At 69.3% G+C, this 54,669-nt stretch carries 58 protein-coding genes, 1 tRNA gene and 1 pseudogene (2 of these 60 cut by a window edge); 25 read left to right on the forward strand and 35 right to left on the reverse strand.

Annotated features, from left to right (window positions below):
• From L942_RS36415 to L942_RS36425, 3 genes are all read right to left on the reverse strand, one after another.
• Positions 1 to 1,678, reverse strand: partial view of a phosphatidylglycerol lysyltransferase domain-containing protein gene (locus tag L942_RS36415; protein WP_037368984.1) — the 5' portion only. The gene continues 32 nt to the left of window position 1, outside the view; 1,678 of the gene's 1,710 nt are visible here — the first part of the coding sequence; its start codon is at positions 1,676 to 1,678; its stop codon lies off the left edge, out of view.
• Positions 1,679 to 1,724: 46 nt separating this feature from the next.
• The gene (locus L942_RS36420; RefSeq protein WP_037368986.1) at positions 1,725 to 3,704 is read right to left on the reverse strand and encodes an acetoacetate--CoA ligase; all 1,980 of its coding nucleotides are present in this window, start codon (positions 3,702 to 3,704) and stop codon (positions 1,725 to 1,727) included.
• 84 nt (positions 3,705 to 3,788) lie between these two features.
• Positions 3,789 to 4,421, reverse strand: coding sequence for a dienelactone hydrolase family protein (locus tag L942_RS36425; protein ID WP_037368989.1), 633 nt, complete (start codon positions 4,419 to 4,421; stop codon positions 3,789 to 3,791).
• A 104-nt stretch (positions 4,422 to 4,525) separates the two neighbouring features.
• Between L942_RS36425 and hisC the strand changes: the two genes are divergently transcribed.
• Positions 4,526 to 5,584 (forward strand): histidinol-phosphate transaminase, encoded by a 1,059-nt coding sequence (gene hisC, locus L942_RS36430; RefSeq protein WP_037368991.1) that lies wholly within the window; start codon positions 4,526 to 4,528, stop codon positions 5,582 to 5,584.
• Here hisC and L942_RS36435 read toward each other — a convergent pair.
• Complete coding sequence (locus tag L942_RS36435; protein WP_037368993.1) at positions 5,577 to 6,338, reverse strand: sulfite exporter TauE/SafE family protein; 762 nt, start codon at positions 6,336 to 6,338, stop codon at positions 5,577 to 5,579. The two genes, hisC and L942_RS36435, sit on opposite strands and share 8 nt — an antisense overlap.
• Before the next feature lie 645 nt (positions 6,339 to 6,983).
• Positions 6,984 to 7,328, reverse strand: coding sequence for a VOC family protein (locus L942_RS36440; protein WP_037369103.1), 345 nt, complete (start codon positions 7,326 to 7,328; stop codon positions 6,984 to 6,986).
• Between the two features lie 76 nt (positions 7,329 to 7,404).
• On the opposite strand from L942_RS36440, the gene L942_RS36445 reads away from it, so the two are divergent.
• Positions 7,405 to 8,103, forward strand: a complete 699-nt coding sequence (locus tag L942_RS36445; protein WP_037368995.1) for a FadR/GntR family transcriptional regulator — start codon at positions 7,405 to 7,407, stop codon at positions 8,101 to 8,103.
• A gap of 1 nt (position 8,104) precedes the next feature.
• On the opposite strand, the gene L942_RS36450 is transcribed toward L942_RS36445, so the two are convergent.
• Positions 8,105 to 8,509, reverse strand: a complete 405-nt coding sequence (locus tag L942_RS36450) for a VOC family protein (protein ID WP_037368997.1) — start codon at positions 8,507 to 8,509, stop codon at positions 8,105 to 8,107.
• 82 nt (positions 8,510 to 8,591) lie between these two features.
• On the opposite strand from L942_RS36450, the gene L942_RS36455 reads away from it, so the two are divergent.
• Complete coding sequence (locus L942_RS36455) at positions 8,592 to 9,404, forward strand: class I SAM-dependent methyltransferase (RefSeq protein ID WP_037368999.1); 813 nt, start codon at positions 8,592 to 8,594, stop codon at positions 9,402 to 9,404.
• A 4-nt stretch (positions 9,405 to 9,408) separates the two neighbouring features.
• Here the strand turns inward: L942_RS36455 and L942_RS36460 are convergent, their stop codons facing one another.
• On the reverse strand, positions 9,409 to 9,843 hold the full coding sequence (locus tag L942_RS36460; RefSeq protein ID WP_106965168.1) for an AAA family ATPase: 435 nt from the start codon (positions 9,841 to 9,843) through the stop codon (positions 9,409 to 9,411).
• A 5-nt stretch (positions 9,844 to 9,848) separates the two neighbouring features.
• Entirely contained in the window at positions 9,849 to 10,337 is a 489-nt protein-coding gene (locus tag L942_RS36465; RefSeq protein WP_037369001.1) for an FBP domain-containing protein, read from the reverse strand.
• 89 nt (positions 10,338 to 10,426) lie between these two features.
• Here L942_RS36465 and L942_RS36470 point away from each other — a divergent pair, with 89 nt between their 5' ends.
• On the forward strand, positions 10,427 to 11,899 hold the full coding sequence (locus L942_RS36470; RefSeq protein WP_200863043.1) for an adenylate/guanylate cyclase domain-containing protein: 1,473 nt from the start codon (positions 10,427 to 10,429) through the stop codon (positions 11,897 to 11,899).
• Between the two features lie 4 nt (positions 11,900 to 11,903).
• On the opposite strand, the gene L942_RS36475 is transcribed toward L942_RS36470, so the two are convergent.
• On the reverse strand, positions 11,904 to 12,902 hold the full coding sequence (locus L942_RS36475; RefSeq protein ID WP_037369004.1) for a beta-ketoacyl-ACP synthase III: 999 nt from the start codon (positions 12,900 to 12,902) through the stop codon (positions 11,904 to 11,906).
• Positions 12,903 to 13,105: 203 nt separating this feature from the next.
• Between L942_RS36475 and L942_RS36480 the strand changes: the two genes are divergently transcribed.
• Both L942_RS36480 and L942_RS36485 read left to right on the forward strand, forming a co-directional pair.
• Positions 13,106 to 13,576 (forward strand): Lrp/AsnC family transcriptional regulator, encoded by a 471-nt coding sequence (locus tag L942_RS36480; RefSeq protein WP_037369006.1) that lies wholly within the window; start codon positions 13,106 to 13,108, stop codon positions 13,574 to 13,576.
• Positions 13,577 to 13,741: 165 nt separating this feature from the next.
• The gene (locus L942_RS36485) at positions 13,742 to 14,149 is read left to right on the forward strand and encodes an SsgA family sporulation/cell division regulator (RefSeq protein ID WP_037369007.1); all 408 of its coding nucleotides are present in this window, start codon (positions 13,742 to 13,744) and stop codon (positions 14,147 to 14,149) included.
• Between the two features lie 129 nt (positions 14,150 to 14,278).
• On the opposite strand, the gene L942_RS36490 is transcribed toward L942_RS36485, so the two are convergent.
• Positions 14,279 to 15,376, reverse strand: coding sequence for a S1 family peptidase (locus L942_RS36490; protein ID WP_037369009.1), 1,098 nt, complete (start codon positions 15,374 to 15,376; stop codon positions 14,279 to 14,281).
• Positions 15,377 to 15,762: 386 nt separating this feature from the next.
• Here L942_RS36490 and L942_RS36495 point away from each other — a divergent pair, with 386 nt between their 5' ends.
• Genes L942_RS36495 through L942_RS36505 form a run of 3 tightly spaced genes read left to right on the forward strand, consistent with a single transcriptional unit; the run spans position 15,763 to position 19,605 of the window.
• Positions 15,763 to 18,540 (forward strand): ATP-binding protein, encoded by a 2,778-nt coding sequence (locus L942_RS36495; RefSeq protein WP_326929384.1) that lies wholly within the window; start codon positions 15,763 to 15,765, stop codon positions 18,538 to 18,540.
• Between the two features lie 26 nt (positions 18,541 to 18,566).
• Positions 18,567 to 19,241, forward strand: coding sequence for a DUF1345 domain-containing protein (locus L942_RS36500; protein ID WP_106965175.1), 675 nt, complete (start codon positions 18,567 to 18,569; stop codon positions 19,239 to 19,241).
• A gap of 43 nt (positions 19,242 to 19,284) precedes the next feature.
• Positions 19,285 to 19,605 (forward strand): antibiotic biosynthesis monooxygenase family protein, encoded by a 321-nt coding sequence (locus L942_RS36505; protein ID WP_037369012.1) that lies wholly within the window; start codon positions 19,285 to 19,287, stop codon positions 19,603 to 19,605.
• A gap of 39 nt (positions 19,606 to 19,644) precedes the next feature.
• On the opposite strand, the gene L942_RS36510 is transcribed toward L942_RS36505, so the two are convergent.
• The 4 genes from L942_RS36510 to L942_RS36525 all read right to left on the reverse strand — a co-directional run bounded on the left by L942_RS36510 (position 19,645) and on the right by L942_RS36525 (position 23,286).
• Complete coding sequence (locus tag L942_RS36510) at positions 19,645 to 20,358, reverse strand: G1 family glutamic endopeptidase (RefSeq protein WP_037369013.1); 714 nt, start codon at positions 20,356 to 20,358, stop codon at positions 19,645 to 19,647.
• A 199-nt stretch (positions 20,359 to 20,557) separates the two neighbouring features.
• Positions 20,558 to 21,613, reverse strand: coding sequence for an ABC transporter substrate-binding protein (locus L942_RS36515; RefSeq protein ID WP_037369014.1), 1,056 nt, complete (start codon positions 21,611 to 21,613; stop codon positions 20,558 to 20,560).
• 1 nt (position 21,614) lies between these two features.
• Positions 21,615 to 22,493, reverse strand: coding sequence for an ABC transporter permease (locus L942_RS36520; RefSeq protein WP_037369016.1), 879 nt, complete (start codon positions 22,491 to 22,493; stop codon positions 21,615 to 21,617).
• Positions 22,483 to 23,286 carry an ABC transporter ATP-binding protein gene (locus tag L942_RS36525; RefSeq protein ID WP_037369017.1) on the reverse strand — a complete coding sequence of 268 codons (804 nt, stop codon included), beginning with the start codon at positions 23,284 to 23,286 and terminating at the stop codon, positions 22,483 to 22,485. The genes L942_RS36520 and L942_RS36525 overlap by 11 nt, the downstream gene beginning before the upstream one ends.
• A gap of 157 nt (positions 23,287 to 23,443) precedes the next feature.
• Here L942_RS36525 and L942_RS36530 point away from each other — a divergent pair, with 157 nt between their 5' ends.
• On the forward strand, positions 23,444 to 25,063 hold the full coding sequence (locus L942_RS36530; protein ID WP_235079605.1) for a sensor histidine kinase: 1,620 nt from the start codon (positions 23,444 to 23,446) through the stop codon (positions 25,061 to 25,063).
• Positions 25,060 to 25,716, forward strand: a complete 657-nt coding sequence (locus tag L942_RS36535) for a response regulator (protein ID WP_037369019.1) — start codon at positions 25,060 to 25,062, stop codon at positions 25,714 to 25,716. The genes L942_RS36530 and L942_RS36535 overlap by 4 nt, the downstream gene beginning before the upstream one ends.
• A 675-nt stretch (positions 25,717 to 26,391) precedes the next feature.
• On the opposite strand, the gene L942_RS36540 is transcribed toward L942_RS36535, so the two are convergent.
• A complete protein-coding gene (locus L942_RS36540) occupies positions 26,392 to 27,045 on the reverse strand; it encodes a hypothetical protein (protein WP_037369020.1) in 654 nt (217 codons plus the stop codon).
• Positions 27,046 to 27,166: 121 nt separating this feature from the next.
• Positions 27,167 to 28,003 carry an SDR family NAD(P)-dependent oxidoreductase gene (locus L942_RS36545; RefSeq protein WP_037369022.1) on the reverse strand — a complete coding sequence of 279 codons (837 nt, stop codon included), beginning with the start codon at positions 28,001 to 28,003 and terminating at the stop codon, positions 27,167 to 27,169.
• Positions 28,004 to 28,069: 66 nt separating this feature from the next.
• Between L942_RS36545 and L942_RS36550 the strand changes: the two genes are divergently transcribed.
• Together L942_RS36550 and L942_RS36555 are read left to right on the forward strand one after the other, a co-directional pair.
• Entirely contained in the window at positions 28,070 to 28,819 is a 750-nt protein-coding gene (locus L942_RS36550; protein WP_037369023.1) for a trypsin-like serine peptidase, read from the forward strand.
• A gap of 13 nt (positions 28,820 to 28,832) precedes the next feature.
• Positions 28,833 to 29,054, forward strand: a complete 222-nt coding sequence (locus L942_RS36555; RefSeq protein WP_037369110.1) for an RNA-binding S4 domain-containing protein — start codon at positions 28,833 to 28,835, stop codon at positions 29,052 to 29,054.
• A 250-nt stretch (positions 29,055 to 29,304) separates the two neighbouring features.
• Here the strand turns inward: L942_RS36555 and L942_RS36560 are convergent, their stop codons facing one another.
• The gene (locus L942_RS36560; protein ID WP_037369025.1) at positions 29,305 to 30,246 is read right to left on the reverse strand and encodes an Ldh family oxidoreductase; all 942 of its coding nucleotides are present in this window, start codon (positions 30,244 to 30,246) and stop codon (positions 29,305 to 29,307) included.
• Positions 30,247 to 30,338: 92 nt separating this feature from the next.
• Between L942_RS36560 and L942_RS36565 the strand changes: the two genes are divergently transcribed.
• Positions 30,339 to 30,620, forward strand: coding sequence for a DUF2277 domain-containing protein (locus L942_RS36565; protein ID WP_037369027.1), 282 nt, complete (start codon positions 30,339 to 30,341; stop codon positions 30,618 to 30,620).
• Between the two features lie 8 nt (positions 30,621 to 30,628).
• On the opposite strand, the gene L942_RS36570 is transcribed toward L942_RS36565, so the two are convergent.
• Positions 30,629 to 30,826, reverse strand: a complete 198-nt coding sequence (locus L942_RS36570) for a KTSC domain-containing protein (RefSeq protein ID WP_200863038.1) — start codon at positions 30,824 to 30,826, stop codon at positions 30,629 to 30,631.
• 80 nt (positions 30,827 to 30,906) lie between these two features.
• On the opposite strand from L942_RS36570, the pseudogene L942_RS46235 reads away from it, so the two are divergent.
• A pseudogene (locus tag L942_RS46235) lies at positions 30,907 to 31,155 on the forward strand (hypothetical protein); the annotation flags it as partial.
• 121 nt (positions 31,156 to 31,276) lie between these two features.
• Here L942_RS46235 and L942_RS36575 read toward each other — a convergent pair.
• Together L942_RS36575 and L942_RS36580 are read right to left on the reverse strand one after the other, a co-directional pair.
• Positions 31,277 to 31,361: transfer RNA gene (locus L942_RS36575), tRNA-Ser, on the reverse strand.
• A 2-nt stretch (positions 31,362 to 31,363) separates the two neighbouring features.
• Positions 31,364 to 31,855, reverse strand: coding sequence for a MarR family winged helix-turn-helix transcriptional regulator (locus tag L942_RS36580; protein ID WP_106965171.1), 492 nt, complete (start codon positions 31,853 to 31,855; stop codon positions 31,364 to 31,366).
• A gap of 519 nt (positions 31,856 to 32,374) precedes the next feature.
• Between L942_RS36580 and ypfJ the strand changes: the two genes are divergently transcribed.
• Both ypfJ and L942_RS36590 read left to right on the forward strand, forming a co-directional pair.
• Positions 32,375 to 33,307 carry a KPN_02809 family neutral zinc metallopeptidase gene (gene ypfJ / locus L942_RS36585; protein ID WP_037369030.1) on the forward strand — a complete coding sequence of 311 codons (933 nt, stop codon included), beginning with the start codon at positions 32,375 to 32,377 and terminating at the stop codon, positions 33,305 to 33,307.
• A 20-nt stretch (positions 33,308 to 33,327) separates the two neighbouring features.
• Positions 33,328 to 34,305, forward strand: a complete 978-nt coding sequence (locus L942_RS36590) for an NAD(P)H-quinone oxidoreductase (RefSeq protein WP_037369031.1) — start codon at positions 33,328 to 33,330, stop codon at positions 34,303 to 34,305.
• Positions 34,306 to 34,355: 50 nt separating this feature from the next.
• On the opposite strand, the gene L942_RS36595 is transcribed toward L942_RS36590, so the two are convergent.
• Positions 34,356 to 35,555, reverse strand: a complete 1,200-nt coding sequence (locus L942_RS36595; protein WP_037369032.1) for a cysteine desulfurase-like protein — start codon at positions 35,553 to 35,555, stop codon at positions 34,356 to 34,358.
• A 100-nt stretch (positions 35,556 to 35,655) separates the two neighbouring features.
• On the opposite strand from L942_RS36595, the gene L942_RS36600 reads away from it, so the two are divergent.
• On the forward strand, positions 35,656 to 36,234 hold the full coding sequence (locus L942_RS36600) for a bacterial proteasome activator family protein (protein ID WP_037369033.1): 579 nt from the start codon (positions 35,656 to 35,658) through the stop codon (positions 36,232 to 36,234).
• Between the two features lie 137 nt (positions 36,235 to 36,371).
• On the opposite strand, the gene L942_RS36605 is transcribed toward L942_RS36600, so the two are convergent.
• From L942_RS36605 to L942_RS36615, 3 genes are read right to left on the reverse strand one after another with little or no spacing between them, the layout of a single operon-like run.
• A complete protein-coding gene (locus tag L942_RS36605; protein WP_037369035.1) occupies positions 36,372 to 37,523 on the reverse strand; it encodes an epoxide hydrolase family protein in 1,152 nt (383 codons plus the stop codon).
• A gap of 43 nt (positions 37,524 to 37,566) precedes the next feature.
• A complete protein-coding gene (locus L942_RS36610) occupies positions 37,567 to 38,532 on the reverse strand; it encodes a spore coat protein (protein WP_037369036.1) in 966 nt (321 codons plus the stop codon).
• The gene (locus L942_RS36615; protein WP_106965172.1) at positions 38,529 to 39,266 is read right to left on the reverse strand and encodes a cytidylyltransferase domain-containing protein; all 738 of its coding nucleotides are present in this window, start codon (positions 39,264 to 39,266) and stop codon (positions 38,529 to 38,531) included. Before L942_RS36615 ends, L942_RS36610 begins: the two co-directional genes overlap by 4 nt.
• A 63-nt stretch (positions 39,267 to 39,329) precedes the next feature.
• On the opposite strand from L942_RS36615, the gene pseB reads away from it, so the two are divergent.
• Together pseB and L942_RS36625 are read left to right on the forward strand one after the other, a co-directional pair.
• Entirely contained in the window at positions 39,330 to 40,313 is a 984-nt protein-coding gene (gene pseB, locus L942_RS36620) for a UDP-N-acetylglucosamine 4,6-dehydratase (inverting) (RefSeq protein WP_037369038.1), read from the forward strand.
• A complete protein-coding gene (locus L942_RS36625; protein ID WP_037369040.1) occupies positions 40,306 to 41,442 on the forward strand; it encodes a DegT/DnrJ/EryC1/StrS family aminotransferase in 1,137 nt (378 codons plus the stop codon). Before pseB ends, L942_RS36625 begins: the two co-directional genes overlap by 8 nt.
• Here L942_RS36625 and L942_RS43440 read toward each other — a convergent pair.
• Genes L942_RS43440 through L942_RS36645 form a run of 5 tightly spaced genes read right to left on the reverse strand, consistent with a single transcriptional unit; the run spans position 41,346 to position 44,483 of the window.
• Positions 41,346 to 41,834, reverse strand: coding sequence for a DUF4345 domain-containing protein (locus L942_RS43440; protein WP_081655377.1), 489 nt, complete (start codon positions 41,832 to 41,834; stop codon positions 41,346 to 41,348). The two genes, L942_RS36625 and L942_RS43440, sit on opposite strands and share 97 nt — an antisense overlap.
• 10 nt (positions 41,835 to 41,844) lie before the next feature.
• Positions 41,845 to 42,894: a pseudaminic acid synthase gene (pseI, locus tag L942_RS36630; protein ID WP_037369042.1), complete on the reverse strand. Its 1,050-nt coding sequence runs from the start codon at positions 42,892 to 42,894 to the stop codon at positions 41,845 to 41,847.
• 23 nt (positions 42,895 to 42,917) lie between these two features.
• A complete protein-coding gene (locus tag L942_RS36635; protein ID WP_037369044.1) occupies positions 42,918 to 43,379 on the reverse strand; it encodes a GNAT family N-acetyltransferase in 462 nt (153 codons plus the stop codon).
• Positions 43,376 to 43,819 carry a hypothetical protein gene (locus L942_RS36640; protein ID WP_037369045.1) on the reverse strand — a complete coding sequence of 148 codons (444 nt, stop codon included), beginning with the start codon at positions 43,817 to 43,819 and terminating at the stop codon, positions 43,376 to 43,378. The genes L942_RS36635 and L942_RS36640 overlap by 4 nt, the downstream gene beginning before the upstream one ends.
• Before the next feature lie 34 nt (positions 43,820 to 43,853).
• Positions 43,854 to 44,483: a hypothetical protein gene (locus L942_RS36645; RefSeq protein WP_037369047.1), complete on the reverse strand. Its 630-nt coding sequence runs from the start codon at positions 44,481 to 44,483 to the stop codon at positions 43,854 to 43,856.
• A 155-nt stretch (positions 44,484 to 44,638) separates the two neighbouring features.
• Between L942_RS36645 and wzm the strand changes: the two genes are divergently transcribed.
• Genes wzm through glfT1 form a run of 3 tightly spaced genes read left to right on the forward strand, consistent with a single transcriptional unit; the run spans position 44,639 to position 47,319 of the window.
• On the forward strand, positions 44,639 to 45,592 hold the full coding sequence (gene wzm, locus L942_RS36650) for a galactan export ABC transporter permease subunit Wzm/RfbD (protein WP_037369113.1): 954 nt from the start codon (positions 44,639 to 44,641) through the stop codon (positions 45,590 to 45,592).
• 3 nt (positions 45,593 to 45,595) lie between these two features.
• Complete coding sequence (wzt, locus tag L942_RS36655; RefSeq protein WP_037369048.1) at positions 45,596 to 46,411, forward strand: galactan export ABC transporter ATP-binding subunit Wzt/RfbE; 816 nt, start codon at positions 45,596 to 45,598, stop codon at positions 46,409 to 46,411.
• Positions 46,411 to 47,319, forward strand: a complete 909-nt coding sequence (gene glfT1 / locus L942_RS36660; RefSeq protein WP_037369050.1) for a galactofuranosyltransferase GlfT1 — start codon at positions 46,411 to 46,413, stop codon at positions 47,317 to 47,319. The genes wzt and glfT1 overlap by 1 nt, the downstream gene beginning before the upstream one ends.
• 54 nt (positions 47,320 to 47,373) lie before the next feature.
• On the opposite strand, the gene L942_RS36665 is transcribed toward glfT1, so the two are convergent.
• Genes L942_RS36665 through L942_RS36675 form a run of 3 tightly spaced genes read right to left on the reverse strand, consistent with a single transcriptional unit; the run spans position 47,374 to position 49,771 of the window.
• Complete coding sequence (locus L942_RS36665; protein WP_037369052.1) at positions 47,374 to 48,555, reverse strand: hypothetical protein; 1,182 nt, start codon at positions 48,553 to 48,555, stop codon at positions 47,374 to 47,376.
• Positions 48,552 to 48,971: a hypothetical protein gene (locus L942_RS36670; RefSeq protein WP_037369054.1), complete on the reverse strand. Its 420-nt coding sequence runs from the start codon at positions 48,969 to 48,971 to the stop codon at positions 48,552 to 48,554. Before L942_RS36670 ends, L942_RS36665 begins: the two co-directional genes overlap by 4 nt.
• Before the next feature lie 32 nt (positions 48,972 to 49,003).
• The gene (locus L942_RS36675; RefSeq protein WP_037369055.1) at positions 49,004 to 49,771 is read right to left on the reverse strand and encodes an ESX secretion-associated protein EspG; all 768 of its coding nucleotides are present in this window, start codon (positions 49,769 to 49,771) and stop codon (positions 49,004 to 49,006) included.
• 189 nt (positions 49,772 to 49,960) lie between these two features.
• Between L942_RS36675 and L942_RS36680 the strand changes: the two genes are divergently transcribed.
• Positions 49,961 to 50,203, forward strand: coding sequence for a hypothetical protein (locus tag L942_RS36680; protein WP_037369114.1), 243 nt, complete (start codon positions 49,961 to 49,963; stop codon positions 50,201 to 50,203).
• Here L942_RS36680 and L942_RS36685 read toward each other — a convergent pair.
• The 3 genes from L942_RS36685 to L942_RS36695 form a co-directional block, all read right to left on the reverse strand.
• Complete coding sequence (locus L942_RS36685; protein WP_037369057.1) at positions 50,200 to 51,198, reverse strand: acyl-CoA dehydrogenase family protein; 999 nt, start codon at positions 51,196 to 51,198, stop codon at positions 50,200 to 50,202. The two genes, L942_RS36680 and L942_RS36685, sit on opposite strands and share 4 nt — an antisense overlap.
• A gap of 78 nt (positions 51,199 to 51,276) precedes the next feature.
• Positions 51,277 to 53,184 (reverse strand): glycosyltransferase, encoded by a 1,908-nt coding sequence (locus L942_RS36690; protein WP_037369058.1) that lies wholly within the window; start codon positions 53,182 to 53,184, stop codon positions 51,277 to 51,279.
• A 5-nt stretch (positions 53,185 to 53,189) separates the two neighbouring features.
• A complete protein-coding gene (locus tag L942_RS36695; RefSeq protein ID WP_037369060.1) occupies positions 53,190 to 53,657 on the reverse strand; it encodes a GtrA family protein in 468 nt (155 codons plus the stop codon).
• Between the two features lie 144 nt (positions 53,658 to 53,801).
• Between L942_RS36695 and L942_RS36700 the strand changes: the two genes are divergently transcribed.
• Positions 53,802 to 54,669 carry the 5' portion of an FAD-binding oxidoreductase gene (locus L942_RS36700; protein WP_037369061.1) on the forward strand. Its footprint extends 506 nt past the window's final position, so only the first 868 of its 1,374 coding nucleotides appear in the window; the start codon lies at positions 53,802 to 53,804; its stop codon lies off the right edge, out of view.

Raw genomic sequence — 54,669 nt, forward strand, 5'->3', positions numbered from 1 at the left:
AACGGCCGCCGAGGCCCTCGGCTTCGAAGGTCGCGATGCCGACGCGCGGGAGCGATCCGACGCCCGGGTAGACGAGGTAACGCGGGACCCATCGGGGCTGGAACTTGGCGTTGAACCGGTAGAGGCTTTCGATCTGGATCCAGCGCGAGAAGAAGTGCAGGACCTTCGCCGACAGCCGCGCGACCGGGCCGGCGCCGATGCGCTGGCCCTGTTCCATCAGGGCGCGGAAGGCGGCGAAGTTGAGCGACACGTGGTCGATGCCGTTCTCGCGGCAGTACAGCAGCAGCTCCGAGATCATCAGTTCGTTCACGCCGTTGTCGGCGGTGCGGTCCCGCCGCATCACGTCCAGCGACAGTCCCCGCTCGCCCCACGGCACGAACTGCAGCACACCTCGCACGCGCCCGCCCTGTTCCGCGGTGACGAGCACCGAACCCGGGTCGCCCATGCGGCCCAGCGCCATCGAGAACCCGCGTTCGGTCTCGGTGCCGCGCCAGGCGGCGGCCAGGTGCACCAGCTCGGGCAGCTCGCCGGGCCGCAGGTCCTCCGCCCTCCGCACGAGGACCTTGTAGCCGGCCCGCTTCGTCCGCGACGCCGCCTGCCGCACCCCGCGCATCACGCGGCCCTCCAGCGTGAACGTCTTGGTGTCGACGACCGCCTCGTCGCCGATTTCCAGCACCTCCAGGCCGAACCGGGCCCACACCGTCGCGCCCAGCTCGGACGCGCCCATCGCGGCGGGAATCCAGGCGTTGCGCTGGCAGATGCCCAGGTACTCCTCGATCGCGCCCGGCCAGGCCTCGTGGTCGCCGAGCGGGTCGGCGGACGTCAGCGCGACCCCGGCGATCACGCGGAACGTGACGGCCGCCTTGCCGGTCTTGGAGAACACCGCGAACTTGTCGCGGCGCAGCGCGAAGTAGCCCAGCGAGTCCCGGTCCCCGTGCTGCTTGAGCAGTTCGTGCAGCCGTGCCAGTTCGTCGTCGGACAGCTCGGGCGCGGGTTCGGCCGAGCGCAGCAGGAAGTACGCCGACACCAGCACGCCGGTGATGCTGAAGAGCAGCCCGATCGACGCGGACAAGTCCTCGAACCACATCTCGTGGAACACCGCGGGCCCGCTGACGCCGGTGAGCGCGAGCGCGGACTGGGACAGCCGGTCGCCGAAGCTCAGCGGGTCGAGCATCCGCGCGGGTGCGACCGACAGCAGCACGAAGTTGAGCACGAATCCGGCCAGCACCAGCTGCAGAAGCACCCGCAACGCGCGCCAACGGCCGACGGTCGGGTCTGGGCGGGCGATGAAGTACCGCCGGGTGCCGAGAAGCCCGGCCAGCAGCACCACCGACACCACGCCCGCGCCGAACACGTGTCGCAGCCCGAGGTGTGACAACGCCAGCAGCGCGGCGAAGCCGACCGCCAGCTGCCAAGCGCGGCGCTTGCGCCGCCGCAGCCCGGCGGCAAGCATGATCAGCAACACACCGGTGACCAGCGCCACAGCGGCCGCCGCGGTGGTCGCTTCGCTCGGCAGCTCCAGCCATTTGGCCACGTGCCCGCGCACGTCGCGGCCCACCGGGACGACCGTGGACACGATCGCCAGCAGCCCGGCCAGCCTGGTCACCCAGGTGATCGCGACGACCGACGTGACGCCGGCCACCTGCCAAGTGTGCTGCGCGCGCGTCTCCGTCACCACGCGTGCAACACGCACGGCCTTGCCATGCTTCCCCCCGCTTGCGCGTTCAGTCCGCGGCGAGCTCCACGAAGGGGGCCAACGCGGCCGGATTGGCCAGCGCGTCCCTGCTCACCGCCCTCTCCGGCGCGACTCCGGAGAGGATCCGCTTCACTGGTACTTCGCACTTCTTACCGTTCAACGTACGGGGAATCTCGGAAACGACGATGAACCGATCGGGTACGTGTCGTGGCGACAGTGCGTTGCGAAGCTCTTTTCGCAGGTCAGGCTCGACTTCCTCGAGCGTGGCGCCGTCGGCGAGTACGAGAAAACACAGCAGCTGCCCGTCGTCGTTGCCCGCCGCCGACGTGTCGATGACCAGCGAGTCGGCGACCTCGGCGAACCCTTCCGCGACCCGGTAGAACTCGGCGGTGCCCATCCGGACGCCGCCGCGGTTGAGCGTCGAATCACTGCGGCCGTAGACCACGGCCGAACCGCGGCGCGTGATCTTGACCCAGTCGCCATGCCTCCAGATACCCGGGTAGGTCTCGAAGTACGCCTCGCGCAGCCGGGAACCGTCCGGGTCGTTCCAGAACGACACCGGCATCGACGGCATCGGCTCGGTGATCACCAGCTCGCCGACCTCCTCGACCACCGGCTGGCCGTGCTCGTCGAACGCCGCCGCGGCCACGCCGAGCGCCCGGCAGGACAGCTCGCCGAGCCACACCGGCACGTCCGGCGCGGCGGCGACGATCGCCGCGCACAGGTCGGTGCCGCCGGAGACCGAGCAGATCTGCACGTCCCGGCCGATCGCGTCGGCGATCCAGCGGAAGCCCTCCGGCGACAACGGCGCACCAGTCGAGCCGACGACGCGCAGCGCGCTGAGGTCGTAGCGCTCGGCCGGCGCGAGGTCTGCTTTGAGGCAGCTCTGGATGAACGGCGCGGACGTGCCGAAGTAGGTGATCCGGTGCTGTTCGGCCAGATGCCACAGCGCGTTCAGGTCCGGATGGCCGGGACTGCCGTCGTACAGCACGATCGTGGCGCCGACCAGGAGCCCGGAGACGATGAAGTTCCACATCATCCAGCCGGTGGTGGTGAACCAGAACAACCGGTCGCCCGGCCCGAGCCCGCTCTGCAGGCCGAGCGCTTTGAAGTGCTCGACGACGATGCCGCCGTGGCCTTGGACGATGCCCTTCGGGAGCCCGGTCGTGCCCGAGGAATACAGGACCCACAACGGATGCGTGGCCTCCACCGGCTCGTACGCCAGCTCCCCGCCGGCGTGCTCGGCGAGCATCGCGTTCCAGTCGACGGCACCGTCGAGAGCCCCGTCTCCCAGGTATTTCACCAAAACCGTGACTTCCAGCGCCGGAAGCTGTTCGCGCAGCTGCTGAACGGTGCCGCGGATGTCGAAATTCCGGCCGTTGTAGGCGTATCCGTTCACCGCGATGAGCACTTTCGGCTCGATCTGGGTGAACCGGTCGGCGATCGCGCGGATCCCGAAGTCCGGGGAACACGACGACCAGATCGCGCCGAGGCTGGCGGTGGCGAGGAAGGCGATGAGCGTCTGCGGACAGTTCGGCGCGAGTGCGACGACGCGATCTCCTTTGCCGACGCCGAAAGCCCGCAACGCCGCCCGCGCGGCAGCGACGTGCGCACGGAGGTCGCCGTACGTGAACTGCTCGGCAAGCCCGTCCTCGCGGTGGAAAATCACCGCGAGTTCGTCGTCGGCCTTCGTCGCGCCGCCGGTGTCCGGGCGCAGTGCGTGCTCGGCGTAGTTGAGCGTGCCGCCGTCGAACCACTTCGCGTCCGGCATCGCGCCGGACAGGATTTCCCGCGGCTGTTCGTGCCAGCGCACGCCGAAGAACTCCGCGACCGCGGCCCAGAACTCCGGCACGTGCTCGACCGAGTAGCGCCACAGGTCGTCGTAATCGGACAGGTCGACGCCGCGCTGCTCGCGCAGCCATCGGCGGAAGGCCTCGATCTTCGAGTCAGCGACCCGGTCCGGGTCGGGTCGCCAAAGCACCTCGGGAACAGCGGCGTTCTCGGTCACCTGCCGATGCTAACCCCGGGATGCTCGCGAAGCCCGCTTTCGGCGGGACTCCGCTCCCTCCACAAAGGACACAGCTGGGGGTGCTCAGCGGAGGTGGGCGTCGAACCAGTCGAGGGTGCGCTGCCAGGCATCTTCGGCGGCGCTGGGGTCGGCGTCGAAGCGGTGGTTCGCGCCCGGATAGCGCACCACGTTCGTCGCGACTTTCGCCGACGCCGCGGCTTGGCGCAGTTGCTCCACCTCGGCCTCGCCCGCCTCGTCCCCGGCATCGCCGTACATGCCGAGCCACGGGCTGGTCACGCGGCCGGCGATTTCCAGCAGCTTCGGCAGCTCCGCGACCGCCTGGCCGCCGACGCTCACCGCCGCGCCGAATTTGCGGTGCGAGGCGACGACCAGCGCCGCCGTGCCCCCGAGGTCGAAGCCGACCACACCGCGCAGGTCGGCGTCGACGCCGCGTTCGGTGAGCCAGTCGAGCGTGCGGTCGGTGGCGTCGAGCAGGTCGCGCTGAGTGAGCTGCTCGCCGGACTCGATGTGCGGGGTGACGGTGAGCCAGCCCTCGCCGGCCAGGCTTTTGACCAGCAGCAAGACGCCGTCGGTGACCCCGTCGCCCTCGTGCAGGACCACGAGGCCGCCGCGGAGTGCGCCGTCGGGTTCGGCGAAGGTGAGGCGAAGGGTGCTGCCGTCGGTACGCTGGTAGTCCTCGGTGGTCGTCGACGTCATCGCCTCATGCAATCACCTCCAGGTGAACATTGGGAACCTTTCCGGATCCGCCGGGGCGAGATACGGTGACCCCGTCGTCCCGTGAAAACCGAGGAGTTCCGACGATGCCGTCCCTCGCCCCCCGCCCTGACCTCGATTCGTTGCCGAAGTACGTCCCCGGCCGGACGATCGAAGGGGCCGTCAAGCTCGCGAGCAATGAGGTGCCCGGCGGTCCGCTGCCGAGCGTGCAGGCGGCGATCACGGCTGCGGTGACCGGGGTGAACCGGTATCCGGACAACGGTTCCCAGGCGCTGCGCGAGCGGCTTTCGCGGCGGCTGGACGTGCCGGTGGAACGGCTCGCGATCGGCTGCGGTTCGGTTTCGCTGTGCCAGCAGATGATCCAGGCGCTGTGCGGCCCCGGCGACGAGGTGCTGTTCGGCTGGCGGTCGTTCGAGGCCTACCCGATCGTGGTCCAGGTGGCGCTCGCGACGGGCGTGAAGGTGCCGCTGACGCCGGAGCACGGGTTGGACCTCGACGCGATGCTGGCGCGGATCACCGACCGCACCAAGCTGGTCTTCGTCTGCAACCCGAACAACCCGACCGGCACGGTGCTGCACCGGGACGAGATCGAGCGGTTCCTCGAAGCGGTGCCGCCGCACGTGCTCGTGGTGCTGGACGAGGCGTACAAGGAGTTCGTCACCGACCCCGAGGTGCCAGACGGCGTCGAGTTCACGCGGACGCGCGGCAATGTGGCGGTGCTGCGGACGTTCTCGAAGGCGTACGGGCTCGCCGGGCTGCGGGTGGGGTACGCGGTGGCTCCGGAGCCGATCGCGCAGGCGTTGCAGCAGGTGTACGTGGCGTTCTCGGTGAACAGCATCGCGCAGGTCGCCGCGATCGCGTCGCTCGACGCGGAGGACGAACTGCTCGCCCGGTGCCAGGAAATCATCTCCGAGCGCACCCGCGTGCGGGACGCGCTGCTGGAGATGGGCTACGAGATCCCGCCGACCCAGGCGAACTTCGTGTGGTTCCCGCTGGGCGAGGCCACCGCGGCTTTCGCGGACCACATGCTGGACCGGAAGCTGATCGTGCGCCCGTTCCCCGGCGAGGGCGCGCGCGTGACGATCGGGACGCCGGAGGAGAACGACCTGATGCTGGCCGCGGCCAAGGAATTCCGGGCTATTTGAGGATCAGCTGCACGACGGCGGCGATCCCGATCACGACGATCACGCCGCGCAACACGGTGGGCGGCAGCTTGCGGCCGATCCTGGCCCCGAGCTGCCCGCCGATCGTGGACCCGAGCGCGAGCAGCCCGATCACCGGCCAGCTCACCGGGGCGACGAACGCGTAGATCGTGCCGGCGACGATGTTCACGACCGCGGACAGCACGTTCTTGACGCCGTTGAGCCGCTGCAGGGGTTCGGACAGCAGCATGCCCATGACGGCCATCATCATCACGCCCTGCGCGGCGGTGAAGTACCCGCCGTAGATGCCGATGACGAACAGCAGCCCGAACAGCAACGGCCCGGCATGATGCTCGCGCCCGTTGGCCTCGCGGCGCTTCTGCACCCACTTCGACACCTTCGGCTGAATGATCACGAGCACGACGGCGAGCCCGACGAGCACCGGCACGATCTTCTCGAAGGCGCCCTTGGGCAGCGTCAGGAGAAGCACGGTGCCCCCGATCGCCCCGAAGAACGAGGCGACCGCGAACCGCACCACCTGCGGCCAGTACCCGACCAGCTCGCGCCGGTAGCCGTACGCCCCGCTGACCGTCCCCGGCGCGAGCCCGACCGCGTTGGAGGTCGTGGCGGTCACCGGCGGATAGCCCAACGCGACCAGCACCGGAAAGGTCACGAGCGTCCCGGACCCGACGACGGTGTTGATCGTCCCGGCCCACATCCCGGCAATGAAGATGACGACGGCATGCCACCAGGTCATAAAGCACTCACCCGCTGACCCTAAGCAGGACCCGCGACCCCCGGCGACGCGATGTGTCCGGTCAGACACTTCCCGACGCCGACCCCAGCACGCCGAGACTTGGCACGGCTCCGCGCGGCACGACGACGCTCCGCGCGGCACAACACGGCACTACGCAGCACGGCACGGCAGCGCGGCACTACGCGACTCGGCTCCGCGCGACACAGCGCAGCACGGCACCGCGGCACGAGTCGGCTCCCCGCGACACAGCACGGCACGACGCAGCACGGCCGGCCGCGCGGCACGACGCGGCTCCGCGCGGCGCGGCGCAATCGCGGCGCAACGCAGCACGGCACAGCACAGCGCGACACGGCACGGCGAAGCTGCGGCTCGTCGGAAGGCAGTACGGCACGACGCGACGCGACGCGGGACGGCGCGGCTGGCTTGGCTTGGCTCGGCTCGCCTGGCACTGCTGGCTTAGCTCGGCTGACTTAGCTCGGCTGGCTTAGCTCGGCTGGCTTGGCACTGCTGGCTCGGCTCGACTGCCTTGGCTTGGCTCAGCGTGCCGTGGCAACGGCCGCGAGCTCACCGGCCGCCCACCGGACGCGCGCACCCGGCGGATCACCAGCGCCCCTCCACCTGCCTTCCACCCCGCCGGTCAGCTCCTCACCGCTCAAAAACGCAAAACTCGTTCCCCTCCGGATCCGCCATCACGTGCCACTCCCGGTCCCCTCCTCGCTCCACGACCATCCGTGCTCCGGCGGCGGTCAGGTCGGCCGGGTCGCCCCACACGTCCAGGTGCATCCGGTTCTTCACCGTCTTGCGCTCCGGCACCCGGTTCAGCCAGATGAGCGGCCCTTCCCCGGCCGGGTCGACGATGGCGACCGGCCAGTCCGGCGGCTGTTCGCCAGGCGGGCTGCGGCGGACGTAGCCGAGCGTCGAGCACCACCAGTCGGCTTGGGCCTGGTGATCGAGAGCGTCGAGTGCCAGATCTTTGAACTTCGCGGGCATCATCCCTCCCCTTCCACCGACGATCGTGACACCCGCCACCGACATTTTCCGGCGTCCCGCGTCGCCAGCTGCCAGGATGGGCGGCGTGGCCCACGAAACCGAGCAGGTCTGGAGCGCCACGGTCGACCATCTGCGCGCGATGATCGACTCGGGCGAGCTTCCGCCGGGCTCGCGCCTGCCCGCGGAACGCGCGCTGTGCGAGCAGCTCGGCATCAGCCGCGGGTCGTTGCGGCAGGCCTTGCGCGTCCTGGATTCGATCGGATACGTCCAGATCCGCGCCGGCTCGGGCACTTACGTCCGTGAGCAGGGCACTGCCGACAGCCCGCTGAGCAGCTGGTTTTCCGAGCACGAGCAGCTGGTGGAAAAGCTGTTCGACCTGCGCGCGACCGTCGAGCCGACCCTCGCCGAGCGGCTCGCGAAGCAGCACACGCCGCGCGTCGTGCAGCGGCTCGAGGACAACGTCGCGGAGATGGAGGAGGCCGCGGCGGCGGGGGACATGTTGCGCGTGATCGCGACGGACGCCGAGTTCCATCGGGTGATCGCCGGCAACGCGGGCAATGACGACGTCGCCGACCTGCTCCGCTCGGTGCTCGCCCTGGTCGGCGAGGAGCGCCGGGCCGCGCTGCGGTTGCCGGGGCAGATCCGGAAGGCCGTGGCCGAGCACCGCGCGATTCTCGACGCCATCAGCCGGTCAGACGCGGCGGCCGCTCGCGAGATCACGCTCAAACACTTGCTGGACGCGAAAACCTACGCCCACGACTACGCGTCTTCCTGAATCAGCACACGCAAAACTCGTTCCCCTCCGGATCTTGCAGCACGGCGAAACAACCGGTCTCGTCCTCGATCGTGCGCAGGTGCACCGCACCGCGCCCGACCAACCTCGCCGTCTCGGCCTCGATCCCCGCCTGATCCGCCACCCCGACGCGCACGTCCAGGTGCAGCCGGTTCTTGCCGCGCTTCGGCTCCGGCACGCGGTGGAACAACAGCCGCGGGCCGAGCCCGGCCGGGTCGGCTGCCGCGCACCACGCCTCCGCGCCGTCCCCGACCGAACGCGAGAACTCAGCCCAGCTCGACGCCCCGGCGGGCGGCTCTTCGACCGCGTACCCGAGCGCCGTCGCCCAGAAGTCCGCCAGCCGCTCCGGGTCCGCACAATCGATCGCGATCTGCACGCGTTTCGCCATGCCCACGGATGATGCCGCCTCAGGCCATCAACGCTACAGTCTTCACAAGTTTGTGAAAACTTTGTCTTCAAGGGGGCCGACCGTGGAGAAAGTGCACTTCACCGAGGAGAAGGCGACCAACCTGGGCACGCTGTACGCCCGCGCCCTCGACGCGCGCCGCAAGGATCCGATCCTCGGCGACACCGCCGCCGACGAAGCGGTCAAGAAGATCGACTACGACTTCGGCAAGCTCGGCGTGAACGAGAACTCCGCGGTCTCCGTCGCGATCCGGGCGCGCGCGATCGACGAGATGGCCGCCAAATGGCTCGCCGAGCACCCCGACGCGGTCGTCGTGCACCTCGGCTGCGGAATGGACACCCGCGTGCAGCGGCTCGACCCGCCGGCTTCGGTCGCCTGGTTCGACGTGGACTATCCCGAGGTCGTCGACGTCCGCAGCCGGGTCTACCCGGAGCGGCCCGGGTACTCGACGATCGGCTCGTCCGTCACCGATTTCGGCTGGCTCGACCAGGTTCCCGGCGACCGCGAGGCGCTCATCGTGGCCGAGGGGCTCACGATGTACCTCACCGCGGAGTCCGGGACCGAACTGGTCCGCAGGCTCGTCGGCAAGTTCCCGTCCGGCCGGATCGTGGCCGATTTCTTCAGCTCGCTCGGCGTCAAGGCACAGGTGATCAACCCGGTGGTGCGCCGCGCGGGCGCGACTTTGCGTTGGGGCATCGACGATCCGCACGAACTGGAGCGCTACGGCCTTCGTCTCGTGTCCTGTTTGGACGCGACCGACTGGGCGGACGACGAGGCGCTGGTGAAGATCCCGGCACCGTCCCGGCTGGCCTTGCGCGCCACGGCGCTGTTCCCGGTGATCCGGAAAATGGGCCGGATCGGCGAATGGGATTTCTGATTCCCTAACCGATCCGGCGCAGCACCGCGTCGGCGACCTCGGCCACCGGCACGGTGGTCACCACCTCGAAGGTCGCCGACGAACGCAGCAGCGGCTCCACCTCGTCCAGATACCGCAACGTCTCGGCCAGTTCGTCCGGATGCTTCCCGTACGGATTGCCGGTCCGCGTCGCCAGCCTCTCGATCAGCACCTCGCGCGGCGCGCTCAGCAACACGATCTGCGTGAACCGCGGATAGAACCGCGCCTGGTTCGAGACGGTGCCCGACACGAACAGCGGTCCCGGCGTCGCGAGCAGCGCGGCGATCCGGTCTTCGCGCCAGAGTCCGTCGCGGGTGTAGCCGCCGTAATCGGTGTCGACCGTGCGGTAGCCGCGCCGGGAAAGTTCCGCGAGCAGGCTGCTCTTGCCCACTCCGGACATCCCGGTCACCAGCACCCGCACCGCGTTTACCGCGTTTCCAGCACCCGCGCCACGAACCGGCTGATCTTCTCGCTCATCCGCTCGACGCGTTCCTCCTCCGAGAGCGTCTCCTTCGGCTGCGGCACCGAAGGCTTGAGCTCGCCGCGCAGATACGCGCTGCACGCCAGGTCGGAGCAGAGATACGTGCCGACCGTATTGCCGTCGCGACCGGCTTTTCCGGCCAGCCGGGCGGTGAACAGCGCGATGTCGGTGAGCGGATGCGTCGTGGTGCAGAACGCGCAGATGTTGCTGCGCAGCCGCGACTTCGGCGACGGCGCGGCACGCAGCGACAGGCCGATCACCTCGTCGCCGTGCGGCACGACGAGGTACGCCCGGCCAGGCGCCTTCGCGTCGCGCCAGCCGAGGAAGTCGCGCTTGTCCCACGGGATGTCCGAGGGAAGCGTGACGGACTTGGCTTCCCCGCGGGAACAGTTGACGAACGAGGCGCGGATCTCGGCGGGGTCGAGCGGTTGCATACGGCCACGCTAACCATCGCCGCACGCCGGCAGCGACCGCTTTTTTCGCTCCCGGACCCGCCACCCCATACGATCTGCTGGTGCGCAGAATGATCGCGGGGAGGTTCCGGCTGGTTCTGCGCACCAGTCTGGGCTTCGCCGCGCTCGGCGTCGGATCGAGTGTCGCCGGCGCGGGCGTCGTCGCGTTGTTGCTGCTCCTGCAGGGGTTGCCGGCGGACGTCGACGACCGCGGCTGGGTGCTCGGCGTCACCGCGGCCGGGGTGGTCGCGCTCGCCCTGGTCGTCGGCACGCTCTGGACCGCCTACCTGCAGCGCCGCACCGTGGTGTGGTTCACGATCGGCCGCCCGCCGACCGCGGACGAGGCGAAACGCGCGCTGCGGCTGCCGTTCGACATGGCGGTGGTGAGCGGCACGCTCTGGCTGATCGGCGCGCTCACGCTGGGCACTCTGGCCGGCGCCCTCGGCTCGGTCAGCGACGCGGCGGGCATCGCGCTCACCATCGGGCTCGGCGGGCTGACCACGGTCGGCCTCACCTATCTGGCCGCGGAATGGGTCGCGCGGCCGGTGATGACGATGGCGCTCGACGTGCTGCCGCCGCGCGGTTCGCTGCCGGTGACCGTGCTGACCCGGCTGGTCGTCACCTGGGTGCTGGCGAGCGGCGTGCCGCTGATCGGCGTGCTGCTGGTCACCACGCCGCCCGACCTCGGCCGCCACGGAAACCCGACCGCGAGCCTGATCGTGCTGTCCGTGACCGGCCTGACGACCGGCGCGATCGGCACCGCGCTCCTGTCCCGCGCCGTCGCCGCGCCGCTGCACCGGCTGCGGATCGCCTTGGACGCGATCGCGCGCGGACGCAAGGACGTGCACGTCGACGTGGACGATTCCAGCGAGATCGGGATGCTGCAGACGTCGGTCAACGACCTCGCCGCCGGCCTGCGCGAACAGGACCGGATGCGCGACCTCTTCGGCCGCCACGTCGGCGCCGACGTCGCCCGGCACGCGCTCGAATACGGCGCTTCGCTCTCCGGCGACGTCCGCGAGGTCACCGCGCTGTTCGTGGACGTCGTGGACTCGACCGCCCTCGCGTCGCGCACTCCGCCGCAAGAGCTGGTCGAGAAGCTGAACCGGTTCTTCGCGAGCGTCGTGTCCGCGGTGGACGCTCGGGGCGGCCTGGTCAACAAGTTCCAGGGCGACGCCGCGCTGTGCGTTTTCGGCGCGCCGACCCCGCTGTCCGACGGACCGACGATGGCGCTGGCCGCGGCCCGCGCGATCCGTGACGCGGTGCTGTCGGAAGGCGAGCTGGACCTGGGGATCGGCGTCGCGACCGGGCAGGTGTTCGCGGGGCAGCTCGGCGCGTCGAGCCGGCTGGAGTACACGGTGATCGGCGACGCGGTGAACGAAGCCGCGCGGCTCACCGAACACGCGAAAGCGGTGCCGTCGCGGGTGCTCGCCAGCGAAACGACGGTGAAGGCCGCGCTGGGCGGCGAACGGGAACACTGGCGGCTGCACGGCGAACTCCACCTGCGCGGCCGCCACCGCGAAACACGGACCTGGACGACCTAACGCCTCACGACAGCTCGGGCCAGGTCAGCACCGTGGAACCCCAGGTCAGCCCGGCCCCGAACGCGGTCAGCAGCACCCGGTGCCCCGGCGTCAGCGTGCCGTCGGCGACCGCGTCCGCGAGGGCGAGCGGGATCGATGCCGCGCTGGTGTTGCCGACCCGGTCGATGTTCGACACCACCGTGTCCGCGGGCATGCCGAGCTGTTTCGCGGTCGCCTGCAGGATGCGGATGTTCGCCTGGTGCCCGACGAACCGGTCGACGTCGCCGACCATCCAGCCCGCCTCGTCCAGCACCGCGCGCGAGGATTCCGCCATCCGCGCGCACGCCTGCCGGAAAACGGCCGTGCCCTGCATGACCATGAACCGGTCCTTCGGGTTCTCCGGCACCCGCTGCGCCGCGCCGCCCGCCTCGACCCACAGCAGTTTGGCCAGTTCGCCCTCGCTGTGCAGGTCGAACGGGCCGAGCGCGCCGCGTTCGCCGGGCTCGCCCGCGCGCAGCAGGACCGCGCCGCCGCCGTCGCCGAAGATCGGCACGGTGGTGCGGTCGTCCGGGTCGACCAGCGAGGTGAAGACGTCCGCGCCGATCACCAGCACCCGCTCGGCCATGCCGCCGGCGATGAACCCGGCGGCGGTCGCCAGCGCGTAGATGAAGCCGCTGCACACCGCGTTGACGTCGAGCGCCAGCGCCGTGCCGAGGCCGAGCCGGGCCGCTACCTGCGGCGCGGTGGCCGGGCACAGCTGGTCGGCGGTGGAGGTGGCGAGCACGACGGCGTCCGCGAGCCCGTCCGGGCCGAGCGCCGCGCGTCCCGCCTCCTCGGCGAGGTCCACTGTGGACTGGCCGGGCGCGACGCGGCGGCGCTCCCGGATCCCGGTGCGGGTGCGGATCCACTCGTCAGTGGTGTCCAGGCGGGCCGCGATCTCGTGATTCGTCACCACGTGCTCGGGCAGCGCGCCGCCGATTCCGGCGACGACGGCGGCGCGGTGGCGCGACCGGACTGCACTCATGGCGGGACCTCCCAGACCGGCTTGTTGGCGGACGTCGCCGGTTGCCTCCCTTGTATGGCCTACCCCTGGGTAGACCGGTCAGTTGTGTTCCACGTCACTAAGAGACCTCTTCCACATTCGCTCAATAGGAGGTATTACGGCGGGCGGTCAGGCCGCGTGGTAAACCCGAGGCTTTTTGTCGGTCCGCCCGGTTAGCCTGAAGCGTGCGCACTCCCGACCTGGACCAGCTCGACCTCGCCATCCTCTCCTGCCTGCAGACCGACGCCCGCACGATCGCCGAGGTCATCGGGGCCAAAGTCGGCCTGTCCGCCGCGGCCGTGCAACGGCGGATCAAGCGGCTCCGCGAAGCCGGAGTGATCGAGAAGGAGGTCGCGGTGCTGTCCCCGGCCGCGCTCGGGCTGGACATGACGTTCGTCGTCATGGTCGAGATGGAGCGCGAGAACCTGGCGGTGCTCGACGGTTTCCGCGCCCAGGTGCTGGCCGACGACTGCGTGCAGCAGTGCTACTACGTCACCGGCACCGCGGACTTCGTCCTGGTGGTCACCTGCCCGGACATGGCGGCGTTCGAGACTTTCGCGCGGCGGATGTTCTTCGACAACCCCAACGTCCGGCACTTCACCACGAGCGTGGCGATGGACCGGGTCAAAGTGGGCCTCACGCTGCCGCTTTCCTAGCCGGGCGGGAAACGCAAGGGTTCTGTGTCCGGCGTTACGTGTTCGCGGCCTGATGCAACCGATCGCGTGAACGTCGGCGGAACGCCGTCATGTGCTCCCGAGTCGATCATCTCCCTGCCGACCAGTTCGCGAGGCGCGAACGACCGGAGGAAACCAGGAGCAGCCGTGCACACCACCGACGCCGTACACCAGACCCAGTTCGTACTGCTGAACGAGAGCACTACGCCGGTGCTGTCCCGCCTCTCCTTCCACGTGTCGGAGCCGTACGCGGTCACCGTGGCGTTCCGGACCGAACGCGGCCGGTGGATCGAGTGGACGTTCGCCCGCGACCTGCTCGTGGACGGGATGGACGAGCCGGCCGGGATCGGCGACGTGCGCATCCGCCCGGATCTGTCGGAGGACGAGGCGTTGCTGACGCTGGAGATCGAATCGCCCGACGGCTACGCGTCGTTCGAGCTGGAGCGCGCCGACCTGGAGGCGTTCCTCGAATCTTCCTACGAACTGGTGCCGCTCGGAACCGAGAGCGAGCACTTCGACATCGACGGGCTGATCGAGGAGATCAGCAACGTGTGAAAAGACCTGCCGATCCCGCGGCAATGCGGACAAGGGCGGTTCGAGTGCGCTGGAGGCACTCGAGCCGCCCTTGTCGCGTTTGGACACCCACGCGAAAGGGAGTGCCCGCACCGGCACTCCCAGGGCAACTCAGCCGCGGACGAGCGTGGTGCCCGTCGCCGACAGCGCGACGTTCACCGGGTAGTAGTAGCTGTTGACGGTGTCGCCGCCGGAAACCATGCCCTGCGCCTGGTTTCCGCTGATGAACGAACCGCCCGAGTCGCCGTGGTCGGACCGGGCGTTGGTGAGCACCATGCCGGTCACGGTGCCCTCCTGGTAGCGCACAGTCTGGTTCTTGGCACGGATCGTGCCGCAGGTCCAGCCGGTGGTGGAGCCGGACTTGCACACCGAAGCACCGACCGCGGCCTCGGTGGAACCGGCGACGCGGGTGCCGTTGTTGATCTGGCCGACCGGGGTCCAGTTGCTGTTGACCCGCGCGGCCGCGTAGTCCGCGCCGGGGAACCGGTAGGTGGTGAACTGGCCCATCGCGACCCGGTTGTACCCGGACAGCGCGCCGCCGCCGGTGAGCGCCGCGCAGTGGCCGGCGGTCAGGAAGCCGCCGTTCACCGAGAATCCGACGGAGCAGCGGGACGAGCTGCCGATGTAGTACGCGTCCCCGCCGAGCACGTTGTAGTGCGCCTTGGGCACGGCCGAGGTTTCCGTCACGGTCACCGCTGAACTGTCCACACCGGACTGCCGGACGAACTGCTCCGCCGCGTCCCGCTGTCCAGTGAGGACAGTCAGGGTGACCTGGTTGCTCGCGGTGTCGATGCCCCACCCGGTGATCGACTTCGGCGCGGCCTTCTCGTGGGTGTTGAGCGCCTGCACGGTCGAGTCGAGCTGCCGGGCGCTGAACCGGACGACCCGCGCCTCGGCACCGGCCGCGCGTACCTGGTCGACGAGCGCCGCGTCGGTCACCGAGACGACGGCCTTGCCGGTGGCCGCGTTGAAGCTCGTGCCGCTGAAGCGGTCGCCGAGAGACTTCTCCAGTGCCGCGCCGACCTTGTTCGCCGCCTCCTCGTGCGCGAGCCGGACGAGCGCCTGGCTGTGGGTGAGGCCGAGGTCGCGTTGCATCGCCGGGACCATGTCGGGGTTGAGCGGGGCGGCGCTCGCGGCCGGGACGCCGGCGAAGATCGCCGTCACCGCCGCGGCGGCGGTCGCGGCACCGAGGAATCTGATGGCTTTCATGCTTCTCCCTCGCGTTCGGTCCCCCCGGCCTCGAAGGGTGCGGCGGTGGTCCAATCCACTGCAATAAGGGGCCGCGAGAATAGGTAGCGGAGCAATCCTTAAGTAGGGAGTTGCGCGACTACCGAGCGTTGGCCGCCGGAGCGGGCCTCCGTGGGTTGTTCCGCTGAACCGGCGAACACCCCGAGGTTTCGCACTCTTTGTGACCGCAAGCCGGGTTTCTTCTGCCATTTGGTGACCGTACGGAGGCAGACGTGTGAGGAGCGTGCCCATGACCCGGCCGAGAGCCGGTTTACGCCGCCCCGCGCACTGCTTAAGCTCCGGGCGAAACGGACAAGATGCTCGCTGGGGAGGTCGTGATGTGGCCGGCCGTTCCGACGTTGGTATCCGTGCGTCCGCGTCCGGCGGCGTTCGCCGGGCGCGACCGCGAACTCGCCGCGGTCGCGGAAGTCCTGGCCCACCGGCCCGCCGCGGTGCTGGTCGAGGGCGCTCCCGGAATGGGCAAAACCCGGCTGCTCTCCGAACTCGCCGCGCGTCCGGAGTTGTCCCAGGTCCGCGTGCTGCGCGGGGCCTGCCCGCGGCTCGCCGAGCCCTTTCCCTACGGTCCGATCCTGGAAGCGTTGCGCTCGGCCGGGGACCGGCTCGGCCCGTTGAGCCCGGTCGCCGGTGCGCTGCAACCACTTCTGCCGGAGCTGGCCGACGTGCTGCCACCCGCGCCGGAACCGCTGCCGGACGCCAGCGCCGGGCGGCATCGGGTGTTCCGCGCGTTCCGGGAACTGCTGATCGCGTGCGGTCCGACCGTGCTGCTCATCGACGATCTGCATCGCGCCGATCCGGGAACCGGTGACCTGCTGCGGTTTCTCGCCGTCGATTGGCCCCCGGACCTGGGCGTGGTCGCCACCTGCCGCCCCGGAGACGCCCGGGTTCGCACGGCTCCCGAGGTCCACAGCGCGCAAGTGATGCTCGGTCCGCTGGATTGCGCAGCGGTCACCACGATGGCTTGCGACCTCCTCGGGCTGCCCCGGATCAACGCCGAGTTCGCCGCCAAGCTGCACGAGTACACCGCCGGGATTCCTTTTGTCGCGGAGGAAACTCTGCGCGCGTTGCGGGGCGTAGAACTGACCGAGTCGGCACTGGATCGGCTGAAAGTTCCTGCCGCGCTTCAAGAATCTGTATCCAGGCAGCTGTCCGCGCTGCCGACGGCCGCGGTGCGGCTCGCCAAAGCCGCCGCCGTGCTCGACCTGCCCGCTGAGCTGTCGGTGCTGACGGAGCTGGCCGGGTTGGCCGAAGACGAGATCGTCGTACCGGACGGGCTGCTGGGCGAAGCCGACGACAATCGCTACGGCTTCCGGCATCCGTTCGCGCGCAAAGCCGTGTACGCTTGTCTCAGCGCGTCCGAGCGGAAACTGTTGCACACCAAGGCAATGCATCTTCCGGGGCAACCCCGGTCCTTGCTCGCCGCGCACGCGCACGCCGCCGGACGCGTCGAGGAATGGCGGCGCTATGCGGAAGAAGCGGCCGACGAGGCGATCGCACACGGCGACACCGCGCGGGCGATCGACTTGCTGCAGGCGATCGTCGCGAAGGCCGACGAAGACGCGGTCGGCCGGTTGGCGAAGAAACTCAGTGATGTCTCGCTGCGCGTCTTCCGTCCGGATGTCCATTTGACGCTGGAGAAGGTGCTCGAAGACCGGCCGCTGCCGCCCGCCGTGCACGGGACGATCCGGCTCGCGCTGGGCATGCTGCTGGTCCGCGTCGCCGGTCGGCTGGAGCAAGGGCGCGCGGCGGTGGAACGCGCCGTCGCCGAGCTGTCGGATGGGCCGGAACTGGCCGCGCGCGGGATCAATCTGCTCGCGCTGCCGTTCGACGGCCTCATTCCGCTGTCCTGGCACGAGCAGTGGATGCGCCGCGCCCGGGAAGTGCACGCCGGCCTGACCGACCCCGAGCTGCGGCTCGCGCTCACCGGCGACCGGATCGCGACCGCCGCGCACCTCGGCGACGGTTCGGCGTGGGCGGAATTCCAGGCGATGCCGGACACCGCGCCGACCGTCGCCGAACGCGTCCAGCTGGCCCGGCTGTGGTGCAATCTCGCCGACGCGCAGTCGTGGTCCGGTCACCTCGGCCGGGCCGGAAAGCTGGTCGACGAGGGGCTGCGCCGGGCTTCCGAAGCTGGCGCGCTGTATCCGAAAGGTCTGATCGAAGGCACCCAAGTGCGGCTCGCGTGGTTCCGTGGCGAATGGGACGGCCTGACCGAAGCGACCGAAGACGTCCGTACCCGGCATCCGGCGCTGGGCGCGATCGTCATGGAGACGTCGTTGGTGCTCGGCGGGCTGGCCGCGGTGCGCGGTGAGTTCGCCGCCGCACGAAGACACTTGGCCAACGCCTCGGCACACCGTCCAGGCGAAGGCCCTATCCCCGTTGTGTTGTGCGCGGCTTCAGTATTGATCGGCGTGCACCTGTCGACCGATGACGTCGCCGCAGCCGGCGAAGCCGCTGATGTAGCTGTCGACGCCGCGCGTCGTAAAGGCGTGTGGGTTTGGGCAGCGTCGCTCGTCCCAGCCGCTGCGGAGGCGTACACGCGCGCAGACCGTTGGCATGACGCCGACGCTTTCGTCGAAGAGTTCGCGCGCGGCATCGAAGACCGCGACGCGCCGCTCGCTGCCGCGGCCCTGCACGCTGGCCGCGCAGTCCTGATGAACGCTCGCGCGAAGCACCTAGCCGCCGCAGCGCTCTTCGACACCGCTGCCGACGCGTACGCAGCATTGCCAATGCCGTACCTAGCTGCGGGTATGCGAGAACGCGCGGCACGCTGTCGTCTCGATGCAGGTCAAGTCGACGCGACAGCTGCACTCAGACAGGCCGCCGCCGCGTACACCCAGCTAGGTGCCACGCGCGACGCTGGCCGCTGCCATCACGTGCTTCGCGAACACGGTGCCTGGGCACCATCACAGCGCGGCCGTCGCGGCTACGGTCGCGAGCTGTCTCCGCGAGAGCGTGAAGTCGCGGAAATGCTCGCGGAGGGTCGGACAAACCGTCAGATTGCCGACGGCCTGTTCCTGTCGCCCCGCACAGTGGAGCAACACGTGGCGAAGGTGCTTCGCAAGCTAGGAGCGCGAAGCCGCACGGACGTCGCGAGGAAACTCCCGTCCCTTGAATCCGCGCGATAACGAGCACCTCGTCCTACCGTATGCGGGTGGCTGACGAACCAGTGCCTGCCTGGCGGCGGGCGACCAAAGGCGAGACCCGGTGGCCCGCGGCGGCCGTCGTCATCGGAACCCTCGCCCTGCAACTCGCCTTGCCGGACGAGATGGTGCTGCACCCGTGGTGGCTGCTGCCGTCGTTGACCGCCGTGCTGATCATCGCGCTGCTGTTGCTGAACCCGGGCCGGCTCACCGAGTTCAATATCGTCGAGCGCATGGTCGCGCTGACCGCGCTCGCCGTCGTCAGTGTGCTCAACGGCGCGTCCGCGGTGCAGCTGGTGATCGAGATCGCCCGAGGCGCGCAACGCGGGCACGCGGTACAGGTGCTGGTCAGCGGCGTGGTCGTCTACTGGACCAACATCGTCGTCTTCTCGCTGTGGTACTGGGAGTTCGACCGCGGCGGCCCGGCCCGGCGCGCGGCCGGCCGGGCGGACTTCCCCGACCTGCAGTTCCCGCAGATGACCGACCCGTCGATGGCCAAGGCCGAATGGGAACCGCGGTACCTGGACTACCTCTACACGTCGTTCACCAACGCCACCGCGTTCAGCCCGACCGACGTCATGCCGCTGCGGATCTGGGCGAAGATGACCATGATGGTCCAGGCCGGGATCTCGCTGCTGCTCGCGCTGATGGTGTTCGCCTGGGCGGTCAACGGCCTCCAAGGCTGAAACGCGCTGGCGTCGCCCGCGTCCGCCCGGTATATCTCCGGCCATGGAGCTTCCCGAGCCGCCGTACTACGCGGTGATCTTCACGTCCCGCCGCACCGACGGCGACCGCGGCTACGCCGAGCGCGCCGCCTATCTGGCCGAACTCGCCGCGAAACAGCCCGGCTACCTCGGCATGAACTCGGTCCGCGACGAAACCGGGCTCGGCATCACCGTGTCGTATTGGCAGGACGAGGAATCCATCGCCGGATGGCGGACCAACCTGGAGCACGCCGAAACCCGCGAGCGGGGCCGCGCCGAGTGGTACCGCTCGTTCGACGTGCAGGTCTCCCGGGTCGAACGCGCCTATGACTTCGAGCGTCCGTGAGGGGAACCCCGATTCGCCCGGGATTCCCCTCCCGTCCCGCTACTGCCGGTTCATGGTGAAGCTCTGGCCGTCGGAGCCGATCGCGCCGGGGACCCACGTCGCGCTGCCGCCGTCGTCCGCGTTGAGCCCCTGCGGGCTGGTGTCCGCGAGGTTCTTGCCGTCGAACTTCACCCCGTCGAACTTCACGCCGCCGTTGATCGCCGGATAGGAATCGGACGGCGATTCGATGATCGCTTCCGCCGACGAGTGCTTCGCGCTCAACGACTGCGTGGTCGTCTTCGTCCAGCCCTGGGTGTCGTTCTTCAGGTCGAGTTTGTAGCTGTTGTTGCTGCGCGTGACGGTCGCGGTGATGTGGTCGCCCGCCTTCACCGGCGCCTCGCTCGCCGAGTAGTACACCGGCGCGGCCGGGTACATTTCGTACCACGCCTGGTATTGCGGGCTGCCGCTGGAGCAATCGGTCGCGACGCCGGTCTGCTCCACAGTGGACGATCCGTCGCCGTCGATGCCCACCCACGGCGCGAACAGGTCGTTGCTGGACTTGCAGGTCGCCGCCGGTTCGGTCCAACCCGCGGTCGCGGTGGTGAAACTGCCGAAACTGACGTAACCGCCCCAGTTTCCGCCGGAGTAGTGGTTCCCGTGGAAATGCTTGCCGAAGGTGACGGGCCCGGCTCCCGCGCCGGCGACGAGGGTCGCGGCCGCGAACGCGCCGACCGCCAGCAATCCGAGGGGACGCGGGAAGGATCGAGAACTCATGGGCATCCAATCTGGTCACGGGAGTGCCTGCGCGAACCAGTGTTGAATTTCGCCCGCCGAGGTTGGTAGCTACTTTCGAAGGGTATTCATATCTTGGGAAAACTTCACCAAATGTCCTGATTCTCCTGTGTGTACACGGAAGTCCGTGCCCGCCCGCCTGGGGAGGCAGCGGGCCGGCACGGACTCCTTCCGAAGCGGACTACCGCGCCGTACGGGCGTGCGCGGCGTCCACGAACTGGGTGGTGTACGTCTTGGACAAATCGATCTTGTCCTTCTTCGGCTTCACGTTGCTGGACGACGCGCCCAGCACCTTCAGCACGTTCTGCGCGCCGGACGGGTCCATCCGGCCGTCCTTGGTGAACATCGGCAGACTGTCCTTGAGGGACTTGATGTACAACGCCTTGTCCCCGCCCGCGAACGACGGCGGCATCAGGTCGGCCACCTCTTCCGCGGTGTGCATCGAAAGCCACTGCAGCGAATCCACATACGCGTTGGCGAGTTTCTGCACGACGTCCGGATAACGTTTCACGATTTCGCAGCTCATGTACAGCGAGCTCGCCGGGTACAGCCCGCCCAACGCCGCACGCGTGCCTTCCGGCGTGCGCATGTCGTACAGGACCTTGGCCTGTCCGGTGTTGGTCAGCTGCGCGATGGTCGGGTCGGTCGTCATGCCCGCGTCGATCGAACCTTGTTGCAGCGCCGAGATGAACGTCTGCCCGGCCCCGACCTTCACCGGCGTGTAATCCTTGCTGCCGACGCCGCCGCGGCTGGCGAGCGCCTTGGTGAGGAAGTCGGTCGACGAACCCAGCGACGTGACGCCGAGGTTCTTTCCACGAAAGTCCGCGCCGGATTTAATGTGCGCGGCCTTCGACGTCGCGACCATTTCCGCTTCCCCGGGCACATTCGCGAACTGCACCACGCTCGTGATGCACTGGTCCTTGGCCTGCAGGTCGATCGTGTGGTCGTAGAACCCGACCACGCCCTGCACCTCCCCGGCCAGCAGCGAGGTTTCCGCGTTGGCCCCGGACGGCTGGTCGAACAGCTCGACGTCCAGCCCCTGTTTCTGGTACTCGCCCAGCTGCTTCGCGAGCTGTCCGGGAAGATAGATCACTTTGGACAGTCCGCCGACCATGATCTTGAGGTGCGGCCGCCCGCCGTTGCCGAGGTCGATCTCCCGGGAATCCCGGCAGGCGGTCACCCCGGCAACGGTCACCAGCGCGGCCGCCGCGACCGCGAGTGTCCTTTTCAGCCGCATGTCAGATGTCCCGTCGTCCGTCGTCGGTCGACATCTGCGGACGCCAGCGCAGAAGTTTGCGCTCGGCCGAACCGATCAGCCATTCCGCGAACAGCGCGACGACCATGATGACCAGCATCCCGGCGTAGACGCCGGCGGTGTCGAACGTGCCCTGCGCGTTGGCGATCAAGAAGCCCATGCCCGCCTTGGCCCCGGTGTACTCGCCGACGACCGCGCCGATCAACGCGAAACCGAACGCGACGTGCAGCGACGAAAGAATCCACGACGTAGCGCTGGGCAGCACGATCGACTGCAGCACCTGCCATCGCGTCGCACCGAGAATGCGAGCGTTGTCGATCAGATTGCGATCCACTTCGCGAGCACCGGTGAACGCGTTGAAGAACACCGCGAAGAACACGAGCACGAAGACCGTCGCGACCTTTGAGGACAGTCCGAGGCCGAACCAGATCACGAAGAGCGCGGCGAGCACGATACGCGGCATCGCGTTGGCCGCCTTGATGAACGGAGCCAGCACCTCGGCGAGATACGCGCTGCGGCCGAGGATGACCCCGCAGATCACACCGGCGACCGCGCCGAGCACGAAGCCGAGCACGGCCTCTTCGACGGTCACCAGGATCTGGTACCAAATGGTCCCGAAGTCGGTGCCGGTGGTGAACCATTCGGTGAGCCGCTGCCAGATCTTCGACGGCATCGAGTAGAAGAACGGGTCGATCCAGAACCGGCCGGCCAGTTCCCACAATCCCAGCCAGGCCACGAGAATCGCCAGCCGCAGCAGCCAGACGTTGCGCTTGTGCCGTCCGGCGGAGCGCTTCGCGCGGGAGAGAATGTCTTGTTCGGTTTCGAAGACCGGCGTCGGCGCGGTCTGAGTCTCAAGCGACACCGGTCGCTCCCTTCTGGCGGGCCTTGTCGACCTCGCCGCGCAGCGATTCCCAGATGTCGGAGTAGAGCTTGCGGAATTCCTCGGTCAGCCTCAGGTCTTCCACCTTGCGCGGCCGCTCGAGCGGAATCTCGAACACGTCCTTGACCGTCGCCGGGCTCGTGGTCAGCACGACCACCTTGTCCGCCAGCGCGATCGCCTCGTCGAGGTCGTGCGTCACGAAGATGACCGCGGCGCCGGTGCCGGACCACAGCCGGAGCAATTCGTCCTGCATCAGCGCGCGAGTCTGGACGTCGAGCGCGGAGAACGGCTCGTCCATCAGCAGGATTTTCGGCTCGGTGACCAGCGTCTGCGCCAACGCGACGCGCTTGCGCATGCCGCCGGAAAGCTGGTGCGGGTAGTACTTCTCGAACCCGGCCAGCCCGACGCGGGCGATCCAGTCGGTCGCCTTCTTGCGCGCGTCCTCTTTGGACGCACCGCGGAACCGCGGCCCGGACGCGACGTTGTCCAGCACCGAACGCCACGGCATCACCGCGTCGGTCTGGAACATGTAGCCGACGCCGTCCGGAATCGACTTCACGTCGGAGCCGTGCACGACGACCCGGCCCGCAGACGGCGGCTGCAACCCGGAGACCAGGGACAACGTGGTGGATTTGCCGCACCCGGTCGGCCCGACCACGGCGACGAACTCCCCCGGTTCGACGGTCATGGTCAGCTCGCGGACAGCGGTGTGGACAGAACCTGATCCGCTCGGGAACCTTTTGGTGGCGCCGATCAGTTCGATGAGTGGGGCCATCGAGGTGACTCCTTCGTCACGGTGGGGACTAGCTCGACGCAGGTTAAGAGCGGGTTTCCCGGCGGAGAAGCTTGTCGACGTTCTGCGTGCGCTCTGCGCGTTCTCCACGTTTTGCTCGTTTAGCGCACGGCGCTGAGCTGGGGGTATGTTCCCTGGCATGCCGAAGTGGGCGCTCTTTCCGCGGATGCGGTTCACCCGTCAGGTGCTGCTGTTGCAGATCGGCGTGGTGGTCCTCGTCGTAGGCCTCGGCGTCGCCTTGATCAGCTGGCTCCTGCGCACGACCCTGACCGAACAGTACGGCGAGCGCGCCTTGGCGATCGCGAAATCCGTGGCCACGGAGCCGGTGGTGATCGCCGGTGCGGCTTCCCGGCAGCCGAGCCCGGACCTCCAGCAGCGGGTCGAAGCAGTGACGCAGACCGACGACGCGCTGCTGTTCGTGGTCATCACGGACGATCACGGCATCCGGCTGGCCCACCCCAACCTGTCGCAGGTCGGCAAGCAGGTGAGCACGCCGTGGGAGGAGGTGATCGCGGGCAACGACGTGGTCAGCGAATTCAACGCGGGCACCCTGGGACCGTCCGTGCGCAGCAAGACCCCGATCAAGCAGGGCTCTCGGATCGTCGGCGAGGTCAGCGTCGGGTACCGCATCGGCGAGCTGACCGGCGACTTCAACCGCCTGTTCATCCTGACGATGATCTTCGGCAGCGGTGCGCTCCTCATCGGCGCGGGCGCGTCCGCCCTGCTCAACCGCCGTCTCCGCCGGGTCACCCACGGCCTGGAACCCCACGAACTGACCGAGCTGCTCTACGAACACGAAGCCGTGCTGCACGGGATCGGCGAGGGCGTCCTGGCCGTCGACGCGGAGCACCGGGTGACCGTCCGCAACGACGAAGCCGAACGCCTCCTCGACACCCCGCTCCCGGTCGGCACCCCGCTGGAGGCCCTGGACCTGTCGCCGCGCGTGCACAAAGCCGTGACCGAAGGACGCCCGGTGGACAATCTCCTGGCGGTCGCCGGAAACCGGGTCCTGGTGATCAATTCCCGTGCCGTGCACCGAGAGGAACGCGCGCTGGGCACCGTGCTGACCTTCCGCGACCGCACCGACCTCGACACCCTCACCCGAGAACTCGACGGCATCCGCTCGCTGTCCGACGGCCTGCGCGCGCAACGGCACGAGTTCGCGAATCGCCTGCACACCCTGTCCGGCCTGCTGCAGCTAGGCCACCACGCCGAAGCCGAGGAATACCTGCAGACCCTCACCGAGAGCACCGCCTCGCGAGCCGAACCGCTCGACGACCGGATCACCGACCCGTACCTGCAAGCGTTGCTGGTCGCGAAAACCGAGCAGGCGCAAGAAAAAGGCATGGAACTCCGGTTGGCCGACGACGCCTGGGTCCCCGCCTCGGTAACCGATCCGATCGCCGCGGGCACCGTCATCGGCAACCTGGTCGACAACGCCCTGCACGCCGCGCGCATGGGCCCGCGCCGGCCCGCGTGGGTCGAAGTCGGGCTGCTCGCCGATGATTCCACTTTGCATGTGTCCGTTATAGACAGTGGACCTGGAATCGATGAGTCCTTACAGGACAAACTTTTCGACGAAGGAGTGTCCACAAAGCTCACTCCCGGCCACGGCCTCGGACTGGCCTTGGCCCGCCAAGCCGCCCGGGCCCGCGACGGCGACGTATGGCTCGCCGACCCCGGCGGCGCGACGGCCGGCGCGTTGTTCGTCGCCAAACTTCCCGGCCTGCTGGACCGACTCGAGGAGACCGACACATGATCCGCACCCTGATCGTGGACGACGACTTCCGCGTCGCCGGCGTGCACGCGGGATTCGTGTCGGAGGTACCGGGATTCACCGTCGCCGGGGTCGCGCACACCGCCGCCGAAGCTCGCGCCCGCGTGCGTGAACTGGCCCCGGATCTGGTGCTGCTGGACGTCTACCTGCCGGACGAGCCGGGCCTTTCGGTGCTGCCGGACCTCAAGACGGACACCATCGTGCTGTCCGCCGCCACCGATGCCGGGTCGATCTCCGCCGCGATCCGCGCGGGCGCGCTGAACTACCTGATCAAACCCTTCACGACGCGCCAGTTGTCGGAACGGCTCACCTCGTACGCCCGTTACCGCGGCCTGGTCACCACCGAACGCCCGCTCTCCCAAGACGACGTGGACCGAGCTTTCCGCGCCCTGCACGACCAGGACCGCGCGGCGACGCCGAAGGGCCAGTCCAGCGCGACGGCCCGCCTGGTGTCGGAGCGCCTGCGCAGTTCCCCGACCCCGCTCTCGGCCGCCGAAGTGGCCCGCGAACTCGGCATGGCCCGCGCCACCGCACAGCGCTACCTCACCGCACTGGCGGAATCGGGAGCAGTGGAAATGCGACTCCGCTACGGCGCGACCGGACGCCCAGAACACGAATACGACTGGATCGGCTGACCCCGCCGAGCGTCAGCGGAACCGGCTTGCTCGGTTCGCTGCTGGTGTGGCATCGAGCGACCGCTGTCTGCGAGCAGCCGAACCAGCCGCCCGAGCCAATTTCTGCTCGCCGCCGGACGCCCCGGCACACCGCCGCAACAAGCCAACCAACCCCAACAGCCAGCGGACCGGCGGCCCAGTGCGCACAGCCACCGCTGAAGCAACCCGGCCGAGCCACGCCCACCAGCAGCGAGCCAGCTCCGGGCCGAGGCAAAGTTCGCGCGCGCCCTCAGCTGCTCTCTCAACGCTTGCAGCCAATACCCGCCCACCGCCGAGACAAGCCAGCCAACCCCAACAGCCAACAGCGGACCAGCGCCCGCGGCCAAACACCCAGCGCTGAAACAACCCCGCCGAGCCACGCCAGCCAACAGCGAACCAGCCCCGACCCCAGCCAGGAGCAGCGCGCCCTCCGCTGCTCTCTCAACGCTTGCAGCCAAACACTCGCCGCCGAAGCAACCCGGCCGAGCGCCAGCCAACAGCGCACCAGCCCCGACCCCAGCCAGGAGCGGCGCAACCTCAGCTACTCCCTCACCGCCCGCGGCCAAACACCCGCCGTTGAAACAACCCCGCCGAGCCACGCCAGCCCGCAGCGAACGAGCGGCCCCAGTCAGGGACGGCGCGCTCTCAGCTGCTCTGTCAACGCCCGCCAGCCATCCGCTGCGCCGCGTCCAGCCATGGCTTCCAGTCGAGGAACTGGTTGATCCCCGCACGTGGCTGGGTCTTGCTCGGAGTGGGCGTCTCGAGGTCCGCGCGCGGCTCGGCCTGTTCCGAAGGCTCCGGGGCCTCCGCGCGCGGCGTGGTCGAGTGGACCGGGTTGTGCCGTCGCGCCGGAGCTTGCCGCGAAGGGACCGGGACGTACACCGTGACCGGCGGGGCGGTCTGCGTGACCGGCGGCGTGCTCGTCGACGGGGCAGGGACCTGCTGCTCCGCGACCGGAACGCGCTGTTCGGCCTGCACGAGAGCGTCGTCCGCGGGCTGGCCGGGGAACGCTCCGGTGAAGTAACCCCCGGCGAGCCAGCCGAGTCCGACCAGGAGCACCGCCAGCCCGGAGCCGACCCACACCCGGGCCCGCCGCCGCGACGCCACCGCGCGCGGGCGTTCCTCGGCGGGCGCGCACCCGGCGATCACCGGGATCTGCTGGGTCGATTCGCAGCTCGGCTCGGCAACGGCCTCGTCCTGCGGGCGCGGTTCGCGCGGCAGGCTGGCGGCGATGATTCCGGTGCGGTCGACCAGTTCCCCGGAGGCGCGGTCAGCGGGCGCGGCCAAACGGCGCTCGGCAAGGCGCAGCATCGAGGGCTACCTCCGGGGTACGGGCACACGGGTGGGCTCGCAGCATTCTGCGACATTCCCGAGGGGTTCGGCGAAAATGCAACTCCATCGGGTGATCAAGAATGCGGACAGTCGCGACGAGTTATCCGTTCCGCTGGACGCGCTTGAGCCCTTGGCGGGCCAAAACCGCGAGCGGACGCTGGTATGCCGAACCGAGCACGCGCGGGATCGCGTCGATCACGTACGCGTCCGGTCCGATGAGGATCCGCGCGGACCGCCTGCGCACGCCGCGCAAGATCGTCTCCGCCGCTTTCTTTGGTGTGGTAAGGGCGATTTTCTCGAAGCCGGCCGCCGCTTTGGTTTGGTCGCCGGCCGCTCCGCCGCGGGCGTTGCGGGCGATGTTGGTCTTGATCCCGCCCGGATGCACACAGCTGACGCCGACCGGATGGCGGGCGGCGAGCATTTCTTCGCGCAGTGACTCGGTGAATCCGCGAACGGCGAACTTCGCCGCGTTGTACGCACTCTGCGTAGGCACTCCGACGAATCCGAACACGCTGGAGATATTGACGATGTACCCGTCGCCGGAGTCGATGAGGTGCGGCAGGAATGCCTTCGTGCCGTTCACGACGCCGCCGAGGTTGATGCCGAGCAGCCAGTCGAAATCCTCGAACGTCATGTCCTCGACGGTCGCGCCGAGCGCCACCCCGGCGTTATTGACGACGAGGTTGACCCGGCCGTGCTCCCGCACGACGTCGTCGGCGTGGGCGAGGACCGCGGCCCGGTCGGCCACGTCGAGGGAATGGCCCCGCACCTTGGCCCCGCGTTCGCGTGCTTCGCGCACGGTGCCCTCGAGACCTTCCGCGTCGACATCGGACAGTTCGAGCAGCGCCCCGTGCAGAGCGAGTTCGAGCGCCAGCGCCCGCCCGATGCCCGAGCCCGCTCCGGTGATCACTGCGACTTTGTTCGAGAAGTCCTTCATCGTCTCCCCACCCTGGTCTCACCGCGTTCTCTGATACTAGTGACGAGGACCAGTACAGGAGGTGGCATGCGGCGCACGGTGATCGGGCTGTTCGCACTATTGAGTGCGAGCGGGACCATCGTGGCTTGTGCTGAACACACCGCGGAACCGGCGGTCGCGCCGTCGACGCCGGAGAAGCCGATCCAAGCGTCCATCGGCGCACTGTTCGTCGACGGCTCGCATTACTGCACGGCGAGCGTCGTGCACAGCCCGCGCGGGGACGAGTTGCTGACCGCCGCACACTGCCTCCACGACGGCGAAGGCGGCGGCTACCTGGCCAATGTCACGTTCGCACCGGGTTTCCACGACGGCGTCGCGCCCTACGGATACTGGCAGGTCGGGAACGAACTGGTCGCCCAAGGCTGGATCGATTCGTCCGATCCGAACCTCGATGTCGGCTTCGCGACCGCCCGCCAGGACGGTTCGCCCGAACCCCTCGAAGCGGTCACCGGAGCCAACCAGCTAGGCGCGAACGGCCCCTTCACGCGCCCGGTGACCGTGGCCGGCTACCCCGACGGCGTCGACGAGCTCGCCACCTGCGAAACCCACACTCAGCAGCAAGACGAACACCAGATCAGAGTCGACTGCCCCGGCTTCGCGACCGGCACGAGCGGCAGCCCGCTGGTAGCGGAGCCGTCGCCAGACACGAAAACCGGCACGGTAGTAGGCGTGATCGGCGGCTACGAGGGCGGCGGCTACACCGACGACATCTCGTACTCGAGCTATTTCGACGACCAGATCGTCGAGCTGTATAACCGAGCGACCACGATGCCGTGACATGATGCGCCCCATGAGCACGCGCGACGTCCCGATCACCGGGGAACCGATCCGGCTGGGCCAATTCCTGAAACTGGCCGACCTCGCGGACAACGGCTCGCACGCGAAAGACCTGATCGACGCGGAAAAGGTCACGGTCAACGGCGAAATCGAAACCCGCCGAGGCCGCCAACTAGCCGACGGCGACGTAGTAGCAGTCGGCACCAACGAAGCCCGCGTCTCGCTACAACACTGACCACAGCACAGAACCCTTCACCAGTTCTGATTTCGCCCACCAAAAAACCGCAGCCGACGCACCCACCCATCGAGGCACCCAGCCCCCGCCTGCACCCCGATACGAAGCCTCCCTGCGGGCGGTGGGTGCTTGTCAAGGCACGCTTTCCCGCCTTGACAAGCACCCACCGCCCGTCAGCACAATCAAACTTCGGGGTGCCCCACGCACGCCGGATGGCGCAATGTCGCCGCCAGGCGACGAGCAGCCCCGGTCACCCCACCGTAGTCAACGGCGCCAACCCCACCTTCAACGCCAAAGAATCCAACTGCCTCCGCACCGCCCCCGGCAACGGCACCCCCAACGCCCGGCACTGCTCCAAATACTGAGCCTCCCGCCACCCGGGATACCGAACCGGTGCCCCGCTCTCCCACCCGAGCATGCTCCCGAACACCGCACTGGCCGCCCGGTAAAACCCATCCGCACTACGCAACGTGGTAGGAGCGATCGCCAGCACCAGCAACCCAGTGTCGTGCTCATGATCCGCGACCCCGGACAACACCCCGGCCAGCACGTCCACCATCAACGCGAATCCAGCGAACTGCGGATTACGAGCAGCGTCCGCGAGATCGACATCGAACACGAACTCCGGATAGGCCCCGGCGGGAGCGGCCATCCCCAGCGGATGCACGGGCTGGTCCGCATACCCCCCGGCGGCCATCACCATGCCGATCATCCCGTGCGGCAGGGCCCGCGCCGCGTGATGCCCGACCCGTCCGAACGGCCCGACCCCGCGCACCGACAGCAGCCCGACGCCGAACCGCCCAGCCCGCTGCACCGCGCGATCCATCGCGTCGCCGACCGCCCACAGCCCGGACGCTCTGCGGTAATCGATGAGCGCGGCTGCCCCGCGGTCCGCGATCAGCAACGGTTGCGCGTCAGGACTGACCAATCCGCTTTCGATCGCGGGCAAATGCACGCGGGCCAATTCCCCGACGCCGCTTTCCGGCGCGCCGGTGAGGTCGCCGTGGCACAGCGCTTCCGCGGCCGGACGCGCGCGGTCTTCGGGAAACCCTTGTGCCATCAGGACAACGGAAACGAGCGTGACCAGTTCGTCGACGGGAACGCGGTGCCAGGCCTGCTCGGGAATCGGGGTGTCGGCGGGAACTTCCGGAACGGGGCGGCTGAGCCGGGGGGAACGTGGTCTGAGGGGCACTTCATCAAGGTTGCCGGGCGATCTCGGACCCCGTCAACGAGGTTGGCCCTAGAGTGTGATGCGGTCGGCCGCAGAGACGTACCCTGAACCGCATGTGCCGAAACATCACCACGCTGCGCGGCCTGCAGCCCGCCGCCACCACGGAAGAGATCGAAGCCGCGGCGCGCCAGTACGTGCGCAAAGTGACCGGGGTGCAGTCCCTTTCGGACGCGACGCGCGAACCGTTCGAAGCGGCGGTCGCCGAAATCGCCCAGATCACCGCGCGGCTGCTGGAGGAACTCCCGCAGCGCCGCCAGCCGCCGGCGACCGTGCCGCCGCTGCGCCGCCCGGAAGTCCAGGCGCGGATCGCCCTGCGCGCGGCCAAGAAAGCCTGACGCCGCCCTCACTCCACCTCTCGGCCGGGAAACCGCGGCTTGATCTCCTGGTTGAGGTAGCGCCCCGGGCTGTCGGCGGCCATCAGCTCGCGATGCACCCGGGCGGGCACGAGGTGGTAGCGGTAAACGCTGCCGTCATGGAACCCGATCTCCAGCACCGACTTCGCGACGTCGTAGCCGACGTCGCGAATGACGGAAGACTCCACGGGAACCCGGCGCACAGCACGCTCAGGATACCCGCGCGGCCGCCGGGCGAGCAGCCGTCGCGGCCGGTGCCTCGGATGGAGCAACCAGTGGCAGCGGGAAGACCGGACGCCTGCTGCCGTTGCTGGAAACCGGCAAGCTGGCCGCTGGCGACCAGCTCGTCAGGAATCGCAAGCGAGCAGACAAGATCCACCAAGCGACTGTTCTGCCGAACGGCTCCACGCAGCTGCAAGACGGACGCATCGCGAACTCCCCGTCCGGTGCCTGCGCCATGCTCGCCGACAACAAGAACTACGACGGCTGGGAAGAATGGCGACGGCACTCCGACCAGACCCGGCTGACGACCCGCGCTGATCCGCCACCGCGGCGCGCCGCGGAAAGTCGCCGGAGAAAACGGCCCCGGCCTCCCGCGGCGGGCGCGGAATCCGGGGCCGGACACTCGAGGCGTCAAGCGGAAGCGGAGGGATTTGAACCCCCGGTAGGTTTCCCTACGGACGCTTTCAAGGCGTCTGCATTCGGCCGCTCTGCCACGCTTCCTTCTAGGTCAGGGTATCGCGCCGTCCTTCGACGTCGTCCAGGTGTTCGAGAACCCGGGTGAAGGCCGTGGCCACCGCGGTCTGCTCGTCCGGGGTCAGCAGGTCGATCAGGTGCTCGCGGGCGCCGCGCACGTGCGTTGGCGCCGCTTCGTCCAGTACCCGCTGGCCGGCGTCGGTCAGTTCGGTCAGCACGCCGCGTTTGTCCTCTGGGTCCGGGCGGCGCGTGACCAGCCCGGCGACCTCCAGTTTGCCGATCTGGTGCGACAGCCTGCTCTTCGTCGAGCCCAGCTGCGCCGCCAGCTCCGTCATCCGGGTGCAGTGGTCCGGGGCCATGTTCAGACAGACCAGGACCTCGTAGTCCGCGAGCGAGACGCCGTGGCTTTCGGCCAGTTCGCGGTGCAGCCGCTGCCGCAAGCGCAGCGACGCGACGATGTAAGCCCGCCAGGCACGCTGTTCGGCCGGGTCGAGCCAGCGCACGTCCTGGTCATCGCTCATGCCCGGAAGCGTAGAAGGCCGGATTCGCGCCTCCGTTTCGGCCTGCCGTGAAATTTTCGGCCGAACTTCCCCCAATGGAGGGTTACGAAAAGGTTGAGACTCGGCGCGAAGAAGCGCATCCTCGGGAGGCAGCGGAGGGACGACGAGGATCCGCGGAGCGCGCCGAAGGGCACGCCGGGCCGCGTTTCCCCCCCCGGGAAAGGCCAGGTGGTGGCATGGCAGGTAGTTCCCGCGGTTGACCGCCCGCTGTGTCCCCGCGACCGGCACGGCCCCGTTCCGGTTCGGTCGCGATTGCGAACAGCACGAGCACCCCGTGCGCTCCGGCATCTGCCCACGCGCACCCGGCGTCGTTATGCCGCTGCTTCTCTTCGCGGCCTCGGCACCGCGAAGGCAGCGCCGGACGCCAGCCCGGCCGGTGGCCAACCGCCGTCAAACGAAACCTCGGTAGTACCTGGGTGCGGCCCCCAGCGCAGGGGCCGCACCCAGCCTCGTTCCGGGATGTGCGGCTACCCTTTCCGCGTGCGATTCGACGACAACGCGGATCTGGACGCATCCGAAATCCAGGACATGCGCGGCAGTGGCGGAGGCGGCGGCGTCGGCGGCCGCGTGGCCCTCGGCGGCGGCGGGCTCGGCCTCGTCGGCCTGGTCATCTACTTCCTGTTCTCCCAGTTCGGCGGCGTCCACAGCACCGGGACCTCGCCTGCGGCGGGCGGACTCGGCCTCAGCGACGTCAAGGCCGGGCAGCAGCTGGACTCCGGCACGCTCGCGAAGAAGTGCAAGACCGGAGCCGACGCGAACCGCGACCACGACTGCGCGATCGTCGCGATCGTCAACTCCATCCAGGACTACTGGACGCAGGAGTTCTCCCGCTCCGGCCAGACCTACCGCAAGGCGACGACCCGCTTCTTCACCGGCGGCGTGCGCACCGGCTGCGGCGGCGCGACCTCGGACACCGGGCCGTTCTACTGCCCGGCCGACTCCTACGTCTACATCGACCTGTCGTTCTTCAACGAGCTGAAGACCCGCTTCGGCGCGCAGGGCGGCCTGTTCACCGAGGCGTACGTGCTGGCCCACGAGTACGGCCACCACGTGCAGAACCTCACCGGCACGTCCAAGCGCGGCACCGGCACCGGGCCGACGTCCGGTTCGGTCCGGCTCGAACTGCAGGCCGACTGCTACGCCGGCGTCTGGGCCAACCACGCCAGCACGACCCCGACCAGCTCCGGGAAACCGCTGGTCCAGGACGTCACGCAGGACGACATCTCGCGCGCGCTCGACACCGCGTCGCGGATCGGCGACGACTACATCCAGAAGAACCTCGGCAGCGGCCACGTCGACAAGTCGAGCTTCTCGCACGGCACCTCGGCGCAGCGCGAGAAGTGGTTCACCACCGGCTACCGCACCGGGCAGCCCGCGAGCTGCAACACCTTCAGCACCAACGACCTCGGCTGACCCGGGATACAGTCGGGCGCATGCACGCGATCACGATCCGCGAACCCGGTGCCCCTGACGTGCTCGAATGGACCGAGGTCCCCGATCCGGAGCCCGGTCCGGGCGAGGTGCTGGTGGACGTCACGGCCAGCGCGGTCAACCGCGCCGACCTGCTGCAGCGGCAGGGCAACTATCCGCCGCCGCCCGGGGCGAGCGACATCCTCGGCCTGGAATGCTCCGGCACGATCGCCGAACTCGGCGAGGGCGTCGAGGGCTGGCAGGTCGGCGACGAGGTGTGCGCGCTGCTCGCCGGCGGCGGGTACGCCGAGCGCGTCGCGGTCCCGGCCGGGCAGCTGCTGCCGGTGCCCGCCGAAATCGAGACGGTCGCCGCGGCCGGGCTGCCCGAGGTGGCCTGCACGGTGTGGGCGAACGTCGTGATGCACGCCGGTCTGTCCGAGGGCGACGTGCTGCTGGTGCACGGAGGCGCGGGCGGCATCGGCACGCACGCGATCCAGGTCGGCAAGGCGCTCGGCGCGACCGTGGCGGTCACCGCGGGCTCGGCCGAGCGGCTCGAACGCTGCCGTCAGCTCGGCGCGGACCTCACGATCAACTACAAGGAGCAGGATTTCGTCGAGGTGCTGCGGGCCGAGACGAAGGGCGCCGACGTCATCCTCGACAACATGGGCGCGAAGTACCTCGGCCGCAACGTCGACGCGCTCGCCGCGGACGGCCGGCTGGTCATCATCGGCATGCAGGGCGGGGTCAAGGGCGAGCTGAACATCGGCAAGCTGCTGGGCAAACGCGCGAGCGTGTTCGCGGCCGGGCTGCGGGGACGTCCGCTGGACCAGAAAGCGGCGATCGTCGCGGATGTCCGGAACCGGTTGTGGCCGTTGGTGGAACAGGGTTCGGTGCAGCCGATCATCGGCGACGTGGTGCCGATGGCCGAGGCCGCGGCCGCGCACCGGATGCTCGAGGAGGGCAGCATCTTCGGGAAGGTCCTGCTCGCCGCGAAGTCCTGACCTCGTGCGTGTTTATGCCGGTTCTACCCGGCATAAACACGCACGAGAGGTCAGCGGAGTTCTTCGAGCACCCGCACCAGCTGGTTGATCTCGAACACGTTGGAGTAGTGCGCGAGCCCGATCCGCACCGCTCCGCCGACCTCGCCGACGCCCAGCGACGCGAACACGCCGCTGGTGCCGTCGTCGGCGAACGCGCAGAGGCCTTGCGACGCCAGGTACTCGGCGACCTGGGCCGCCTTCGTCCCGGCCACGGCGAACGCGAGCGCGGGGATCCGGCGCATCGCGTCGCCGATCACCATCACGTGCCGCAGCGAGCGCAGTTCCGTGGACAGCTGCGCGAGCAGGCCGGCGTGGTACGACTTGGCCGAGCCGAGCGACGTCACCAGGCGTTCGCGGCGGGAGCCGGTCGCGGCGTCGTCCAGTCCGGCGAGGTAGTCGATGGACGCGACGAGTCCGGCCAGCAGCGGGTACGCGTGCGGGCCGAGTTCGAGCCGCGCGGGACCGGTGGCGGCCGGGTCGAGCGACACCGACGAGATGCGCTCCAGCAGCTCCGCGTCGCGGAACACGAGCGCGCCAACCGACGGGCCGCCCCACGAGGGAGCGGACACGACCATCACGTCGGCCCCGAGTTCCTGCAGGTCAAGCGGCACGAACGGGGCCGCGTAGGTCGCGTCGACCACCACGAGCGCGCCGACGCGCTTGGCGAATTCGATCACCGTCGGCACGTCCGGGCGGGTCCCGACGGACCCGGACGCCAGCGTCACCGACACCGCTTTCGTCCGCGCGGACACGAGGTTCTCGTACTGCCACGCGGGCAGCTCGCACGTCTCGATGTCGATCTCGCTCCACCGCAGGACCGCGCCGACGCGTTTCGCGGCGCGCCGCCAGGGCGCGATGTTGGCCTCTTCGTCAAGCCGGGAGACGACGATCTCGTCGCCGATCGTCCAGCGTTCGGCGAGCGCGTCGACGAGACGGCGCAACAGGACCGGCGCGCTCGGGCCGAGCACGACGGCAGCCGGGTCCGCCCCGACCAGATCGGCCACGGCCCGGCGGGCCGCGGTGACGATGCTTTCCGCCCGCTGGGAGGCCGGAAACGCCCCGCCCGGCCCGGACACCGGCGCCCGCATAGCTGTCGAAACGGCCGAAGCGACCTGTTCGGGCACGAGCATTCCGGCGGCGCCGTCGAAGTGAATCCAGCCGTCGCCAAGCGCGGGGAAGAGCCCACGGATACGAGCGACGTCGAACGCCATGGGGACACCGTACGGACGTGCGGTTTCGCGGTTGCCGCGGGGTTGGGCAGAACTGCCCGGACGGCCGCTAGGCTCGGGGCAGGACCGCCAACCGACGGGGATGGAGCATATGAGCGAGCCGAACTTCCGGGGAACGGGCGCAGCCGGGGACGCGGACGCGCCGCGCGTGGTCGTGGTCGGTCCGGACGGGGTCCCGGTCGGCAGCGCGCAGGCGGCACGCGAGGGCGAGGAGAACGAGTCCGTCGGCGACCTGGTCGAGGAACCGGCCAAGGTGATGCGCATCGGGACGATGATCAAGCAGCTGCTGGAGGAGGTCCGCGCGGCGCCGCTGGACGACGCCAGCCGCAACCGCGTCCGCGAGATCCACCAGACGTCGGTGCGCGAGCTGGAGGAGGCCCTCGCGCCGGAGCTGCGCGAGGAACTGGAGCGCCTGGTGCGCCCGTTCACCGAGGACGAGACCCCCTCGGACGCCGAACTGCGGATCGCGCAGGCCCAGCTGGTCGGCTGGCTGGAGGGCTTGTTCCACGGCATCCAGACCGCGCTGTTCGCCCAGCAGATGGCCGCGCGGGTCCAGCTGGAGCAGATGCGCCGCGGCCTGCCCGCGGGCTCGTCCGGCTCCGGCGGCCACCCGGGCGAGGGCCACGGGCACGGCATCACCGGAACCGGGCAGTACCTCTAGCGGCGGCGATCCGCGAGGCGATCGGGAACGTGCGCAGTTCCCGATCGCCAAGGCGCCGGCGTTCGCCGAAGGCACCGGTCGGAAGCCGCGGCTCTGCAGTCTTGCGCGGCCGCGGACCGTTCCCGTCCGGCGACGCCTCACCCCAGGCTTTCCGCGGAGAAGAACGCCCGAAGATCGCCGATCAGCAGATCGGGTTCTTCGAGCGCCGGGAAGTGCCCGCCGCGCGGGAATTCCGTCCAGCGCACGATCCGGTCGGTGCGCTCGGCCAGGTGCCGCAGCGGGAGCCCGATGTCGTCCGGGAACACCGCGACCGCGGTCGGCACCGTCGACGGCGGCAGCGGCGCGCCCCACTGGACGTCCTGGTCGGCGTAGATCCGCGAGGACGACGCGGCGGTGCGGGTGAACCAGTAGATCGAGACGTTGGCGAGCAGGTCGTCGCGGTCGATCAGGTCGTGGTCGGCGTTCGAGAAGGCTCGGAACTTCTCCGCGATCCAGGCCAGCTGCCCGGCCGGGGAGTCGGTGAGGCCGTAGGCGAGCGTATGCGGCTTGGTGGACTGGATCATCGCGTAGCCGACGCCGGTCTGCTGGAAGGCCCGCGCTTTCTCCAGCGAGCGCTGGCCTTTCGCCAGCTCTGCTCCGCTGAGCCCGGCAAGATCAGCCTCGCTGCGCGCCACCGCGGACGGCAGCATCGTCACGTGCGCCCCGATGATCCTGCCGGGGAATTGGACGCAGAGTTCGCGGGAGATCAACGCGCCCCAGTCGCCGCCGTGCGTGCCGAAGTTCGAGTACCCGAGCCGGGTCATCAACTCCGCCCACGCACGCGCCGTCCGGGCCGGTCCCCAGCCGCGGTCGGCGGTCGGCCCGGAGAAGGCGAAGCCGGGCACGGAGGGAACGACGACGTGGAACGCCACGGCCGGGTCGCCGCCGTACGCCCGGGGGTCGGCGAGGGGACCGATGAGGTCGAGGAATTCGACGATCGAGCCGGGCCAGCCGTGCGTGAGCAGGAGCGGGACGGCGTCCGGTTCGGGCGATTCCAGGTGCAGGAAGTGGATGTTGGCGCCGTCGATGGTGGTGGTGAACTGGGGGAAGCCGTTGAGGCGTTCTTCCTGTGCCCGCCAGTCGAAGCCCAGGCGCCAGTAGTCGGCGAGGTCCTGGACTTCGGGCACCGGAATGCCCAGCTCCCACGCCGGGTCGTCGAAGGGGTCCGGCCACCGGGTCTCGGCGAGCCGCCGGTCGAGGTCGGTCAGCTCGGACTGCGGGACGTGGATCCGGAACGGGGTCTCGGTCATGGCGGCAACGTTAGGAAGGATTGCGGAATGTTCCGGTCCTCAATCAGAATCCGGCCAGCACGTCCAGCACCCGGTCCACGCCCCGACCGTCCACAGCGGACCGGCCGGCCTCCGAAAGCCGCGAGCGCAGCGAAGCGTCCGACAGCAACTGCCGCAGCGTGTCCGTCACCTCCGGCAGCCGGGCGCCCAAGCTGTCCGCCGGACCCAGGCCGCTCGCCAGGCCGCGTTCCAGCGCCGCCCGGTAACCGGCCGCTTGGTTGTCCACCAGCTGCACCGCCGCCGTCGGCACCCCGAGACAGCACAACTCCAGGAAGGTCACCCCGGAAGCGCTGATCGCGACGTCCGTCCCGGCGAGCAGGTCCAGCAATCCGGCATGCGGCGCGGCTACCCGGATCACCTGTCCCTCCACAGTGGACGGCAACGTCGGGGTGCCACGGACCAAAGCGTCCGCGGTGAAGGGCAATCCGGTGTCGGCAAGCGCCTGGAGCAGGAGCGAAACCGTCGAAGCCCACTCGGCTCCCCCGCCCAGAACCACCGTCACCTGCAACGGCGACGAAGTGCTCCGACGCGCCCGCGCACGCAGTACGACCTCTCGAAGCGGCGTGTACTCCACACCTCGCAGCAGCAAGTCCGACCCGTCGTCGGGACGCGGTGCCGGCACGAAACCCGAATCCACCACCACATCCGCCGGACGACGGCCGAACACATCGTCCTCAATGGACACCAATCGAGCGCCAGCGGCGTTGACCTCGGCCCGGACGTCACCGATTCCGTAGTGGTCCACGAGCACGGCGTCGAAGCCGGAAGCCAAGCCAGCCAAGGGAGAAACCGGCAGACGCGGCACCGACAGCTCGTCGAACCGGGCGGCCAGCCACTCCGCGTTGGTCGTGGAACCGGCGAAGTGCACGTCCCAGCCCCGCGCGACCGCGCGTTCGGCGTAGGCGACCGCCCGCGAGATGTGCCCGGCCCCGATGGCCGGCGACGCGTCCGCCCGGAGCAGCAGCTTCACTGGCCGACCTTCTTCTGCTCGACGTGCGCGTTCAACGCCGTCAAGTCCGGCCGCGACCGCAGCAGCGACACCACCGAACGCCACGACCCCGGCACGTCGCCCAGCTCGGCCACCAGAGCCGAGATCAGCTCCCAGTCCTCCGCGGTGTCCAAAGTGACGCGCAGGTCGTCGGCCGCGGGGCTGACCACGACGCCGGTGCAGGAGTATCGGTCCGGCTGCCGGTAGATCGCCGACGTCACGTGCTCGCGGTCCGCCCCGGTAGCGGTCGCCACCTGCTCGGCCAGCACCTCCGCGCGCACCAGCTCCGCATCGAAGCCGCGCGGCAGGGTGCGGACGAGCGTGGTCGAGACGTAGTCCAGCGACGGCTCGGCCTGCCACACCGCGACCAGCCGGCCGATCAGGGCCGGATCAAGCAGCGGGCAGTCCGCCGTGAGACGGATCACTGCGCCCGCCGGGTGCTCCGACAGCGCCAGCCCGAACCGGGCCACGACGTCGTCCAGCGGCCCCCGGACGACGTGCGCGCCGCATCGCTGAGCCTCGGCGGCGACCGCGTCGTCGGACGCATCGTCCGAGGTCGCGACCACTGCCTTGGCAACCCCGGGAGCAGCGGCAGCGGCCCGGACGACCCAGCCCAGCACGCTCCGCCCGGCGAGCGGCCGCAGCACCTTGCCCGGCAGCCGGGTGGACGACGACCGGGCCTGTATCACGGCGTTGACGCCAGGGCCTGCACGCATGGGTGACATGATGGCCTGCGGCGCCCCGCGCCGATCCACGAACCCCGATCGCGGAGGTCATCGATGTCCGAGCTGGATGGCTCCAGCATCCTGCTCACCGGCGGGACCGGCTCCTTCGGCAAGGCGTTCATCGCCTACGCGCTGGCCGAGCTGAACCCCAGCCGGCTGGTGGTGCTTTCCCGCGACGAGCTGAAGCAGTACGAAGCCCGGCAGCTGTTCAACGACGACCCGCGGCTGCGCTGGTTCATCGGCGACGTGCGCGACCGCCGCCGGCTCGAGCGCGCCATGCACGGCGTCGACTACGTGGTGCACGCCGCGGCGCTCAAGCAGGTCGACACCGGCGAGTACAACCCGTTCGAGTTCGTCCAGACGAACGTCACGGGTTCGCAGAACGTGATCGAAGCGGCGATCGACACCGGCGTGAAGAAGGTCGTCGCGCTGTCGACCGACAAGGCGTCCAGCCCGATCAACCTCTACGGCGCGACGAAGCTGTGCGCGGACCGGATGTTCATCAGCGGCAACCATTACGCGGCCGCGCACCCGACCCGGTTCTCCGTGGTGCGCTACGGCAACGTGATGGGCTCGCGCGGCAGTGTCATCCCGTTCTTCCGGAAGCTCGCCGCGCAGGGCGAATCGCTGCCGATCACGCACAAGGAGATGACCCGGTTCTGGATCACGCTCCCGCAAGCCGTGCAGTTCGTGGTGGACTCGTTCGACCAGATGTCCGGCGGCGAGCTGTACGTGCCGCGGATCCCGAGCATGCGGCTGGTCGACCTCGCGCAAGCGATCGCGCCGGGTTCGCCGATGCACGAGGTCGGCGTGCGCCCGGGCGAGAAGCTGCACGAGGAAATGATCGCGCCGGACGACGCCCGGCGGACTCTGCGGCTGCCGGACCGCTACGTGGTGCAGCCGCACCTCGCCGGCTGGGGCTACGAATCGCCGTCGGCCGGGGAGCAGGTGCCCGAGGGCTTCGCGTACCGCTCGGACACGAACGATCTCTGGCTCGAGGCCGACGAACTCCGCGAACTGGTCGAGCAATATGCCTGAGTTTCTGCCGTACGGCCGCCAGTTCGTCAGCGAAGAAGACATCGAAGCCGTCGTCTCAGTCCTGCGCGGCGACTGGCTCACGACGGGCCCCGCGGTCGCGAAGTTCGAGGCAGACCTCGCGGAGCACACCGGCGGGACTCCGGCCGTAGCCGTCACCTCCGGTACCGCGGCCTTGCACGTGGCTTACGCCGCGGCTGGAATCGGCGAGGGTGACGACGTCGTCGCGTCGCCGATGACCTTCGTCGCCACCGCCGCGACCGCCGCACTGCACGGCGCGAAAGTGGTGTTCGCCGACGTCGAGCCGGACACCGGCAACCTGTCCGTCGACGCCGCCGCGGCCGCGATCACCAGCCGCACCAAGGTGATCGCCGCGGTCGACTACGCCGGGCACCCGGCCGAACTGGACTCCCTGGCGAAAGTCGCGCACGACGCCGGCGCCCTGTTGCTGGAGGACGCCGCGCATTCCGTCGGTGGTTCCTGGCAGGGACGGCCGGTCGGTTCTCTTGCCGATCTGACCACGTTTTCCTTCTTCCCCACCAAAAACCTGACCACCGCCGAGGGCGGCGCGGTCGTCACCGGGTCCGCGGAGTTGCTGCAGCGCGCACAAGCGTTCCGCAACCACGGTTTGGTCCGGGACAAGTCGCGCCAGCGGTACCCGGACGAAGGCGCGTGGCATCAGGAAGTGCACGAGTTCGGCCTGAACTACCGGCTGCCGGATGTCCTGTGCGCACTGGGAAGCAGCCAGCTCAAGCGCTTGACGGAGTTCAAACTGCGGCGAGCCGAGATCCACGCGCGGTACAACGCTGCGCTCGCGGATGTCTCAGGAGTCCTGACGCCGCCTCGCCGCGAAGGCGCGGACCCGGTGTGGCACCTGTACCCGCTGCGAGTGCTGGATGGCCGCCGCCGCGCGCTGTTCGACCACCTGCGCGGGCTGGGGATCGGGGTGCAGGTCAACTACATCCCGGCCTACTGGCACCCGGTATTCGAGGATCTCGGCTATCGGCGCGGGTTGTGCCCGAACGCTGAGGCGTATTACGAGCAGGAGCTTTCGCTGCCGCTGTTCCCGTCGCTGAGGGATTCCGACGTGGACCGGGTGATCGACGGGGTGCGCGGGTTCTTCGGGGTCTGACCGGCCCGGAAAACCCTCGCGTGCCACAGCAAAACCCCCGGCACCACAGCCAGCTCCAAAACCGTCGCCGCCCGGAACACCGGATGCGGCGCCCCAGCCCGCCGTGCCGAGAGAAGCCGCGGCAGCCCTCCCGCGGCGGCCGTCCCCAGCACCAGCCGGGTCGTTCCGGCGCGCTTCTCCGGCCGCAGGAGAGACCACCACAGCGCGAGCCCCGCCGCCGTCCAGAAGGTGTTCACGAAGCGGTACTCGCTGTCCACGCTGGGCGTCGTCGCCGCACCGCCGGGGGCGCGTTCCGGGCCGCCGAGGATTCCGGTCAGTCCGGAAGCGACTGGGATCGCGCCGAGCGCTCCGAGGGTGGCCAGTAACGCCTTGCGGGACTTCGCGCCTGCCATGTCCCCGAGCCTAGAGGAGATCCCACGTCAGCGCGGTCCCCTTGGCGGCATCGACCCGGAACGTCCGCCCCAGCACGTGCACGATCTCCGCCGGGGCGAGCCCGCCGGCGGGACGGATCGAGCGGACGTTCCGCGCGGTAACCGGATCCCCGGCCCGGACGTCCTCCACCACGTACAGCGAACGCCGGAGCCGCAGCCCTTCCTTCTCGCTTTCGCGCGGCCCCAGCACCGGCTCGCCGAGTGCTTCCCACGCCCGGTGGGTCTCGGTGACCAACGCGGCCAATTCCGCTGGCTCCAAGGAAAACTCCGAGTCCACGCCGCCGTCGCTGCGCGCGAGCGTCACGTGCTTCTCGATCGCCACCGCGCCCAACGCGACCGCGGCGACCGGTGCGCCGAGGCCCGGCGTGTGATCCGACAGCCCGACCAGCGTCCCGGTGAGCCCGGCCAGCAACGGCAATCCCCGCAGGTTGCTTTCCGTCGGTGACGCCGGGTAACTCGCCGTGCACCCGAGCACGATCAACTGGTCGTTGCCCACCGAGCGGGCAGTGCGCACGGCCGCGTCGATCTCCGCGACGTTCGCCATCCCGGTCGAGATCACCAGCGGCTTGCCGGTGCGGGCGCACTGTTCGATCAGCGGCAGGTCGACGATCTCCGACGAGGCGATCTTGTACGCCGGCGCGTCCAGCGATTCCAGCAGCTCCACCGCGGTCGGGTCGAAGGGGCTCGAAAACACTTCCAGGCCGCGTTCGCGGGCGCGGGCGAAGATCGGTTCGTGCCATTCCCAAGGCGTGTGCGCCTTTTCGTACAGTTTGTACAGGTTTTCCCCGCCCCACAGGGAATGCCCGTCGCCGATCCGGAACGCCGGGCCGTCGACGTCGACGGTGATCGTGTCCGGACGGTAGGTCTGCAGTTTCACCGCGTGCGCGCCCGCGTCCGCGATGGCGTCCACGATGGCCAGCGCGCGGTCCAGGTCGCCGTTGTGGTTGCCGGACATCTCCGCGATCACGAACGGCGGCCGCTCCGGGCCGAGCAGGTGCTTGCCGATGCGGACTTCGGACATGGGTGGCGTCCTTCCGGTGGGGTTCAGTGCAGAGTCTTGCGCAGCCGGCGGAAGCCGTTGGCAGGGGGCGCGACCTCCAGGTAACCAGCCCGCTCGAACAACGCCGCCGACGCCGCGTTCGCCACGTGCACCGCGGCCAGCACGGCCACCGCATCCGTCCGGGCGGCCAAGGTCCGTTCCCCCGCGTCGAGCACCGGACGCGCCAGTCCGCGGCCGCGGCTTTCCGGCGCGAGAGTGATGCTGACCTCCCACTCGCGGCCGCCCTCGTCGTCGAACCGCACCGTGCCCACCGGTTTCCCGGCGTCCTCCAGCACGAGCAGGATCCGGTCCGGTGCCGCGAGCACCCCGCGCAGCCAGCGCAGGTGGCTGTCCAGCTCGATCACGTCACCGGACCGCGACGCCTTCCGGGTCGCCGGGTCGTTGCGCCAGGCCAGCAGCAGCTCCGCGTCGGCCTCGGTCGCGTCGCGGGCGATGAGCGCCGTCACTGCGCGGGCGTGAGCTTCGCGTTCTCGAGCCGGCTCAGTCGCTCCTCGTACCGGGCCATCCCGGTCAGCCGGACGCGGATCTGGGCGTGCTGCCGCTGGATCTCCTCGACCAGCGAACGCGCTTCGAGAGCCTCAGCGTCGTCCGCGCGCGGAGTCATCGCGATCTTCTCCCGCAGCGTCTCCAGCTGCTCCTCCTGCGCGGCGACGTGCGGGATCATCCGGTCCAGCTCGCCGCGGATCCAGCGCAGGTCGCCGAGCGCGGTCTCCAGCTTCTCGTCGGTCTCGGCGAGGCGGCGGCGGTGGTCGACCGTGCAGTGCTCCAGCTCGTCGATCCGGGTCTCGAAGTCCTGGAACACGCCGCGCGTGCGCTCTTCGAGGCGGTAATCGACGATCCGGGCGATCCGGGAGCCGAACAGGTTTCTGAACTTGGTGAAGGGCATGTCGGGAGTTCCTTCGGGCGAGTGCGAGCGAGCTTCAGCGGAGCAAAGTGGTGGTGCCGGTGCGGGTCCACGACTCCAGCAGCCTGCCCTCGGCGGCGATCTGGTGCTCCGGTCCCACGATGCACGAGTCGCCCGCCGCGTGTTCCCACGAGGTCTGCTCCGGGTTGTCGATGAACGAAAACCCGGTCAGCACCAGCTGCGCCTCGGGGAACGAGGTACGGGCGATCCAGGCCGCGAGCGTACCCGTGGTCGACCAGGTCGGTTCGGTGCGCGTCGGCAGGCCGAGCGCGTCCGACAGGGGCAGCACGACCTCGCGGTTCGACACCGGGACGAACCCCAGGTCGGAGGGCCACCAGCCGGGCAGCGCCTCCGGCTCCCAGTGCAGCCGGCCCGGCTCGACCAGCAGATACAGCCGGGAGCGGTAGTCGCGGAACACGTGCCGGGTGGCGCGGACCGCGCGGTTGAAGACGACCACGTGCACCTTGCGGCCGGTGATGTCCGGTCCGTCCGGTTCGTCGGTGACGAACCCGTTCACCCGAATGACCAGGTCACAGTCGTCGACCGCCTTGGCCCGGGCCGGGTCGGGCGGCAGCGGCTGGTTGCCGACCACGGCGATCGAACGCGGGTCCGGCCGGTCCGCGTACGCCGAGAGGAGGTCGACCATGAGGCTCGCCGCACCGAGAGCAGCAGTCATAAGGGAAGAAACTACCAGGACACCGCGAACGTTCCGGCCCGTATCGCCGGATCCGCGCGATGCCCGCCGCCCGGACCGGCCGGGGCGGACCGAGGCCGGTGCGCCCCATCGGTACCCTCGTCCACGTGCATGCCACCAGCACGGTTCACGCAGCCGAACCCGATGTCTCGACTCCGGCTCCACCGTCGTCGGACAGCAAGACGTTCGCGCGTGCCATCGACGACATCAAGACCGGTTTCGCCGCCCGCGAGCTCTGGACCCATCTCGGCTGGCAGGACATCAAGCAGCGCTACCGCAGGTCCATCATCGGGCCGTTCTGGATCACCATCAGCCAGGGTGTCATCGCGCTCGGTCTCGGCCTGCTGTACTCGCAGCTGTTCCGCACGCCGATCGAGGTGTTCCTGCCCTACCTCTCCACCGGCTTCATCATCTGGGGCTTCATCCAGGGCTGCCTCACCGAGGGCATGGAGACGTTCATCGCGAACGAGGGGCTGATCAAACAGGTCCCCGCGCCGCTGAGCGTGTACGTGCTGCGCACGATCTGGCGGCAGACGCTGCTGCTGGCGCACAACATGATCGTCTACGTCGTGCTGCTGATCATTTTCTTCTCGGCGCTCGATTCCCCGTATTCGCTGGGCTCGAAGGACGGCGCGTGCCTGCCGGACAAGTACTGCCACCCCGGGCTGAGCTGGAACATTTTCCTCGCCATTCCCGGCTTCGTGCTGCTCGCGCTCACGGCGGGCTGGGCGGCGCTGCTGCTCGGCATCATCTCGACCCGGTTCCGCGACATCCCGCAGCTGATCAACTCGCTGATCCAGCTGATGTTCTACGGCACCCCGATCGTCTGGCCGGTCGACCAGCTGCTCTCCGGCGGCGCGCGGGACGGCGCGTCCTGGGCGCTGCCGATCATCAAGCTGAACCCGCTCTACCACTACATGCAGGTGGTGCGGTCGCCGCTCATCGGGCAGGCGGTGAGCTGGACCAGCTGGGTCGTGGTCGGCACGATCACCATCGTCGGGTGGGGGCTCGCGCTCGTCGCCATGCGCAATTACCGGTCTCGCGTCTCGTATTGGGTGTGACACATGGTCAGCATTGACGTCCACAACGCGTACGTGGACTTCCCGATTTTCGACGCGAAAACGCGTTCGATGAAAAAGCGCGTGCTCGGCAAGGTCGGCGGCAAGATCGGCACCGAGCAGAAGGTGCCGATCATCGAGGCGCTGCACGACGTGTCGGTCAGTCTCCGCGAGGGCGACCGCGTCGGTCTCGTCGGGCACAACGGCGCGGGCAAGTCCACGCTGCTGCGGCTGCTCGCCGGGATCTACGAACCGACGCGCGGCTCGTCGCGGATCGTCGGCAAGATCGCGCCGGTGTTCGACCTCGGCATCGGCATGGACCCGGAGATCTCCGGCGAGGAGAACATCATCATCCGCGGCCTGTTCCTCGGTATGAGCGCCAAGGAAATGGAGAAGCGGGTCGACGACATCGCGGAGTTCACCGAACTCGGCGACTACCTGCAGATGCCGCTGCGGACGTACTCCACCGGCATGCGGGTGCGGCTCGCGCTCGGCGTGGTGACCTCGATCGACCCGGAGATCCTGATCCTCGACGAAGGCATCGGCGCGGTCGACGCGGCGTTCCTCAACAAGGCCCGCGACCGGCTCAAGGACCTGGTCAAACGGTCCGGCATCCTGGTGTTCGCGAGCCACTCCGACGAGTTCCTCTTCGAACTGTGCGATTCCGCGATCTGGATGGACGAGGGACACTTGAAGAAGCAGGGTTCGCTGCGCGAGGTGCTCACCGAGTACAAGGGCCGCGACCCGTTCGAGAACATGAGCCAGGAAGGTCTCGAGCGCCTCGGCATCGAGCCCGCGACCACGACGAACGGCGGGGAATGATGGCCGGCGAGACGCGAGAGCTGCCCGAGGGCGCCGTCGTCGGCGTGGTGGTCACGCGGCACCGGCGCGAGCTGCTCGCGGACTCGCTGAAGATCATCGCCGCCCAGACCCGCCCGGTCGACCACCTCGTCGTGGTCGACAACGGCCCGGACAAGTCCGCGCGGGACGTGGTGGAGGCCTACCCGCTGCCGTACACGTACCTGCCGTCGCACCGGAACCTCGGCGGCGCGGGCGGTTTCGCGCTCGGCATGCTGCACGCGCTGTCGCTCGGCGCGGACTGGGTCTGGCTCGCCGACGACGACGGCCGCCCGGCGGACGAGCACGTGCTCGAGATCCTGCTGGAGGAGGCCGAAAAGCGCGGTCTCGCCGAGATCTCCCCGGTGGTGGCGAACATCGACGCCCCGGCGAAACTGGCGTTCCCGCTGCGCCGCGGCCTGACCTGGAAGCGCTCGTCGGCCGAACTGGGCACGGACTTCCTGCCGGGCATCGCGTCCCTGATGAACGGCGCGCTGTTCCGTGCGTCCACTTTGGACGTCACCGGCGTGCCCGACCTGCGCCTGTTCTTCCGCGGCGACGAGGTGGAACTGCACCGCCGCCTGGTCCGCTCCGGCCTGCCGTTCGGCACGTCGCTGCGCACGACCTACCTGCACCCCGACGGTTCCGACGAGTTCAAACCGATGCTGGGCGGGAAGTTCCACGCGCAGGACCCGGAGAACGAGGTCAAGCGGTATTACACCTACCGCAACCGCGGGTATTTGCTGTCGCAGCCGGGAATGCGCAAGATCGGCGCGCTGGAAGTACTGCGCTTCGGCCTGTATTTCGTGGGCGTGAAGCGGGACCCGAAGGCCTTCGTGCAGTGGCTGAAATTGGTGCGGCAGGGCCGGGCGGAGAAGTTTTACCGGTACTGAAACTCAGTCAGTCCGTTGTGGACGGCGCACTGACCGTCCACAACGGACCACAAGCTATTCCCCGATGACCGGCGGCGCGGAACGGTGCCCGCCGTATTCCTCGTTCTCGTCGATCTCCATCACGAACGCCGGCTGGTCGTTGCCGTCGTCGTACGGGCGGGCGCCGAAGCCCATACCCGGGCGGGCCGGGGCGCCGCCCATTCCTCCTGCCGCGACGTCCGCCGCGCCGGGGGACATGGCTCCGTCGCCGGGGCCGAACGAGCCGCCGCCTCGGCCGACCTTGTTTTCGTGTTCCTCGTCGCTCCCGAAACCGCCGCCGCCGCCCATCATGCCGCCCATCGGCATCGCGCCCATGCCCATTCCGCCGGCTCCGGCGCCGCCGCCGCTCGGGGCGGCTTGGGCGGCGGTCGGCGCGTAACCGGCCGCCGTGGTCGAACTGTCCGGCATCGCCTGGTGCACGGCACCGGTGAACTGGCTCGGGCCGCTGACGGTCGGAGCACTCGCGTGCCCAGCCACCGCACCGCCACCACCGGCGCCGCCGGCACCAGCGCCAACAGCCGCCGAACCAGCGTCCGCGACAGCAGGAGCCGGCGCGGGTGCGGGGTTAGCCGGAGCGGCGTCGTGGTGCTCCGGCCCCGTCGGCATCGCCACCGCGGCACCGCCGCCCGCGGCGACCCCGAACTTCGGCGGATGCGCGAAGGTCGGCTGCTTCGAGCCCGACGAGTACAGCGAAGCGTCGTACTTCGACATCGTCTCCGCGGCCTGCTCGTGCGCGGAACGGCTGTCCTGCTGCTTCTTCAGCGTCGCGTCGATCGCGTCGCCCATTTCGAGCGGGCTCGCGTGCGACCACTTGTCGAATTCTTCGGTCCAGTCGAACGGAACCGCTTCCGGCATCGAATGCTTCGCCGTCTGCGCGGCGGTCGCCTGTTCCTCGACGATCTGCGCGGCCAGCTTCGCATTCTGGCCATTCGCCTCGGCCCATTCGGCGAGGCTTACGAAATACGCCTGCGCACTGGCCGCGGCCTCGCCGCTCCAGGCGTGCGAAGCCTTTTTCACGGCCTCGCCCAGCTGCGTGGCGAACTCCTCGAACGCTTTCTGCACCTCGGTGTACGCGTGCGAGACCGAGGAAACCTGCTCGACGTCGAGGTTGGTCTCGACATACGACTTCAGCTGCTGGTGCGGGTGCCCGAGGTAGTCGGCGTCCGACGGCGCGAGCCCCGGCTGCGGCGTGCTCATTCGGTGCCCTTCACGGTGCGGTGGGAGTCGACGGCCTGGTTCTCGTTCTCGGTGTAGACCCCGCCGGCGCGGGCGAGGGCCTCGTCGGCCTCCCGCAGGATCCGGCCGAACTGGTCCAGCACGTCGAGGGCCGACCCGGGCGCGTCGGCGCCGCTCTTGCGGTCGTGTTCGGCCACGGTCTGCCCGTACGGGTGGCTGCCGAGCTTCGGCGCGGTCGTCAGCGCCTGCGTCTGCGGCTTGAGCCGTTCGAGGCGCGTGACCATGTCGGTGAGCGCTTTGCGCAGGTCACCGAGTGCGTCGCCGTCGATGCTGAACCCGCCGGCTTTCGCGGTGCCGGCCAGCTTGTGCGTTTCGGCCGCGGCTTCGGCGATGCCCTTGGCGTTCAGCCCGCCTGCCGCCAGCGGATCAGTGCTCATGCGGCGGAGTTTACCGACGTGAGCCGCTGCGGTCAGGCGTTTGCCGAATAGCCTTCAAGCTGGGTGAACAGTTGTTGGGCCAGACGGGCATTGTCCGCCGGCGCGTAGGTGAGCCAGCGGTTGCCGTCGCTGGAATCGCGCGTGCTGAGCAGGTAGCGGCCGAGTTCGGTGTCGAACCACGCGAGCGACGGCAGCGCCCGCTCCTGCCCGTTCCCGTCGCGGACGTGCGGCGTGAACTGGCCGACCGCCAACCGCGGCTTCTCGAAGATCCGCTGGACGGCCCGGAGCTGCGGATTGTGCGTGCGCGGCCCGCTGACCCCGGCGAACGGGTCGTACGCGTCGCCCCGCACCGGCTGCTTCGACGGCCGCGCGACAGTCACCGACTGCCCCGGCGCGGCGGGCGTGAGCGGCAGCAGGTCGACGATCGCCGGGACGATGCCGGTCGGCCGGACCTCCTCGAAGGCGAACATCCCGTCCCGCTGGCAGACCAGCACCGCGAACTGGCCGTTGGACGCCACGCGCGCGAACAGCTGCTCGTCGCCGAGCTTCGCCGCCGCCGACACCGCGAGACCGGGCTGGGCGAACGTGGCGAGCGCGATCTGGACGTCGTCGTCGATGGTCCCGCGCCGCAGCAGGCCGCGGCTGTCGAGGTCGCGGAAGACCGCGTCGCGCACCGCGGCGCGTTCCTCGCCGGTGATGCCGATGTGCGGCACCACGAACGGCACTGGCGCGCGGCCGAGTCCGAGTTCGGCCAGCAGGAGATCCACCGCTGCCGGTGACAGCGTCAACGTGTACGGCACGACCCACCCCTAAATCCGGTCTCTCCCCGGCGAAACCGTAGTCCACTGCGCACTGTCGCGGCCATCGGCTCCGGGTGCCCAACGTCCGTGAAGGGCTGGGGCAGCGCGGAGCCCGCTTCCGCTGTCAGCGGATCCGCTGTCGGCGAACCGCTCTTGCCGCCGATGATCACCCGCTGCTGCCATGGCTTCATGGCAGATCCCAAACCAGCACTCGTCCTGCACCTGGCGGCGGGCGGCGAACCGCTGATCTTCCCGCTCACCGCCGACAGTTCCGCGGCCGTTCAGGAAAAGCTCCCGGACCTCCTGAAACACGGCGGCGTCCACTCGCTGGAAACCCGGGACGGCAACAATGTTTCGGTGAATTTCGTCCACGTGGCCGCCGCGTATGTGGACGATCTGAGCCGAAAGGGCAAATTCGGCCTGTCCGTTTAACGACGGGCGAGGGCGAGCAGTCCGGCGCGGATCTCCGGTCTGCTCGCGGCCACGAGCAGGAACGTCGCCTCGCGCACCAGCCGTCCGGCGTGCGCCCCGGCCAGCACCGCGCGGCTGCCCGTCGCCACCGCGAGCGCGCCCGCGGACCGGTACGCCAGGTCGGCTCCCGCGGCGCGGGCCGCCGGAAGCATCGCCGGATCAGCGAGTCCAGCGTCGAGGCGACGGCGGATTTCGTCCTGTTCGGACCGCAACGCCGCTGCCGTTTCCGCTTCGCCCGCGGCTTCGAGCAAGCAGGCGCAGCGCTCGGCGAGACCAAGCGGCGCGCATCCGTTGAGCCGCGCCGCGAACGTATTGCCCGCCACGAATTTGTCGTAGCTGACCTGGGCGAAAACTGATTCGTCCGGAATGAAGTGGTTGTCGAGTTTCAGCCGCACGGTCGCGGTGCCTTGCGCGGCCATGAGCGTCAACGGTTCGGCGACCAGACTGGGCCCGACGATCGGCGACACCAAGGCGTTGACCACCGTGTCGCCGTCGCGGCCGGACAACTGCAGGAGGTCGATCGCGTCCCAGCCGCTCACGAACGGCGCTTCACCGTCGAATCGGTAACCGCCGTCAACACGCTGTACCCGTACTCGCGGTGGCGTCGAGATCACCCCCGCGTATGCGACGCCCGCGCGCAGCCGTCCGCTGATCAGGTCCGGCAGATACCGCTCGCGCAGATCCGCCCGGTCCGTCGCGGCCAGCCCGGCGACGAGCCCATGATGCTGCAGCCAGGTGAACGCGGTGCTCAAGCATCCGCCGGCCAGCGCTTCGAGCACGCCGACCAGCTGCTCGAGCTCAACCCCGGAATCCGGCGCGGCAAGACCGTAGAACCCCTCCTCGGCGAGCGCGTCGAAATGCGCTCGGGGCACCACGCCTAGCCGGTCCACCTCGGCTGCCGCCGGAAACAACAGGTCGTCGGCAAGAGCCCGCGCGCGGGAAACCAGGTCGGCCATGAATTCAAAGCTACCGAAAAAGACAGAAAGGGCGCCCGCGCCGAAACGCGAGACGCCCTTCCCGGACAGCTCAGGCGATCACAGCCCGTACAGCCGCTTCCAGTTCTCCCGGGAGGTGAGTTCCGGCATCGCGCGCTTGTACTGCTCCTGCACGCTCGCGCCTTCCTTGCGCAGCCGGTTGATCACCTTCGCGCCGCGCTTGGCCAGGTCGAACATCTTGACCTTGTCGTAGCTGCGCACGCGCACGCCTTCCTGCGACGCGTCGGTGACCACGGCGGTGTCGAACAGCGCGATGTGCCACCAGTGCGCCTCGTCGACCGGCACCGCGCCCAGCCCGAAACGGCTGCGGCCGAGCGCCTTGTCGAGGATCCGCTTGATCAGCACGAGCCGCTGCATGCTCGGCCGCGGCGCGCTGTTGATGATGCCAATGTCGTTGGATGCGATGCCCGGCACGTCAGTGGGCTTGTGCCGCTTGGTCTCCGGGTACGCGTCGCGGATCCGGCGGATCTCCTTCATCGCCTCGACGCCGCCGTCGCGCAGGATTTCCGGGCCCTCCAGGAAGTCCTCGACCGCCTTGATCAGCGTCGCGGACAGGCCGTACTGCATGCCGAGCAGGTAGCGCACCAGCTGCGCCATCAGCACGCGGGAGAGCAGGTTCAGGTTGAACGGCGAGTGCAGCGCGGCGGTGATGATCGAGTTGCGCAGGTTGAAGTACCGGTGCCACTCGTCCCAGTCCTTCCAGTGGAAGTCCGCGTGCCACACGCCCGCGCCCGGCAGGGTCACCGTGGGGAAGCCGTATTCGCGGGCGCGGTAGGAGTACTCCGCGTCGTCCCACTGGAAGAAGAACGGCAGCGGGTATCCGATGGCCTTGACGACCTCGTACGGGATCAGGCACGACCACCAGCCGTTGTACCCGGCGTCGAGGCGGCGTTCCTGGCGGTTCGGGTTGCCGTCCTCGTCGACGCCGAGCAGGTCGGCGGTGGACAGCGAGTGCTGCACCGGCTGTCCCGGCTCCAGCGTGTTCAGCCGGGCGTACTCGGCGCCGACGTGCAGCTGGTTCGGGTGCAGCAGGTTGAGCATCTGGCCGCCGACGATGATCGGGTTGGCCGCGCGGTTGGAGAAGGCCGTCATGCGCACGACGAGGTCCGGCTCGAGCAGCACGTCGTCGTCCATGAACAGCACGTTCGCGTGCTCGGTCGTGGTGTGCCCGGCCACCTCGTAGAGGCCGCGGGTGAAGCCGCCGGCCCCGCCGAGGTTCGGCTGCTTGATGTAGTGCAGCTTCTCGCCGAGGTCCTTCGCGACCTGCTCGAAGCCCTCGCGCGATTCGACCAGGTCGGTGCCCTGGTCGGCGACGTAGATGGCGTCGAGGGTGTCCAGCGAGGACACGTCCGCGGCGAGCGCCTGGAGGTTCTTCAGGCAGTCGTCGGCGCGGTTCATCGTGCAGATGGTGACCGCGGTCGGGCGGATCGACTCCGGCGCGTCGACGGTCCAGCGGACCTGCTCGACCCGCAGCGTCTGGCCGCCTTCGGTCTCGAGGTCGAGCCACAGCGCGCCGCCGTCGTGGAACTTGTCCAGCTTGCCGGTCAGCTCGACCTTGACGCTCTTCGCGCCGGACACCTGCTGGGCGTCGACCACGCGCGGGTCGCCGAGCATGTCGGACGCGCCGAGCGACAGCAGCCCGTCGCCGGTGACGACGGCTTCGAGCTTCACCTCGGTCGCGGTGGTCCAGCGCTGCCAGTAGCTCGCCGGGAAGCGGCCGAAGTAGGTGTTGCCGGTGACCTTCGCCGACGGCTCGAGCGACACGCTGCCGCGCTCGCGCTGGGCGTTGCCCTGCACGACCTCGGCGTACATGTCCTTGCTGACGATCGGAGCCGGCCCGGCGTACAGCCCGCGCTGGGCCGTGAGCCTGCCTTCGGGGGCGTGTTCGGCGAACCGCGTCTGGCCTGCGGGGGCCGCCTCCGCGACCGGGGCTGCTTTACCGGGCATCGAACTCAGTTCTCCTTTACCGGCCGTACACGGAACACGACCCACTTGAGCATCACGAAATTGATCACAGTCGCCGTTGCCTGGGACACCACCCAGGCCAGCGTGGCCTTCCACCCCGACTCCGGCAGCACGTGCAGCATGAGCTGGTTCACGCCGACGGCGACGAAGAAGGTGACGGCGTACAGCAGAACGAAGCTGCCGACCTGGGCGTTCCCCTCGCGCCGCCCGTCGGCGAACGTGAAGCGCCGGTTCAGGAAGAACGCCGTGGTCGTGCCCACGACGAAACTGATCGCGCGCGCGATGTCCACCCACGGGACGGCGTCCATGCCTGCCGCTCGCAGCAGCGAGTACGTGCCCAGGTCGAGCAGGGCGCAGAAGCCGCCGATCACGCCGAACCGGATCAGCTGGCCCAGCAGACCGGGGCCCGCGGGCACCGGCTGCGCTTGGTCACTCTGCGGTTCTGTAGCCACCACTTGGAATACCTTCTCGGCCTATTGCGTCAGTGTCCGTATTACCCACTTCGACGCTCGGACGCTTGTGCCTTGATGCGCAAAGTGTAGAAGCGAGCACTTCAGGGTCACGTTCCGGGCGGTGTTCGGCGTGGCTACCCTGGTCGCGTGACCCAAGCACCCGAGACACAGCGCCGCACGCTCACCGGCTGGGGCCGCACCGCCGGGACCGTCGCCGACGTGCTGAGCACGCGCGACGTCGACACGATCGCCCGAGCCGTCGCTTCCGCAGGCCCGCGCGGGGTCATCGCTCGCGGGCTCGGCCGGTCCTACGGCGACCCGGCGCAGAACGCGGGCGGCCTGGTCGTCGACATGACCGTGCTCGACCGCATCCACTCGATCGACCCGGACTCCGGCCTCGTCGATCTCGACGCGGGTGTCAGCCTCGACAAGCTGATGCGCGAGGCGCTGCCGTACGGCCTGTGGGTCCCGGTCCTGCCGGGCACCCGGCAGGTGACGATCGGCGGCGCGATCGCCAACGACATCCACGGCAAGAACCACCACTCGGCGGGCAGCTTCGGCAACCACGTGGTGTCGATGGACCTGCTCACCGCCGACGGAACCGTGCGCACGCTCACCCCGGAGGGCCCGGATTCCGAGCTGTTCTGGGCGACCGTGGCCGGGATCGGGCTCACCGGGATCATCCTCCGCGCGACCGTGCGGATGAAGAAGACGGAAACGGCGTACTTCTACGTGGACGCCGACCGCACCTCGAACCTCGACGAGACCCTCGGTCTGTTCACCGATGGTTCAGACCTCAACTACGACTACTCGATGGCGGTGCCGGACCTGATCTCGTCCGACAGCCGTCTCGGCCGCGCCACGTTTTCCCGCGGTTCGCTGGCGACGCTGGACCAGCTGCCGCCGAAGCTGCGCAACGACCCGCTGCGCTTCGACGCGCCGCAGCTGCTGACGCTGCCCGACGTCTTCCCCAGCGGTCTGGTCAACAAGCTGACCTCAACCATGATGGGCAACC

It is taken from the genome of Amycolatopsis orientalis DSM 43388, assembly GCF_000411975.1.
GTDB lineage: Bacteria > Actinomycetota > Actinomycetes > Mycobacteriales > Pseudonocardiaceae > Amycolatopsis > Amycolatopsis orientalis_D.

Excerpts from the sequence above, each read along its gene's own strand:
- L942_RS36490 (WP_037369009.1), bottom strand. The coding sequence starts at position 15,376 with ATGAAAGCCATCAGATTCCTCGGTGCCGCGACCGCCGCCGCGGCGGTG.
- L942_RS36435 (WP_037368993.1), bottom strand. The coding sequence starts at position 6,338 with ATGACCTGGTGGCATGCCGTCGTCATCTTCATTGCCGGGATGTGGGCC.
- L942_RS36665 (WP_037369052.1), bottom strand. The coding sequence starts at position 48,555 with ATGAGCACGCCGCAGCCGGGGCTCGCGCCGTCGGACGCCGACTACCTC.
- L942_RS36510 (WP_037369013.1), bottom strand. The coding sequence starts at position 20,358 with ATGAGTTCTCGATCCTTCCCGCGTCCCCTCGGATTGCTGGCGGTCGGC.
- L942_RS36615 (WP_106965172.1), bottom strand. The coding sequence starts at position 39,266 with ATGCGTGCAGGCCCTGGCGTCAACGCCGTGATACAGGCCCGGTCGTCG.
- L942_RS36450 (WP_037368997.1), bottom strand. The coding sequence starts at position 8,509 with ATGGCGAAACGCGTGCAGATCGCGATCGATTGTGCGGACCCGGAGCGG.
- L942_RS36465 (WP_037369001.1), bottom strand. The coding sequence starts at position 10,337 with ATGCAACCGCTCGACCCCGCCGAGATCCGCGCCTCGTTCGTCAACTGT.
- L942_RS36440 (WP_037369103.1), bottom strand. The coding sequence starts at position 7,328 with ATGCCCGCGAAGTTCAAAGATCTGGCACTCGACGCTCTCGATCACCAG.
- L942_RS36445 (WP_037368995.1), top strand. The coding sequence starts at position 7,405 with ATGGGCGGCGTGGCCCACGAAACCGAGCAGGTCTGGAGCGCCACGGTC.
- glfT1 (WP_037369050.1), top strand. The coding sequence starts at position 46,411 with ATGGCCGGCGAGACGCGAGAGCTGCCCGAGGGCGCCGTCGTCGGCGTG.
- L942_RS36505 (WP_037369012.1), top strand. The coding sequence starts at position 19,285 with ATGGAGCTTCCCGAGCCGCCGTACTACGCGGTGATCTTCACGTCCCGC.
- L942_RS36645 (WP_037369047.1), bottom strand. The coding sequence starts at position 44,483 with ATGGTCGACCTCCTCTCGGCGTACGCGGACCGGCCGGACCCGCGTTCG.
- L942_RS36565 (WP_037369027.1), top strand. The coding sequence starts at position 30,339 with ATGTGCCGAAACATCACCACGCTGCGCGGCCTGCAGCCCGCCGCCACC.
- L942_RS36690 (WP_037369058.1), bottom strand. The coding sequence starts at position 53,184 with ATGCCCGGTAAAGCAGCCCCGGTCGCGGAGGCGGCCCCCGCAGGCCAG.
- L942_RS36590 (WP_037369031.1), top strand. The coding sequence starts at position 33,328 with ATGCACGCGATCACGATCCGCGAACCCGGTGCCCCTGACGTGCTCGAA.
- L942_RS36425 (WP_037368989.1), bottom strand. The coding sequence starts at position 4,421 with ATGACGTCGACGACCACCGAGGACTACCAGCGTACCGACGGCAGCACC.
- L942_RS36540 (WP_037369020.1), bottom strand. The coding sequence starts at position 27,045 with ATGCTGCGCCTTGCCGAGCGCCGTTTGGCCGCGCCCGCTGACCGCGCC.
- L942_RS36595 (WP_037369032.1), bottom strand. The coding sequence starts at position 35,555 with ATGGCGTTCGACGTCGCTCGTATCCGTGGGCTCTTCCCCGCGCTTGGC.
- pseB (WP_037369038.1), top strand. The coding sequence starts at position 39,330 with ATGTCCGAGCTGGATGGCTCCAGCATCCTGCTCACCGGCGGGACCGGC.
- L942_RS36555 (WP_037369110.1), top strand. The coding sequence starts at position 28,833 with ATGAGCACGCGCGACGTCCCGATCACCGGGGAACCGATCCGGCTGGGC.
- L942_RS36605 (WP_037369035.1), bottom strand. The coding sequence starts at position 37,523 with ATGACCGAGACCCCGTTCCGGATCCACGTCCCGCAGTCCGAGCTGACC.
- L942_RS36535 (WP_037369019.1), top strand. The coding sequence starts at position 25,060 with ATGATCCGCACCCTGATCGTGGACGACGACTTCCGCGTCGCCGGCGTG.
- L942_RS36525 (WP_037369017.1), bottom strand. The coding sequence starts at position 23,286 with ATGGCCCCACTCATCGAACTGATCGGCGCCACCAAAAGGTTCCCGAGC.
- wzt (WP_037369048.1), top strand. The coding sequence starts at position 45,596 with ATGGTCAGCATTGACGTCCACAACGCGTACGTGGACTTCCCGATTTTC.
- L942_RS36530 (WP_235079605.1), top strand. The coding sequence starts at position 23,444 with ATGCCGAAGTGGGCGCTCTTTCCGCGGATGCGGTTCACCCGTCAGGTG.
- L942_RS36600 (WP_037369033.1), top strand. The coding sequence starts at position 35,656 with ATGGAGCATATGAGCGAGCCGAACTTCCGGGGAACGGGCGCAGCCGGG.
- L942_RS36550 (WP_037369023.1), top strand. The coding sequence starts at position 28,070 with ATGCGGCGCACGGTGATCGGGCTGTTCGCACTATTGAGTGCGAGCGGG.
- L942_RS36640 (WP_037369045.1), bottom strand. The coding sequence starts at position 43,819 with ATGCCCTTCACCAAGTTCAGAAACCTGTTCGGCTCCCGGATCGCCCGG.
- L942_RS43440 (WP_081655377.1), bottom strand. The coding sequence starts at position 41,834 with ATGGCAGGCGCGAAGTCCCGCAAGGCGTTACTGGCCACCCTCGGAGCG.
- L942_RS36670 (WP_037369054.1), bottom strand. The coding sequence starts at position 48,971 with ATGAGCACTGATCCGCTGGCGGCAGGCGGGCTGAACGCCAAGGGCATC.
- L942_RS36625 (WP_037369040.1), top strand. The coding sequence starts at position 40,306 with ATGCCTGAGTTTCTGCCGTACGGCCGCCAGTTCGTCAGCGAAGAAGAC.
- L942_RS36580 (WP_106965171.1), bottom strand. The coding sequence starts at position 31,855 with ATGAGCGATGACCAGGACGTGCGCTGGCTCGACCCGGCCGAACAGCGT.
- L942_RS36685 (WP_037369057.1), bottom strand. The coding sequence starts at position 51,198 with ATGGCCGACCTGGTTTCCCGCGCGCGGGCTCTTGCCGACGACCTGTTG.
- L942_RS36680 (WP_037369114.1), top strand. The coding sequence starts at position 49,961 with ATGGCAGATCCCAAACCAGCACTCGTCCTGCACCTGGCGGCGGGCGGC.
- pseI (WP_037369042.1), bottom strand. The coding sequence starts at position 42,894 with ATGTCCGAAGTCCGCATCGGCAAGCACCTGCTCGGCCCGGAGCGGCCG.
- hisC (WP_037368991.1), top strand. The coding sequence starts at position 4,526 with ATGCCGTCCCTCGCCCCCCGCCCTGACCTCGATTCGTTGCCGAAGTAC.
- L942_RS36515 (WP_037369014.1), bottom strand. The coding sequence starts at position 21,613 with ATGCGGCTGAAAAGGACACTCGCGGTCGCGGCGGCCGCGCTGGTGACC.
- L942_RS36545 (WP_037369022.1), bottom strand. The coding sequence starts at position 28,003 with ATGAAGGACTTCTCGAACAAAGTCGCAGTGATCACCGGAGCGGGCTCG.
- L942_RS36475 (WP_037369004.1), bottom strand. The coding sequence starts at position 12,902 with ATGAGTGCAGTCCGGTCGCGCCACCGCGCCGCCGTCGTCGCCGGAATC.
- L942_RS36470 (WP_200863043.1), top strand. The coding sequence starts at position 10,427 with ATGATCGCGGGGAGGTTCCGGCTGGTTCTGCGCACCAGTCTGGGCTTC.